This window comes from Psychroflexus longus, from assembly GCF_020164595.1.
GTDB lineage: Bacteria > Bacteroidota > Bacteroidia > Flavobacteriales > Flavobacteriaceae > Psychroflexus > Psychroflexus longus.
Genome location: NZ_JAIQZE010000015.1, coordinates 1 through 57,671, shown reverse-complemented (window position 1 = coordinate 57,671; position 57,671 = coordinate 1). Strand labels below are relative to the sequence as shown.

The 57,671-nt window shown below is 36.0% G+C and carries 54 protein-coding genes and 1 tRNA gene (1 of these 55 running past the window's edge); 31 read left to right on the top strand and 24 right to left on the bottom strand.

Annotated features, from left to right (window positions below; genetic code table 11):
- Together rimK and LB452_RS12375 are read right to left on the bottom strand one after the other, a co-directional pair.
- Window positions 1-157, bottom strand: the beginning of a protein-coding gene (rimK, locus tag LB452_RS12380; RefSeq protein WP_224455200.1) for a 30S ribosomal protein S6--L-glutamate ligase. Its footprint begins 716 nt before the window's first position; the window shows 157 of its 873 coding nt (coding positions 1-157); it begins with the start codon at window positions 155-157; its stop codon lies off the left edge, out of view.
- Window positions 147-578: an ATP-dependent zinc protease family protein gene (locus LB452_RS12375; RefSeq protein ID WP_224462051.1), complete on the bottom strand. Its 432-nt coding sequence runs from the start codon at window positions 576-578 to the stop codon at window positions 147-149. Before LB452_RS12375 ends, rimK begins: the two co-directional genes overlap by 11 nt.
- A gap of 83 nt (window positions 579-661) precedes the next feature.
- Between LB452_RS12375 and LB452_RS12370 the strand changes: the two genes are divergently transcribed.
- Window positions 662-1,093, top strand: coding sequence for a TerB family tellurite resistance protein (locus LB452_RS12370; protein ID WP_224462050.1), 432 nt, complete (start codon window positions 662-664; stop codon window positions 1,091-1,093).
- A gap of 11 nt (window positions 1,094-1,104) precedes the next feature.
- On the opposite strand, the gene fbp is transcribed toward LB452_RS12370, so the two are convergent.
- Entirely contained in the window at window positions 1,105-2,121 is a 1,017-nt protein-coding gene (fbp, locus tag LB452_RS12365; protein WP_224462049.1) for a class 1 fructose-bisphosphatase, read from the bottom strand.
- Window positions 2,122-2,228: 107 nt separating this feature from the next.
- Here fbp and LB452_RS12360 point away from each other — a divergent pair, with 107 nt between their 5' ends.
- Genes LB452_RS12360 through LB452_RS12350 form a run of 3 tightly spaced genes read left to right on the top strand, consistent with a single transcriptional unit; the run spans window position 2,229 to window position 4,959 of the window.
- Window positions 2,229-2,699: a GNAT family N-acetyltransferase gene (locus LB452_RS12360; RefSeq protein WP_224462048.1), complete on the top strand. Its 471-nt coding sequence runs from the start codon at window positions 2,229-2,231 to the stop codon at window positions 2,697-2,699.
- Between the two features lie 11 nt (window positions 2,700-2,710).
- Window positions 2,711-3,961 (top strand): aspartate kinase, encoded by a 1,251-nt coding sequence (locus tag LB452_RS12355; RefSeq protein WP_224462047.1) that lies wholly within the window; start codon window positions 2,711-2,713, stop codon window positions 3,959-3,961.
- Entirely contained in the window at window positions 3,961-4,959 is a 999-nt protein-coding gene (locus LB452_RS12350) for a metal-dependent hydrolase (protein WP_224462046.1), read from the top strand. Before LB452_RS12355 ends, LB452_RS12350 begins: the two co-directional genes overlap by 1 nt.
- Here LB452_RS12350 and LB452_RS12345 read toward each other — a convergent pair.
- A complete protein-coding gene (locus LB452_RS12345) occupies window positions 4,956-5,666 on the bottom strand; it encodes a hypothetical protein (protein ID WP_224462045.1) in 711 nt (236 codons plus the stop codon). The two genes, LB452_RS12350 and LB452_RS12345, sit on opposite strands and share 4 nt — an antisense overlap.
- A gap of 178 nt (window positions 5,667-5,844) precedes the next feature.
- Here LB452_RS12345 and LB452_RS12340 point away from each other — a divergent pair, with 178 nt between their 5' ends.
- On the top strand, window positions 5,845-6,054 hold the full coding sequence (locus tag LB452_RS12340) for a hypothetical protein (RefSeq protein WP_224462044.1): 210 nt from the start codon (window positions 5,845-5,847) through the stop codon (window positions 6,052-6,054).
- Here LB452_RS12340 and LB452_RS12335 read toward each other — a convergent pair.
- The 3 genes from LB452_RS12335 to LB452_RS12325 are packed head-to-tail and all read right to left on the bottom strand — an operon-like array spanning window position 6,039 to window position 9,558.
- On the bottom strand, window positions 6,039-7,391 hold the full coding sequence (locus LB452_RS12335; RefSeq protein ID WP_224462043.1) for a glycosyltransferase ArnT-like protein: 1,353 nt from the start codon (window positions 7,389-7,391) through the stop codon (window positions 6,039-6,041). The genes LB452_RS12340 and LB452_RS12335 overlap by 16 nt on opposite strands.
- 14 nt (window positions 7,392-7,405) lie before the next feature.
- The gene (locus LB452_RS12330; protein WP_224462042.1) at window positions 7,406-8,872 is read right to left on the bottom strand and encodes a cellulose synthase family protein; all 1,467 of its coding nucleotides are present in this window, start codon (window positions 8,870-8,872) and stop codon (window positions 7,406-7,408) included.
- Window positions 8,869-9,558, bottom strand: coding sequence for a glycosyltransferase family 2 protein (locus tag LB452_RS12325; RefSeq protein ID WP_224462041.1), 690 nt, complete (start codon window positions 9,556-9,558; stop codon window positions 8,869-8,871). The genes LB452_RS12330 and LB452_RS12325 overlap by 4 nt, the downstream gene beginning before the upstream one ends.
- Window positions 9,559-9,736: 178 nt before the next feature.
- On the opposite strand from LB452_RS12325, the gene LB452_RS12320 reads away from it, so the two are divergent.
- Complete coding sequence (locus LB452_RS12320) at window positions 9,737-10,264, top strand: RNA polymerase sigma factor (RefSeq protein ID WP_224462040.1); 528 nt, start codon at window positions 9,737-9,739, stop codon at window positions 10,262-10,264.
- Window positions 10,265-10,266: 2 nt separating this feature from the next.
- On the top strand, window positions 10,267-11,064 hold the full coding sequence (locus tag LB452_RS12315) for an anti-sigma factor (protein ID WP_224462039.1): 798 nt from the start codon (window positions 10,267-10,269) through the stop codon (window positions 11,062-11,064).
- Here LB452_RS12315 and LB452_RS12310 read toward each other — a convergent pair.
- On the bottom strand, window positions 11,061-11,537 hold the full coding sequence (locus LB452_RS12310) for a TspO/MBR family protein (protein WP_224462038.1): 477 nt from the start codon (window positions 11,535-11,537) through the stop codon (window positions 11,061-11,063). The genes LB452_RS12315 and LB452_RS12310 overlap by 4 nt on opposite strands.
- A 100-nt stretch (window positions 11,538-11,637) precedes the next feature.
- Between LB452_RS12310 and mvaD the strand changes: the two genes are divergently transcribed.
- The 3 genes from mvaD (at window position 11,638) to LB452_RS12295 (ending at window position 14,717) form a co-directional block, all read left to right on the top strand.
- Window positions 11,638-12,705 carry a diphosphomevalonate decarboxylase gene (gene mvaD / locus LB452_RS12305; protein ID WP_224462037.1) on the top strand — a complete coding sequence of 356 codons (1,068 nt, stop codon included), beginning with the start codon at window positions 11,638-11,640 and terminating at the stop codon, window positions 12,703-12,705.
- Between the two features lie 156 nt (window positions 12,706-12,861).
- Window positions 12,862-13,800 carry a mevalonate kinase family protein gene (locus LB452_RS12300; protein WP_224462036.1) on the top strand — a complete coding sequence of 313 codons (939 nt, stop codon included), beginning with the start codon at window positions 12,862-12,864 and terminating at the stop codon, window positions 13,798-13,800.
- Between the two features lie 14 nt (window positions 13,801-13,814).
- Window positions 13,815-14,717, top strand: coding sequence for a geranylgeranylglycerol-phosphate geranylgeranyltransferase (locus LB452_RS12295; RefSeq protein ID WP_224462035.1), 903 nt, complete (start codon window positions 13,815-13,817; stop codon window positions 14,715-14,717).
- 246 nt (window positions 14,718-14,963) lie between these two features.
- Here LB452_RS12295 and LB452_RS12290 read toward each other — a convergent pair whose 3' ends face one another.
- On the bottom strand, window positions 14,964-15,647 hold the full coding sequence (locus tag LB452_RS12290) for an SCO family protein (protein WP_224462034.1): 684 nt from the start codon (window positions 15,645-15,647) through the stop codon (window positions 14,964-14,966).
- Between the two features lie 149 nt (window positions 15,648-15,796).
- Here LB452_RS12290 and rseP point away from each other — a divergent pair, with 149 nt between their 5' ends.
- The 4 genes from rseP (at window position 15,797) to LB452_RS12270 (ending at window position 18,077) form a co-directional block, all read left to right on the top strand.
- Window positions 15,797-17,161 carry an RIP metalloprotease RseP gene (gene rseP / locus LB452_RS12285; RefSeq protein ID WP_224462033.1) on the top strand — a complete coding sequence of 455 codons (1,365 nt, stop codon included), beginning with the start codon at window positions 15,797-15,799 and terminating at the stop codon, window positions 17,159-17,161.
- A gap of 96 nt (window positions 17,162-17,257) precedes the next feature.
- Window positions 17,258-17,331 (top strand) — tRNA-Asn (locus tag LB452_RS12280).
- A gap of 49 nt (window positions 17,332-17,380) precedes the next feature.
- Window positions 17,381-17,686, top strand: a complete 306-nt coding sequence (locus LB452_RS12275) for a GIY-YIG nuclease family protein (protein WP_224462032.1) — start codon at window positions 17,381-17,383, stop codon at window positions 17,684-17,686.
- Between the two features lie 91 nt (window positions 17,687-17,777).
- Window positions 17,778-18,077 carry a GIY-YIG nuclease family protein gene (locus tag LB452_RS12270; RefSeq protein ID WP_224462031.1) on the top strand — a complete coding sequence of 100 codons (300 nt, stop codon included), beginning with the start codon at window positions 17,778-17,780 and terminating at the stop codon, window positions 18,075-18,077.
- Window positions 18,078-18,148: 71 nt separating this feature from the next.
- Here the strand turns inward: LB452_RS12270 and LB452_RS12265 are convergent, their stop codons facing one another.
- Complete coding sequence (locus LB452_RS12265; protein ID WP_224462030.1) at window positions 18,149-18,568, bottom strand: HU family DNA-binding protein; 420 nt, start codon at window positions 18,566-18,568, stop codon at window positions 18,149-18,151.
- 460 nt (window positions 18,569-19,028) lie between these two features.
- Between LB452_RS12265 and LB452_RS12260 the strand changes: the two genes are divergently transcribed.
- The 5 genes from LB452_RS12260 (at window position 19,029) to LB452_RS12240 (ending at window position 25,973) form a co-directional block, all read left to right on the top strand.
- Entirely contained in the window at window positions 19,029-19,871 is an 843-nt protein-coding gene (locus LB452_RS12260) for a hypothetical protein (RefSeq protein WP_224462029.1), read from the top strand.
- 42 nt (window positions 19,872-19,913) lie between these two features.
- Complete coding sequence (locus LB452_RS12255; protein ID WP_224462028.1) at window positions 19,914-23,744, top strand: T9SS type A sorting domain-containing protein; 3,831 nt, start codon at window positions 19,914-19,916, stop codon at window positions 23,742-23,744.
- 4 nt (window positions 23,745-23,748) lie between these two features.
- A complete protein-coding gene (locus tag LB452_RS12250) occupies window positions 23,749-23,964 on the top strand; it encodes a hypothetical protein (protein WP_224462027.1) in 216 nt (71 codons plus the stop codon).
- A gap of 139 nt (window positions 23,965-24,103) precedes the next feature.
- Window positions 24,104-24,541: a ferritin-like domain-containing protein gene (locus tag LB452_RS12245; RefSeq protein ID WP_224462026.1), complete on the top strand. Its 438-nt coding sequence runs from the start codon at window positions 24,104-24,106 to the stop codon at window positions 24,539-24,541.
- A gap of 157 nt (window positions 24,542-24,698) precedes the next feature.
- A complete protein-coding gene (locus LB452_RS12240; protein WP_224462025.1) occupies window positions 24,699-25,973 on the top strand; it encodes a metal-dependent hydrolase family protein in 1,275 nt (424 codons plus the stop codon).
- 101 nt (window positions 25,974-26,074) lie between these two features.
- Here the strand turns inward: LB452_RS12240 and LB452_RS12235 are convergent, their stop codons facing one another.
- The 7 genes from LB452_RS12235 to gldJ all read right to left on the bottom strand — a co-directional run bounded on the left by LB452_RS12235 (window position 26,075) and on the right by gldJ (window position 33,527).
- Complete coding sequence (locus LB452_RS12235) at window positions 26,075-26,251, bottom strand: hypothetical protein (protein ID WP_224462024.1); 177 nt, start codon at window positions 26,249-26,251, stop codon at window positions 26,075-26,077.
- A 92-nt stretch (window positions 26,252-26,343) separates the two neighbouring features.
- Window positions 26,344-26,511, bottom strand: coding sequence for a hypothetical protein (locus LB452_RS12230; RefSeq protein WP_224462023.1), 168 nt, complete (start codon window positions 26,509-26,511; stop codon window positions 26,344-26,346).
- 22 nt (window positions 26,512-26,533) lie between these two features.
- A complete protein-coding gene (locus LB452_RS12225) occupies window positions 26,534-27,997 on the bottom strand; it encodes a magnesium chelatase (RefSeq protein ID WP_224462022.1) in 1,464 nt (487 codons plus the stop codon).
- 1 nt (window position 27,998) lies between these two features.
- The gene (locus LB452_RS12220; RefSeq protein WP_224462021.1) at window positions 27,999-29,108 is read right to left on the bottom strand and encodes a vWA domain-containing protein; all 1,110 of its coding nucleotides are present in this window, start codon (window positions 29,106-29,108) and stop codon (window positions 27,999-28,001) included.
- 80 nt (window positions 29,109-29,188) lie between these two features.
- The gene (locus LB452_RS12215) at window positions 29,189-30,535 is read right to left on the bottom strand and encodes an MATE family efflux transporter (protein WP_224462020.1); all 1,347 of its coding nucleotides are present in this window, start codon (window positions 30,533-30,535) and stop codon (window positions 29,189-29,191) included.
- Window positions 30,525-31,808, bottom strand: coding sequence for a UDP-N-acetylmuramoyl-tripeptide--D-alanyl-D-alanine ligase (locus tag LB452_RS12210; protein WP_224462019.1), 1,284 nt, complete (start codon window positions 31,806-31,808; stop codon window positions 30,525-30,527). Before LB452_RS12210 ends, LB452_RS12215 begins: the two co-directional genes overlap by 11 nt.
- A 66-nt stretch (window positions 31,809-31,874) precedes the next feature.
- Window positions 31,875-33,527, bottom strand: a complete 1,653-nt coding sequence (gene gldJ / locus LB452_RS12205) for a gliding motility lipoprotein GldJ (protein WP_407692608.1) — start codon at window positions 33,525-33,527, stop codon at window positions 31,875-31,877.
- Between the two features lie 165 nt (window positions 33,528-33,692).
- On the opposite strand from gldJ, the gene porU reads away from it, so the two are divergent.
- The 10 genes from porU (at window position 33,693) to LB452_RS12155 (ending at window position 47,012) form a co-directional block, all read left to right on the top strand.
- Entirely contained in the window at window positions 33,693-37,520 is a 3,828-nt protein-coding gene (gene porU, locus LB452_RS12200) for a type IX secretion system sortase PorU (protein WP_224462017.1), read from the top strand.
- Window positions 37,521-37,551: 31 nt separating this feature from the next.
- Window positions 37,552-38,721, top strand: a complete 1,170-nt coding sequence (gene porV, locus LB452_RS12195) for a type IX secretion system outer membrane channel protein PorV (protein WP_224462016.1) — start codon at window positions 37,552-37,554, stop codon at window positions 38,719-38,721.
- A 75-nt stretch (window positions 38,722-38,796) separates the two neighbouring features.
- A complete protein-coding gene (gene cdd / locus LB452_RS12190; RefSeq protein ID WP_224462015.1) occupies window positions 38,797-39,279 on the top strand; it encodes a cytidine deaminase in 483 nt (160 codons plus the stop codon).
- 94 nt (window positions 39,280-39,373) lie between these two features.
- Window positions 39,374-40,372, top strand: coding sequence for a pyruvate dehydrogenase (acetyl-transferring) E1 component subunit alpha (gene pdhA, locus LB452_RS12185; RefSeq protein WP_224462014.1), 999 nt, complete (start codon window positions 39,374-39,376; stop codon window positions 40,370-40,372).
- Window positions 40,373-40,376: 4 nt separating this feature from the next.
- Window positions 40,377-42,143: a pyruvate dehydrogenase complex dihydrolipoamide acetyltransferase gene (locus LB452_RS12180; RefSeq protein WP_224462013.1), complete on the top strand. Its 1,767-nt coding sequence runs from the start codon at window positions 40,377-40,379 to the stop codon at window positions 42,141-42,143.
- A gap of 80 nt (window positions 42,144-42,223) precedes the next feature.
- Window positions 42,224-43,192, top strand: a complete 969-nt coding sequence (locus tag LB452_RS12175; protein ID WP_224462012.1) for a M28 family metallopeptidase — start codon at window positions 42,224-42,226, stop codon at window positions 43,190-43,192.
- Window positions 43,192-43,875 (top strand): SDR family NAD(P)-dependent oxidoreductase, encoded by a 684-nt coding sequence (locus LB452_RS12170; RefSeq protein ID WP_224462011.1) that lies wholly within the window; start codon window positions 43,192-43,194, stop codon window positions 43,873-43,875. The genes LB452_RS12175 and LB452_RS12170 overlap by 1 nt, the downstream gene beginning before the upstream one ends.
- A gap of 6 nt (window positions 43,876-43,881) precedes the next feature.
- A complete protein-coding gene (locus LB452_RS12165; RefSeq protein WP_224462010.1) occupies window positions 43,882-44,478 on the top strand; it encodes a SprT-like domain-containing protein in 597 nt (198 codons plus the stop codon).
- A 5-nt stretch (window positions 44,479-44,483) separates the two neighbouring features.
- Complete coding sequence (locus LB452_RS12160) at window positions 44,484-45,566, top strand: mannose-1-phosphate guanylyltransferase (RefSeq protein ID WP_224462009.1); 1,083 nt, start codon at window positions 44,484-44,486, stop codon at window positions 45,564-45,566.
- 3 nt (window positions 45,567-45,569) lie between these two features.
- Window positions 45,570-47,012 carry a DUF389 domain-containing protein gene (locus LB452_RS12155; RefSeq protein WP_224462008.1) on the top strand — a complete coding sequence of 481 codons (1,443 nt, stop codon included), beginning with the start codon at window positions 45,570-45,572 and terminating at the stop codon, window positions 47,010-47,012.
- On the opposite strand, the gene LB452_RS12150 is transcribed toward LB452_RS12155, so the two are convergent.
- Both LB452_RS12150 and LB452_RS12145 read right to left on the bottom strand, forming a co-directional pair.
- On the bottom strand, window positions 47,009-47,773 hold the full coding sequence (locus LB452_RS12150; protein ID WP_224462007.1) for an ABC transporter ATP-binding protein: 765 nt from the start codon (window positions 47,771-47,773) through the stop codon (window positions 47,009-47,011). The genes LB452_RS12155 and LB452_RS12150 overlap by 4 nt on opposite strands.
- A 1-nt stretch (window position 47,774) precedes the next feature.
- Complete coding sequence (locus LB452_RS12145; RefSeq protein ID WP_262903014.1) at window positions 47,775-48,518, bottom strand: MlaE family ABC transporter permease; 744 nt, start codon at window positions 48,516-48,518, stop codon at window positions 47,775-47,777.
- A 121-nt stretch (window positions 48,519-48,639) separates the two neighbouring features.
- Between LB452_RS12145 and pafA the strand changes: the two genes are divergently transcribed.
- Entirely contained in the window at window positions 48,640-50,271 is a 1,632-nt protein-coding gene (pafA, locus tag LB452_RS12140) for an alkaline phosphatase PafA (RefSeq protein WP_224462006.1), read from the top strand.
- Here pafA and LB452_RS12135 read toward each other — a convergent pair.
- The 5 genes from LB452_RS12135 to gcvP form a co-directional block, all read right to left on the bottom strand.
- The gene (locus LB452_RS12135; RefSeq protein ID WP_224462005.1) at window positions 50,263-51,111 is read right to left on the bottom strand and encodes a glycosyltransferase; all 849 of its coding nucleotides are present in this window, start codon (window positions 51,109-51,111) and stop codon (window positions 50,263-50,265) included. The genes pafA and LB452_RS12135 overlap by 9 nt on opposite strands.
- Window positions 51,112-51,114: 3 nt before the next feature.
- On the bottom strand, window positions 51,115-51,639 hold the full coding sequence (locus tag LB452_RS12130) for a methyltransferase domain-containing protein (RefSeq protein WP_224462004.1): 525 nt from the start codon (window positions 51,637-51,639) through the stop codon (window positions 51,115-51,117).
- A gap of 7 nt (window positions 51,640-51,646) precedes the next feature.
- A complete protein-coding gene (locus LB452_RS12125) occupies window positions 51,647-52,708 on the bottom strand; it encodes a 3-oxoacyl-ACP synthase III family protein (protein WP_224462003.1) in 1,062 nt (353 codons plus the stop codon).
- A gap of 128 nt (window positions 52,709-52,836) precedes the next feature.
- Complete coding sequence (locus LB452_RS12120; RefSeq protein ID WP_224462002.1) at window positions 52,837-53,544, bottom strand: hypothetical protein; 708 nt, start codon at window positions 53,542-53,544, stop codon at window positions 52,837-52,839.
- Between the two features lie 83 nt (window positions 53,545-53,627).
- Entirely contained in the window at window positions 53,628-56,471 is a 2,844-nt protein-coding gene (gene gcvP, locus LB452_RS12115; RefSeq protein WP_224462001.1) for an aminomethyl-transferring glycine dehydrogenase, read from the bottom strand.
- Between the two features lie 125 nt (window positions 56,472-56,596).
- Here gcvP and LB452_RS12110 point away from each other — a divergent pair, with 125 nt between their 5' ends.
- Entirely contained in the window at window positions 56,597-57,409 is an 813-nt protein-coding gene (locus LB452_RS12110; RefSeq protein ID WP_224462000.1) for a prenyltransferase, read from the top strand.
- Window positions 57,410-57,671: the final 262 nt, after the last annotated feature.

Below are 57,671 nucleotides of genomic sequence, written 5' to 3'. Positions count from 1 at the left end.
CACCTTTGTAGTAAATGTTGGGGTTACGCTTTTCAATTACCAAGTCACATTTAAGTGGATCAATAACTTGTACATCATGCTTTCTTTTTTTAGCAGCTTCAACTAGGCGTTTTGTAGAATAGAGATTTGGATTTCTCGATAAAATTTTAATGTTCATGGTGATGAGTGTTATGAGATAGATTTTGTAATTCTGGGTCTACAATAAATTTTTTATTTAAAAATTTACGGCCTAGAAGAACCGGGTGTTTCATTTCTTTTCTATTGCTCAAAGAAAGTGAAATTTTATAAACTTTACCAAAAATTTCAATGCTAGACTTTATTTCATATCTACTTTGGGCAATACCGTTGCTACTCTTTACTCTTATCTTATTATAAGTTTTGAAGACAAAGGCTTTATGATCGTATTCTGGATGTTCTTGGTCTAGAAAAATGCAATGTAAACCATCTCCTTTTTCTTCGATATTTTCGCAGTGGATAGAAGATGTATAAGCGCCTGTGTCAATTTTGATAGAAATGTCTTTCAGATTTAACTCAGGAAAGTTAGCCTTATCCAGCCTGCCAATAATTTTTTTCTTCATATTTATGCAAATTACAAAAATGAATGTATCCAGAATTTTCTCGCGAAATTAATATTATATTTATAATTATAAACAATTAGAAAATGTCCAAAGAAGATTTTTACGAAAACATAAGGAACTCAACGAAATTAAATCATTTCGCAAATCTTGTCAACCTTGCAGCCATCGATGGTGACATCAAGCCCATAGAAGAAAAACTCTTAAAACGTTTTTCAAAGAAATTTGATGTGTCCAAAGAAGATTACGAACGAATATTAGAAAACCCGGCTTCATTTCCTGTTCATGCCATCAATTCTAAAAACCAACGCCTGGAATTCTTATTCGATCTTCTTCGCATTATTTACGTTGATAATGTAATGGACGAAGCTGAAGAATTCCTGATTTCTAAGTACGCAGTAGGACTTGGCTATTCTGATGAACAAGCAGAGGCTATTTTAGAAAAGTCTAAGAAATTATTTTCAAATAATTTTTCATTTGACCTTTACCTTCATTACATAGAATCTGAAGATTACTAAAGCATTATAATCTATTGAGTTGGATGAGCTGCTTTCATAAAGGATTCAGCTTGTTCAACCATTTTTTTGCTCCCACAAAAGAAAGGTACTCGTTCATGTAGCTCTGTTGGCTTGATGTCCATAATTCTCTGGAACCCGTCAGAAGCCTTTCCATTGGCCTGTTCTGCAATAAATGCGATAGGATTACACTCATAAAGTAACCTCAATTTTCCTTTCTCTGCACTTGAGCTTTTTGGATACATATAAATTCCTCCTTTAATCATGTTTCTGTGAAAATCGGACACCAAAGAACCGATATACCTTGAAGTGTAAGGATCCTCATCACGCTGGTTTTGACAGTATTTAATATAGTCTTTTACTCCCTGCGGAAAGTGAATGTAATTTCCTTCATTGATCGAATATATTCTCCCATCATCAGGAAATTTCATATCCGGATGTGATAAATAATAGGTACCTATTGCAGGGTTGAGTGTAAACCCATTGACGCCATGACCAGTCGTGTAAACCAGCATAGTAGACGTTCCGTAAATGATATAGCCTGCGGCGACTTGTTGGTTGCCAGGTTGCAAAAAATCTTCCATTTCTACAGGTTGACCTACAGGCGTCACCCTTCGATAAATTGAAAAAATGGTTCCCACAGAAACATTGACGTCTATATTTGAACTCCCATCCAGAGGGTCCATTAATACGACATATTTGTTCTTGTGATCTTTGTTATTTCCCTGTATAGTGATATAATTATCATTTTCTTCTGAAGCGATTCCACAAACAATTTCTCGATTGATGAGGGTTTGTATAAAGGTTTCGTTCGCATAAACATCCAGCTTTTTTTGGTCTTCACCCTGAACGTTTTTACCACCGTAATCTCCGACTATATCTACAAGCCCAGCTTTGTTGACTTCATGGTTGACCACTTTGGCAGCTAGTCTTATGGAGTTGATCAGTCTGGAAAGTTCGCCAGAGGTATATTTAAAGGATTTTTGATTTTCAATAATAAACTCACCTAGAGTTTGATTGGTATTTCTCATAACGAAAACGTTGTAGTTTTGGCAAAAATAGAAAAAATCGTAAAGTGGTTGTCAAATACCGTCATTATTGTTACTACTTGATTATTTTTACTCCAAAATACTGAGTTATGGATTTTAAAATCAGATTTGCAACATCAGAGGACTTGGAAGATATGCTGGAACTCATCCAGGAACTGGCAGTTTACGAAAATGAACCCGACGCTGTACAGGTTACTCTAGAGGATTTGTACCGTTATGGATTTGGTGAGGAAGCTATTTATAAATGTTTCGTTGCAGAAGTAGATTCTAAAGTCATGGGTATGGCTTTATTCTATTCAAGATTTTCTACCTGGAAGGGAGAAACCGTTCATTTGGAAGATCTCATCGTTACAAAACCTATGCGTGGTAAATCGTTGGGTAAAGCTTTATTCGAATCTGTAATTATGTATGCCAAAACCCGAAAAATAAAGCGAGTGGAATGGGTGGTTCTCGACTGGAATACCAATGCTATTGACTTTTATGAAAAGTATGGAGCAACGGTTTTTAAGGAATGGAGAACTGTTCAATTAGGAGAAGATCAAATCAATAATTTAAATTAATAAGCGTAAAAATGCAAGTATATAAGTTTGGAGGCGCTTCTGTGAAAGATGCAAAGGGAGTAAGAAATGTGGCGAAAGTTCTGGAAACTACAAATCCAAAACAAAAAGTTGTTGTTATTTCAGCAATGGGTAAGACAACCAATAAGCTGGAGCATATTATTTCATTATATTTTGAGAAAAGCAAAGAATTGCCTGAAGCTATATCGTCTTTGAAACAGGATCACTACGATATATTGGAGGACCTCTTTGAATCGATTTCACATCCTGCTTATACTAAGACCAATTATTTTTTTGATGAGCTCTCAATCTTTTTCGATAGAAATAAATCACCTAACTATGATTTTGTTTACGATCAAGTGGTTGGATTTGGAGAATTGATAAGTACAAGTATTGTGAGTTATTACCTGAAATCTGTAGGCATTGAAAATGTCTGGCACGATTGCAGAAATCTAATTGATACCGATAGTACTTACAGAGATGCAGACGTCAACTGGGAAAATACTCAGCAAAAAATATTGAATCATATTAACGAAGATGAGTTAAGCATCACTCAGGGATTTATAGGTTCTGATTCCAATAATTTTACTACTACTTTAGGTCGTGAAGGATCCGATTATACTGCAGGAATTTTCGCTTACTGCCTCAATGCTGAGAATGTGACCATTTGGAAAGATGTCCCCGGTGTTCTAAATGGTGATCCAAATGTTTTTGATGACACCAGTCTTTTAGAGCAAATTTCTTACGAAGAGGCGATTGAACTAGCTTTCTACGGAGCTTCTGTCATTCACCCTAAAACTTTGCAACCTCTACAGCAGAAAGAAATTCCACTTTTTGTAAAGTCTTTTTACAATCCAAAAGACCAAGGTACTAAAGTCGGGAAGGGCAAATTGCTCAATCCGTTATTACCCTGTTATATCGTTAAAAAAGATTTAGTGTTCTTATCACTATCCACTTTGGATTTTTCATTCTTTGTGGAAGAAAATATAAGTGAAGTCTTTGCCTTGTTTCATAAACATCAAATTAAGGTGGACTTGATTCAGAACTCGGCGATTAGTTTTTCAGTTTGTGTGGATAACAAATTCAAAAACGTAGATAAATTGATTGAGATTCTCAAAGCCAAATTTAAAGTTGATCACCAAAAGGGAGTATCCCTTTTCACAATAAGGCATTATGATGATGTGGCGATACAACGCATCGAACAAGACAAAACCGTTTTATTAAAACAATTGCATAAAGAAACCATACAATTTGTGACGGCCTAGTGGATTCTCTTACGCAAATAGTTCTTGGAGCTGCGGTTGGAGAAGTTGTTCTTGGGCGAAAGGTTGGTAATAAAGCCATGGTTTATGGGGCTATAGCTGGCACCATACCGGACTTGGACGTTTTTGTAGGCAACTTTTACGATACAGTCACGGCGCTGGAAATACATAGAGGATTTTCTCACTCCTTGGTCTTTTCACTTTTGGCAGCACCAATTTTTGGATTTATCATTTCCAAAATCCATAGCCAGGCCACTTGGAAAGGTTGGTCCTTACTTATGTTCTGGGGCTTGTTTACGCATCCGCTTTTGGATTGCTTCACCACTTGGGGTACGCAATTATTCTGGCCTTTGGATCTCAGAATTGCCTTTAAGTCAGTTTTTGTGATAGATCCTTTGTATACACTTCCGTTTTTAGTGTGTCTTATTGCCGCCTCTCGATTGAATAGAACTTCAGTAAAGCGAATGAAGCTTAACAGATTGGGCTTAATTTTAAGTACAAGTTATTTGCTGGTCACTTTAGTCATGAAAGGCATTACGTTTTCAAAATTTGAGGACGCCCTTCAAAATCAAAACATTTCATATTCCAAAATAGAAACTAAACCAACTCCATTCAATACTTTACTTTGGTCAGCCAACGTAAAAACCGAAAACAACTTTCTTATAGGTGAATATTCTATTTTTGATACAAAATCTATTGAGTTTAGAGTTTATCCTAAACGTCATGAAAAAATTGATCATTTACGTGAGTATGAAAACTTAGAAAGGTTGATTAATGTAACTCAGGGTTGGTATACTATTTCTGAAAATGAAGGCGATTTATTTCTGAATGACCTCCGGTTTGGACTATTGAGTCTAAATCCAAGATCTAAACGATTTGCGTTTACCTATAAATTAGAAGAGGTAAATGGGAATCAGTTAAATATCACAGAAGAACCTAAAAACAGGGGAGATGCCAAAGAACTTTTCTCTGAGCTATGGACTAGATTAAAGGGTAATTAATCTTCAATAAGTTCAATTACATTAACATTTTCTTCGTTGAGGATTCTCCTTTTTAGAACATAGGGAATGTCGTTATAATTACTGTGAGCTGTGTCTTTATCCAAGGTGTCATTTTTATATACATAAATGTAAGCTTGCCTTGGATCTTCATCAAGCATAGATAAATGTGAGGTTTTTGATTCCTCTTTCACAAAAGGCAAATAGCCTGGTAGTTTTTCGTTTCTGATGCGTTGGTCCATAGTCATGTTTAAAGCTACAGATTCAACAAATTTTAAGTCGTTATCTCTGTAAAATCTGTCTTCGGGCTGCAAATCATTCCAATAGGATATAAGAGAATTGTATTGATCCAATACATTTTGATTGATCTCAATACCATCGTAATTGGTAATTATCTTTCGCTGAAGGTTGATTAGCTGAATAGGAGTAGACCTGATCTGGTATTTGATATTTTCTATACTATTTTCGGAAACAGAAGGATTTACAACTAAAGTAATACTAGGAATATCATTCTGCTTGAGATTAGATTCATTGAAAAGTTGACTTACTTTTTTTAGTGTAGAATTTAATGGGATTGTATCTGTATCAATAACCGCATAACTATCATTTAGTATCTCGATAATTGCAATAATTTCAATTTTATTGTTATCTTGAGCAATTGATTTGAAGTTGATATTCAAAAACAGAAAGGCGAGGATATAGTATTTCATAATTAACTTTTAAACAAAAATAACTAATTTCAATTTAAACCATTCTGATGTATATGCCGTAGATACATGAAATTATATCGTTTAGTTGCTTTAGTTTAAATTTTTTTCAGAAAAACAGAGTTGCTAAATTTCAATGACTTAAATTTGCTAATTAATTGAACTCTACCAGAGTGCATTTATGAGAATAAAAAAATCAATCTTATCTATACTTTTTTTCCTGTTAGGTGCGGTTGCAGCAATCGCTCAACCACCCAATCCAGGAGGTCCAGGAGGTAATGTCAGTGATATTCCCACTCCAATAGACGATCATATTTATATATTGATTTTGTTTGCAATCGCTTTCGGAATTTTTATTTTGAAATCTAAGAAAGCTCAAACTTCCAAGTAGTTGACTTTATCTCTTTTCCTGAACTCTAAAAACATCACACCAATAACAACTACATATTCTATTGTGATCAATAGATGATTTTCTTCCACTCCATGTATTTTATAGCCTGAGTAACTTAAAAATACCAGCCAACTCCAGATTAGCATATATTTATATGTTGTAAAAAGGCTTAAAAACAAGGGCAACATGAGATACCAGGGGTGTACAGTTGTTGACAGTAAATAGTAAGCAGTTGCTGCAAAAAGCATATAATTCATTAGTTTTTGGAGATCAATTCTTTTATGTATAAAGCAAAGAAAAAGTATCATGAGTAGAGTTACTATGGTTAATGAGGTTCCAATAATTTCAATTTGATTATAACCCGTCCACCAATAGCCAATCCCTCTCAATGCGTAATAGATACTTGCATTAAATTCAAAAGAAGTAAAATATAAGCTCAAGGTCTTAAAGCTTTTGGAAAGGATTTCAGGAGTCCAGAAAAAGCTATAAGTAATGATAAGGCAGATCACCAGTATGGCTATATATTTCAGATAATTTAAAATTTGTTCCCGATTAAAAACCTTCAACTTCTTATTGAAATAAGGGAAAAGAAGCGGAAGAAACATCAGTGGAAGCATTTTAGAAGCGATGGCTCCTGCAAGCCCCAGAGCCGATAAATATACTTTTGAAGTATATAGATAGTAAAAACTTAAAGCCAGAAAAAATAACATCACCACTTCAAAATGCAAATTGAATGTGGATTCTAAAATCACCAAAGGATTGAGAATAAAAAATAAAATTTGAGATTTGGGTAACTTCAAATGCGCTAATAGCTTAAGTCCAAACAAAACGATGCCAATTTCTGCAGCGATATTAAAAAGTCTTAGGACAATAATATTTAGGAGAAGATTGGACTGTCCTATAGCATAACTTAATGTGTAAACCATTTGTGCAATAGGCGGATAAGTAGAGTAATTTGATGCGTTTAGCTCTCCCATTCTATCATAAAGAAGTCTTTGAAAGTCTTCCTTCTCGATTGTATGGCTTTCCATAAGTTCTTTAGGCAGATGTAAATAAGGATTGATACCCTGGTTGTTGAGCATTCCATCCCAAATGAATCTATAGAAATCCTGAGATAATTCCGGGATTGAAAAGAGGAAAATGAACTTCAATAGAAAACTTAATAAAATCATATAGCTTAGTCTTATCCCACTTCTGTAGAGATAGAAGGAAAGACCAAAGGCTAACGTATACGAGAAAAAGAGTAACCAGAATTGAGATCTTTCCAATTCATAACCTATCCAGTAATAGACTAAGCAGAGCAAAATGAAGCTTAAAATCTTTATCCAAGTATGCATAGCTTCAGATCTCATCAAGCATTAGAGAAAATGGTTTTGAAGGATATGAATCCAAAACCAAACACAAGCATTAGGTGAAATATGACTAATCCAAAATCCTGAGTTAAATAAGCGCTATAAAGTCCGTAAATGAAATAGCCAAATAATAAAACTTCAATACCATTAAGGATGGAGAGTTTTTTATTGATGTAGGTTTTGCCCTTCCACGTGTCGGTATCCGAAGAAATATCAAATTTTGGGGTACGGATGAAAGCTGACTTTTTATTGAAATGTCCTTCCAGAATCGCTACTGTATTATGAACAGAAAGCCCCATCGCGATTGAAAAAAAGGTAATAAACAAACCTATAAATTTTAAGATTGATAATGAACTTCGGTTGTGAATCTCTTTGTAGCTCGTCCAGTAGCCGTAAATAAAAAACACAGTACTGATCCCCATAGCTGCCAAAATATAAAAAACGACATCCCAAGACCCTTGCTGGAATTTGATGTATAAGATGGGAATGCTTAGGATGGCGACAAGTAAAATCAATAAGAACATACTCGAATTGAGCAAATGAAAACAGCTATGCAGTTTGGATAAAAAACTCAAGTCTTTGCTTTGAAGCACTGATTTGAAGTTTTTTCTAAAATTTTCCGCAGCTCCTTTATTCCAGCGAAATTGCTGTGACCTTGCGGCACTCAAAACCACAGGAAGCTCTGCGGGGGTCACGACATCTTTAAGGTAGGTGAACTTCCAACCTTTGAGCTGAGCTCTGTAACTTAAATCCAGATCTTCCGTTAAAGTGTCACCCTGCCAATCTCCCGCATCTGCAATGCAAGTTTTTCTCCAAACCCCCGCTGTTCCGTTGAAGTTGATGAAATGACCACCAAAGGATCGTCCAACTTGTTCAATAAGAAAATGAAAATCCAAGGCGAACGCCTGGATTTTGGTGAGAATGCTATAGGTTCTATTAACATGACCCCAGCGCGTTTGCACGACGCCTACATTAGGCTTGTTAAAGTGAGGTATGGTTTTCTTTAACCAATCGCGTTGAGGTAAAAAGTCAGCGTCAAAAATAGCGATAAAATCGCCTTCAGCGATTTTCAGACCTTCTTTGAGTGCACCAGCTTTAAAGTTTTTACGGTTAGCTCTATGGATATATTTTGCATTGATCCCTTTTTCTACTAGCTCTTTAGTGAGTTGTTCGGTATAAGCTTTGGAAGAATCTGTAGAGTCATCAAGAACTTGAATTTCGAGTTTTGATGAAGGATAATCCAGTTTTGAAATGTTTTCAAGTAAGCGTTTTACTACATATTTTTCGTTGTAAAGGGGTAGTTGGACTGTCACTTTTGGCCATTGAGTTGGATAAGCAACAGGTTTCACCTTTTGTTTTTTCGCTTTCTTGTAGTTAACTACAAGCTGAAGTTGTAATAAGCTGTAGATAAGAATCACCAGAAGTGCAAAACTGTAAAGTCCAACGATGATGTAATCTAAAATCATTTGAAAGTGTATTTAAAAATCCAACCTAGTATTTTTACTCCTGCCATAACGGCTCCTTTCATGGTTCCGGAAACTTTGGATGTTCCAATCCTGTTTCTATAATTCATTTCAACCTCAGTGTAGCTAAAATTTTGCTTCAAAGCTTTTAGTTGCATTTCCACGGTCCAGCCATAAGTTTTATCTTCCATGTTCAAATCTAAAAGCTTTTGATAGTTAATGGCTCGAAAAGGTCCTAGATCTGTAAATTTCGAATTAAAAAATAAGCGCATCAAACTTGTAGCTAACCAATTACCAAAAATTTGAGGAAATGTCATGGAACCTTTTTCACGCTTTGACTTTACTCTGGCACCTATCACTAAGTCTATATCCTCTTCAATAATTGGTTTGAGGATTTTATCCATCTCATCGGGATAATCGCTGTAGTCTCCATCAAGAAAAACTACAATATCGGTGATATCTTCCAGATTTTCCAAATAGGAAAGTCCATTTAAGCAGGCATATCCATAGCCCATATGCGGTTCGTATAGAACAGTTGCCCCAGCTTCTTTCGCATTTTTTGACGTCAGGTCTGTTGACTTATTATCAACGACAATAACTTCAGAAATATGTGAAGGTATATCTTTTATGACCTTAGCTATAGAGCTTTCTTCATTGTAGGCTGGGATGATAACACGGACTTTATTCATAGGTCGCGAAAATACATTTTTAAAGGTTAGTCGTTTTATATTCGGCTTTATTTCATAAGCAATTAAACCTTAATTAACTTATTTTCGTAAATATCTGTAAGCTAGATTTTTATAAAATTGAGGATTAAACTAGGTTTGCATAATAAATTAAAAAAGGTAGATTTAGAAAAAATTTCGGATGCAACCAGATGAGCTTATTTTACAGTTAAAGCAAAAAAATGAAGTCGCTTTTTCCCAGATTTACGATATGTATTCTGAAAATATTTTCGGAATTATCAATACTATAGTAAAAGATGCTGAGATAGCAGAGGAAGTGCTACAGGATGTGTTTATCAAAGTCTGGGAGAAATCAGACTCGTATTCCAGTGAAAAGGGTCGCTTTTTTACATGGCTTTTGAATATTTCCAGGAATGCTGCAATAGATAAAATAAGGTCTAAAGCCTATAAGAATAAACGTAAAAATTCAGATTTTGATGATTTTTCGTTTTTTATAAAGGACGATATGGATTTAGATAGTATAAGCGATGCATATGGAATCAAAAAATTTGTAGATAAATTGAAGCCTATATGCGTGAAATTGATCGACTTGTTGTTCTTTAAAGGATATACTCAAAAGGAAGCTTCAGAAACTTTAGAAATTCCATTGGGAACTGTAAAATCTAGGAATAGAACTTGCTTGAATTCATTAAGAGATACATTACAATAATTATGACTACAAAAGAATATATAGAATCCGGATTACTTGAACTTTACGTTTACGGAACGCTTTCTGGAAAAGAACAAGCTCAAGTTGCCAGAGATGTTGCTCAAGATCCGGAATTGCAAGCCGAGGTAAAAGCTATTGAAAAAACCTTGATAGAACTTTCTAAGGCGACTTCTTCGGGTGTTAATCCTTCCATTAAGAAAGAGATTCTGAGAAGAATTACAGATAAATCTACAATTCTAAAACCTAAGGTGAAAATCATAACGTCCAATTATTCCTACTTTGGCTGGGCTGCTGCCATATTGCTTTTAGGTGGTATTTTATGGATGATGAAATTGAATCAAGACCTCGAAGAGCAAATTAATTTTGTTAATGAACAACTAGAAACCAAAGAGATTCAGGTAGCAAACTCCAATCAAAACGTTCAGAAACTCGAGGACTTGCTTATACAAATGACGCAGCCTGGAACCCGTAAATTGACGTTGCCTGGAAATGAGCTTAACGCTCCTAATTCTGCAGTTGCAGCATTTTATGATAAAAAATCAGGGGAATTAATTCTTGATATTAGTCGTTTGCCAGAAGCGCCGGAAGGCATGGTTTATCAAGCCTGGTCACTTAAATTTGAGCCATTGACTCCTAGTAGTATCGGGCTCCTGGCTGAAGCAAATGCTTCAGGTAACAAAATTTTTAAGTTGAATAACATTCCAGAATCTGAGGGCTTTGGAATCACTTTAGAGCCAGCAGGCGGAAGCGACCAACCCAATCTAAATCAATTTTTTGCCTTAGGAACAGTTTCATCTTAATTTAGCCTCCAAATTTCAAAATTGAGGGCTGCCGCAAAAACGATCCAAAGGATGTATGGGATAAGTAAATAAGCAGCGGTATTACTTACAATCTTAAACCACTTGAAGGTGATTAAAACCAGGACGATAAGTGCTATAATGATAAAAAGAGCTACAAGTGGTGACTGGTACCCAAAAAATGCAACAGACCAAGAGGCGTTCAAAACAAGCTGAAAGCCAAAATGGTATAACGCAGTTTTTACCCATAGGTGATGAAATCCTTTATTCCAAACGAGTCCGGCCGCTACACCCATCAATATATAAAGCGTCGTCCACACTGGGGCAAAAAGCCAACTTGGTGGATTAAAAAAAGGCTTTTCCAAAGTTGTAAACCAAGTGTTAACGCTGGTTTGTGTGGCAATTGAGCCTAAAAAACCAATGCCTAAACAGACTACAACTCCAATTAAGATCTTTACTACTGTATTTATTTTCATGGGTATTTTTCTAATAAGCAAAATATTATTTTTTTTTCAAGATCTACAATCTATTCCAGAACATCTCGCTTACTTATATTTGTCTCAAACATCAAAAAAAATGAATACTCAAGACTTTATTTATAAAACACCTCAACTATTGCCAGACTTAGGTTCCTATAGAGCTGAAGCACCGAGCAATATTGCACTCGTGAAATACTGGGGAAAATATGGTGAGCAACTTCCCAAAAATACATCTATAAGTTATACACTCGACAATTGTAAAACCAAAACTGAGGTTGTTTTAAAGAAACGAATTGAGGCAGATGACCAGTTTCATTTTGAGGTGTATTTGGATGGTGAATTAAAGCCGGCATTCAAATCTAAAATTGAAACTTTTCTAAAGCGCATAGAAACCTACACGCCTTTTTTGAAGTCTTTTGAATTTGAGATTCATACGAAAAATACCTTTCCACACAGTAGCGGGATAGCTTCATCTGCCAGCGGAATGGCTGCTCTTTCAAAATGTTTTATGGCGATGGAAAATTCAGTGAAACCCGAACTTACAGATGAATTTATTTCGAAAAAAACATCGTTTTTAGCAAGACTTGGATCGGGTAGCGCCTGCAGAAGCACAGGTGGTAAATTAGTCGTTTGGGGTAAGCACCAAGACATAGAAGGTAGCTCCAGCTTTTTTGGAATTGATTATCCGTATGAGGTACATGCTAATTTCAGAGCGTTTCAGGATTCAATTTTACTCATTGATGAAGGTCAAAAACAAGTCAGCAGTAGCATAGGCCATGACTTGATGCATGGACATCCTTTTGCAGAACAACGTTTTCAACAAGCAGATGATAATATTTCAAAGTTGAAATCTATTTTGTCCTCAGGTAATTTTGACGAGTTTTTTGCTTTGGTAGAATCTGAGGCGTTGTCACTTCATGCGATGATGATGACAAGCTCTCCTTATTTCATCCTGATGAAACCAAATACTTTAGAAGTCATCAATAAAATCTGGGAACTTAGAAAATCTGAAGGAGTCCAGGTCGGGTTTACGCTCGACGCTGGAGCTAACGTTCATTTGCTCTATCCTAATGCTTCATCTGCCAGGGTCAGAAAATTTATCAATGAAGATTTAATTCAATTTTGCCAGGGAGAGAAAGTAATTCATGATCAAATTCAGTTTTAACTTTGTTTGAAAGTTTTGAATTAAAGTTCAACAAAATAAATTAAATTTGTAAGTATTAATTTATAGAAGAGATATTTTTTCATAATTGTCATTATTTATCTCTTAATAATCATTAATATTTGCAGAACAGATTGATTTTATCCTAAAGAAACATCTATGAAAGGACCCTTATTTTATTCCAAGATCTTATTATTTGGAGAATATGGTATTATTAAAGATTCCAAAGGCTTGTCTATCCCTTACAACTTCTACAACGGAGCTTTAAAGGTTGACGAGAATCCAGATGAAAAGGCTCTTAAGTCCAATAAAGAATTAAAGCGTTTTTCTTCTTATCTGAAGGGATTGAATACAGAAAGAAGCACACCCGTTCGTTTTGATTTAGATTCATTGAATATGGATCTTGACAAAGGGATGTACTTCGATAGCAGTATCCCACAAGGTTACGGAGTTGGAAGTAGTGGAGCACTGGTAGCCGCTATCTATGATAAATATGCGTTTGATAAAATCACAGTTCTTGAAAACCTATCCAAGGATAAACTTCTGAAGCTTAAAACTATTTTTTCTAAAATGGAATCTTTTTTCCATGGGAAATCGTCAGGTTTGGATCCACTCAATAGCTATTTAAGCTTACCCATACTTATCAATTCCAAAGATAATATTGAACCTGCAGGAATTCCATCTCAAACTCAAAACGGGAATGGTGCTGTCTTTTTATTAGACAGTGGCATAGTGGGAGAAACGGCTCCAATGGTTCAGATTTTCATGGACAATATGAAGCAGGAGGGTTTCAGAAATATCATGAAAGATAAATTTGTAAGACACACAGACGCCTGCGTAGACAACTTTCTGGAAGGCGATTTCAAGTCGCTATTTGGAAATATAAAGCATCTTTCCAATGTTGTTTTAGACAATTTCAAACCTATGATACCTAAGCAATTTCATGAATTGTGGAAGAAAGGTATCGAAACAAACGATTACTACCTAAAACTTTGTGGCTCTGGTGGTGGCGGTTATATTTTGGGTTTCACTCAAGATTTTGAAAAAGCCAAAAAAGCCCTGAAAGATCACAAGCTAGAAGTGGTTTATACGTTCTAAAAACCCTTTGATTCATGTCTCGAGAGAACAAACGCCTTTGGCTCAAATTTTTGAGTTTGTTCTCCGTTATTCGCGGTTATAACATTCTTATCATTATTATTGCCCAGTACCTGGCTTCCATATTCATTATGGCACATCATCTTCCTATCAGGCAAGTTGTATTGGATGTCAATCTTTTTTTAATCGTAATATCAACAGCATTAGCCATCGCTTCGGGATACTTAATCAATAATTTTTACGATTCCGAAAAGGATTTGATCAATCGACCTCAAAAAACACTACTTGACAACTACGTTAGTCAGAAGACAAAACTGGGCGTTTACTTTACACTCAACTTTCTCAGTGTCATCATCGCCAGCTACGTAAGTTTCAAAGCTGTTTTGTTTTACTCTATTTATATTTTCATCTTATGGCTGTATTCCCATAAGCTCAAACGCTATCCATTTTTAGGAACACTCACTGCCGGAGTAGTAGCCATATTGCCGTTTTTCATCATTTTTGTGTACTACAGAAATTTTGAAGAAGTAATTATCGTTCATGCGGTTTTCCTATTTTTTATCATCCTCATAAGAGAACTCGTCAAAGACCTGGAAAATCTAAAGGGTGATTTCACTTTAGATTACTCGACAATTCCGGTGAAATATAATGTGACCTTCACAAAGCGACTTATTTCCATTTTGGTGATTTCCACCATCATTCCAGCGCTTATCCTCGTACTATACTTCGACTCAGGTTACATGGATTATTACTTCCTCTTGTGTGTGGTGCTGCTCATCATCTTTCTATTTCAGTTGTGGCGGTCGGAGCAGAAAATCCACTATCTGGTCTTACACAACCTTCTCAAATTTGTCATCGTCTTAGGTGTTTTCAGTATTATGCTTATCGATATCGAAGAGGTTTTAAAAAGAATCTTCTAGAGGATTTATTCTGAATTTGTATCCGTTGGACTTAAAGTTTTGTGATAACCAGCTTAATTTGTGAAGATAGTTTTAGGTTAATATTCTAGAGCGTAAAGACAAGACTTCAGGTGAATGGTTTTCATCAGTGAAAACGTAAGTATTGAAGACTTATCGACAACAGGCGCTTACTTCTAAGTTTACTACGCCAAGAAAGCTTATTGTCGAAAAATATAGAGTTCTGCAGAGGTAAATTCCGAAGAAAAATTACTTTTCCTCAGGCAGATATTCCAACCTTAGGATATCGATATCCTCGATGAGTTTCTCTATCTCTTCAGGGTTGGTGCCATCGTAGAATCCGCGGATGCGTTTTTCCTTATCCACCAGTACAAAATTTTCTGTGTGCACAAGGTCGTAAGGTCCTCCATCGCCTTCGGTTTTGGAAGCCAGATATTCTTTTCTCGCCAGATTGTAGATTTGTTTTTTGTCACCAGTCACTAGGTTCCACTTACTGTCGATAACTCCTTTTTCTTTTGCATATTTTTTTAGCTGGGGAACGTCATCAATTTCAGGCGTTACCGAGTGGGAAAGCAACCTGATGTCACCGTCATTTTTGAACTCCTTCTGGAGTGTTTGCATGCTCTTAGCCATGTCTATACAAATACTCTGGCAGGTGGTAAAAAAGAAGTCAGCGACATAGATTTTGTCTTCATAATCTTCCTGAGTGATAGTATCTCCATTTTGGTTCACCAGCTTAAAATCTTTGACTTTATGGTATTTGCGAATGTACTGGACCGTCGTATCCACAAGATCTGCAGTCACCATGCTTGGCTGAAAAACAGGAAGTTTGGGAGTAGGTTTTAACTGGTTGTATATGAAGGAAATGATGATCGCTGAAAGGATGAGCATCACCACAAAGAAAAACTTGTATTTAGCAAAAAACTTAAGCATAGTTGTGTAATGTTTTGCAAAAATAACTCGAATGCTCCTCCTGTGATGTGTCATTGGTTACAATTATTTGTTAACTATGCGGGGTAGGGGGCCAAAAATTTTTTATGCACCGATAAAAGATTACTTTTGCGATTGAAAATTTCTAATTAATGGATCCATTTTTTATCAAAGCAGTTCAACTCCTTTTGAGTTTATCTATACTTATTGTATTACACGAGTTAGGTCATTTTATCCCGGCAAAACTCTTTAAAACCCGAGTAGAGAAATTCTATTTGTTTTTTGATGTGAAGTTCTCACTCTTCAAAAAGAAAATTGGTGATACGGTTTATGGTATTGGCTGGTTACCACTTGGTGGTTATGTGAAAATATCTGGGATGATCGACGAGAGTATGGACAGAGAGCAAATGGCGAAGCCGCCTGAGCCTTGGGAATTTCGTAGTAAGCCAGCTTGGCAACGACTCATCATTATGTTGGGCGGTGTGACTGTCAACATCGTATTAGGATTCCTCATTTATATGATGGTTCTTTTCGTTTATGGTGAAAACTATTTGTCTCCAAAAGTTTTTGATAACGGTCTTGAAAGCGCCGAAATTATGAAAGATTACGGTTTTATGGATGGTGACAAAATTTTAAGCGTTAATGGAGAACCTCTGCAAAGTCAGATCGACATCAATAAGTATTTATTGCTCAGAGATGTGAGTACAGTAGAAGTTGAGCACCCAACTGGTAATTCAGAAACCTTATCGATTCCTGAGGATATGGGTCAGCAGTTGTTCCAATCCGGTAGTTTTCAGCCATTTTCTCCGATTAAAAAACCTATGATTGATAGCGTATTGGCAGATTCTCCTGCAGATAAGGCCGGGCTTAAAAAAGGAGATATGATTACCTCCGTTAATGGTGAAAAGATCAATTACTGGCATGAATTCAGAAAAAAAATACAAGATAATAAAGGTGTTCCTGTTGAGGTAACTTATACGAGTGCCCCTCAGGAAAATCCTGGACTGGATAGAGAATTGGCTACAGAAGGACTAGGTAAAGTAAACGTTACAGCAGATGAAGATGGTCTTATAGGAGTCATTACTTCAGCTATAAGCGCAGATGACATTTTAACTAAGTCTTACAGCTTCGGAGAAAGCATAGGTGCTGGATTTGATTTTGCTTACTGGACACTCCATGATTACGTCGCACAATTCAAATATGTATTTACTAAGAAAGGAGCTACACAAGTAGGAGGTTTCGGAGCCATAGGAAGTTTGTTTCCTGATGCTTGGGACTGGAAAGCCTTCTGGACCACTACAGCGTTTATCTCGATTATTCTTGCATTCATGAACATTTTACCTATTCCAGCTTTGGATGGTGGGCATGTCATGTTCCTGCTTTATGAGATGATCTCCGGGCGTAAGCCTAATGAAAAAGTGATGGAATATGCCCAAATGATTGGTTTCTTTATACTTATAGCTTTGGTCTTGTTTGCCAATGGAAACGACGTCTATCGCTGGCTGACAGGAGAGTAATTATTTCAACATTTTTTTAAAAAAACGTTTTGTGAAACTAAATATTGGTTTATATTTGCAACCGCAAAACACAACAGTTCATTACATCATATAAATTCCCCCTTAGCTCAGTTGGTTAGAGCATCTGACTGTTAATCAGAGGGTCCAAAGTTCGAGTCTTTGAGGGGGAGCAAATAAAGCCTGATACGAAAGTATCGGGCTTTTTTGTTATCGATGCCAATGTTTTATTTCTATATCATATACTCAGAAAAGTTTGATAAATACTACACAGGATCTTCAATTGACCCTTGGAAACGATTAGAGAAACACAACAGCTCTTCATTCCATACATTTACGTCAAAATACAGACCTTGGGTTTTAAAAGCTGTCTTTGAAGCAGGATCTTCACGAAACGAAGCAGAGTCTGTCGAAAAATTTATTAAAAAGCAAAAGAGTAGACAATTACTTCTAAAGCTTTTAGAGCCTGAATTCATTCCTACCGGTAAGTTAGCTCAGTTGGTTAGAGTCCCGCACGTGCGGGATTGATCAGAGGGTCCAAAGTTCGAGTCTTTGAGGGGGAGCAAATAAAGCCTGATACGAAAGTATCGGGCTTTTTTGTTTTACATAAACCTTTAGGATGAAGCACCTTGTTTATATTTTATTTTCTAAAAAATTAAATAGGTTCTACATTGGTTATACTTCAAATATTGAGCAGCGGATGGCGTTTCATGAACAAGCAGAATCACATAAATTCACCTCAAATGCTAAGGATTGGGAATTGTTTTTAAAGATAGAATGTGCATCTAAAATGCAAGCTTTAGCTGTTGAGAAGCATATCAAAAAGATGAAAAGCAAACTCTATATTCAGAATTTAAAAATCTATCCTGAGATGAGAATAAAATTACTATATAAATACAACCAAGGTTCGCCCCGATAACTATCGGAGTTGAGGAGGAGCAAACAAAGCCTGATATGTACAGCAGCTCAATCGATAAAGTAACTTTGACCCTAAGGTTCTATATACTTTAATTTAGCCTTGGGATCAATCTTGAAATTTGTCGTATGCTTAAGCTCTCGTTTTAAATTTTTGTTGGGCTGGTAATTGATTTTTACGCGTTTGATGTCACTCACTTTACAGTCGATTGGAGAAGAATGGGCTTTGGCTTCAAGGCCTATTTTCAATGACCCCAGCCAGCCTAAGTCAACTTTATTTCCATCTTTCAACTGAAAGAGGATTTCCTCATTAAGCGCATTTAAGCATCCTATTACATCAGAGGTATTTAGGGTGCATTTATTACTGATGCGCCTTGCCAGTTCATCCATACCTATCGATCTGTTGTAAACTGCCTTTAAATGGTAGTTTGCAGAAGGATCAGCTTTCACTCCATTCCCTCGTTTGGAGATGGTACAGGTTATAAAATCATTCATAAGCACTTAGTTATTAATTCACCTGAGAAACTCCTCATTTAGTGTTGAGGTAAATATAAAAAGCTCTTGAGGTTTAATGCAAATAATGTACATTAATTAAATAAATAAAGTACATTATTTTAATATTTAATGTACTTTATTTTACTAAATGGTGAAGATGACTTCTAGTGAGCTTCTAATGAAACCTTCTTAAATACACTAAACTATTTAAGCGTCAAACTGTCTGTTTTTAGTTTTGGAGAAGCTCTGCTTTAAATTATTTTTTAATTGCTGAATTCAGCCTTTGTAACTTCAGCTATAAACTTTGTCTTCTTGTTAAACTGAGATTCAATTTATTTTTAATCAATAGGCAATATTTATAAAAATTATTGACTTTCAGTGAATTATATATTTGTATTTTGTTATTTTTGCAATTAAATTGCTTATAGCGCAATTAAAAAGTTTACCTAAATAATAGTCTATGAAAAAACATTTACTCCAGATTATACAAATACACATGAAGGCCTTCACATTAATTTCACTTATCTTTTTGATGGGCTTTAATGGTTATGCCCAGCAAGCAGGTGATTATAGGTCGGTAGGTGGTACTTCACAAAATCCAAAGCCCTGGCTAGATGCAGGTACCTGGGAAAAATACGATGGAACCACTTGGAACACTGCAACAGATTATCCTTTGTCAGCTACATTTTCTGGTACTGTTTTTATACAGCCTAATACGTTTGTTGTATATAATGTAACAAGCCAAACCAATGGTTTTAATTTGGCTGGAGCCATAATAATCCACGGTAACTTCTTAGTCAATATCCCAGAAAATTCAAATACAACTTTTGCTGGTGATATTGATGTATTTGAGTTAAATGCTGGAGGCGTTTTTAGAACAACTTTTTCAAACAACCCACAACTTGAAGTCCGTATAAATGAACTTTTCAGAATAAACGGAGGGGAGTTGAGGTATCAGGATGGCAAAAATAATTCTGCACTTTATATTGAGTGCAAAGGTGATGTGGAAGTCAATGGAGGGCTAGTGATAAATGACACTAATAGCGGATTGAACGATTCTGGATTGTATATGAGTGGAAATGGAACTCAGGCAAACCCTCAACATCTTAAGATAACTTCAAATGTATCAACTCTTGCCAGAAAGCTCTTTTTTGCAACCAGTAGCACTTACATCGTAGAAGAATATGCTGGAAGTATAGAGCAAAATACAGTCTCAGGTGAAATAGCTGATCCCAGGTCTGGCTATGTTGGTTTGCAGAACAAAGGAAATGTGTTAACTATAAATAATTCAAGTACGAATTGAGTAAATTTAAGTACAAATAAGACCGTAACTGACAGGCTTAGATTGCTGGGTGGTACTTTAAATAAAGGAACAAATGCACTGAATATTGCTACAGGAGCAACTATAGAACGTACAGGCGGAACTTTAAATGCAGCTCCTACTTCCTTTGGTACTAGCGTCAACTTGCTTTACAGTGACCATACCAGTGCAGTGACTATGGCAAATGAAGTGCCGACTGTAGATATTATAGAGAATTTTACCATCTCAAATCCTATTGGTATTGTTGCAGACCGTGATTTTACAATTAATGGAATACTCAATTTAGAAGTAGCCAATCCAAATGCGACTAATGGTTTGCTGGAATTGGTGAGAGATTATACGGGCTATGCTCAAACTCCATACGGCAGTGCTAATTTCGAAAACAGCACACAGCCGTTCAATGATTTGGATTCCTATATTTTGACCATGGGTGCTTCAGCTTCTACAGTAGGTATTGGGGATGTGACTGGCAAAATAAGGCGTACAAGTCTTGTAGAAAACACAACTTACGATTTCGGACATAATAACACCAGGCTCTCCTTCAGTTCTGTAGGGGGCAGTGCTATTCCAACGGCTGTAACCATGCTTGTGTCCAGAGGTGATTATGGTGAGCATGTTGATAATAGTGGAACTGTAGAGATCAATGGGACTACAGCCAGTCGTAATACAGTAAAGCGGCTATATCAAATACGACGAGAAGGTGGTTCACCTCAGTCTAGATTTACTGTGCGCTTTGCCTACCAGGATGGGGAGTTAAATGAAAATCCAGAAGCAGATCTCATCACCTGGGATCACCATTTGCCGTATAATGGGGTTACCCCTCACGAGCATGGCAGAACGAGTTTCAACAGTACTGAAAATTATGTAGAATTGAGTAATCATTCTGTCTTCTATCTGGCTGAAAAAGATGATACTACTTTCACTAAGTACTGGATGCTTTCAGAAAAAGAAAGCGAAGGAGATTATGTATGGATAGGAGCAGTTGATAATACACCTTCTGGCACCAACTGGAATGTTTTGTCCAATTGGAACGGAAGTCGTGTGCCGGATGAAACAGCAGATGTAACTATACCTGAGCCTTCAGTTGCAGCCTATAATCCAACTATAAATTCCACTAGTGGATATTCTCAGCCATCATCCACAGAAGTTACCACTGGTGAAGTAAGAATGCGGACAATAGAAATTGCCAGTACAGGTGTGCTTAACATAACAGGAGCTCCAAATATTTATCTTTATGGTGGACCTAACGAAGGTGGTGGTGGAATCAATTTTAGTACGATTTCCGCAAACGGCACGATAAATCCAGGTGAAAGTACAGTGCATTTGCTGGATGATGCAACTGCATCCACAGCGACGATTTCTGGTACGGCTGCTTTTTATAATTTAGTCGTTTCAGATAACGCCAACCTTGATGTTTTATCTAATGCTGAAATAGAAATTCTTAATAGTTTCTCACTTAATACAGGAGCAAGTGTAGATGCGATTACCCAGCCAAATACGATTCGGTATGCTGGAACTGACCAGACTATAACGGAAATTGGTGGTTATCATACTTTAGATTTATCCTCAACTGGAACTACGGTCTTGCCAGCTACTCTAGACATCTACGGTGATTTACTGGTCAATCAATCTACAGGACTGGATTTGGAACCAGTTGTCCTCAATTTTTTAGGCAGTACTCAGAATATTGAGTCAGGGTTGCTATCAAGTCTGTCTTTAGGAACTGTAACCGTTGACAATACAGATGCGGTAACATCAACTATTGCAAGTCTGGAGGTGAGTGATTTGAATCTGACTAATGGTGGTTTTAAAGTGGCTTCCGGAGCAGATTTAATCTTAAGCAGCTTATTAAATAGAACCAACGGACGTCTGGGAGGAAGCGGCACAATTGAGCTGGCTGGAGGTCCTACTACAACTACAATAGGATCTGGACTTTTTCTGAATGATGTTCACCAGGGTAACTTAACACTCAATGTAGCAAATGCAGACTTTACTATTGTTGACGGATTTGAAGTAAAAGGAGACCTCAATCTAACTGAAGGTGATGTGCCACTTGGCACACAAACTTTAAAGGTTGGTGGTCACCTTACCAAAACAAACGGTATCATCGATGCAAGTGCTGCAGTTATAGAATTTACCGGAGCAGGAAGTCAGTCTGTAGCTTCCGGTGCTTTTATTGATAATACAGTTAGTCACGTTAAGAATTCAGGAACAGGTGGACCAAACCTAAATAGTGAACTCAATATTACAGACTTGGTAGAAGTGAGTTCTGGTACTATTCAATCTAATGGAAATTTAAAGCTGCTTTGTGATTTTGGAACACCTCCAAAAACTGCTCAGGTTGCTGAGGTTGTTAACGGAAGCATTAGTGGAGATGTCGTAGTAGAGCAGTGCTATCCGGCAAGAAGAGCTTTTAGATTGATTTCCTCTTCAGTTAATACTTCATCATCCATTCGGGCAAACTGGCAGGAAGGTGCTAGCAACTATTTAGCCGACCCGAGTCCTGGATACGGGACTCATATAACTGGTAGCAAGGTAAGTGAAACCGATAATTCCCATAATAATGGTTTTGACTACACGCCCTCAGGCAACCCTTCGATGTTTCAATTTGACAATATAAACAGGCAATGGAATTCTGTAGCCGAAACAGAACCTCAAACGTTAGTGGCAGGAGTTCCTTACCGTTTGATGATAAGAGGTGGTAGAGACATAGATGTAATTAGTAATGAATCAACTCCTACTGATACTCGTTTAAGAACAACTGGTGAGTTATTGATAGGAAGTAATTTAGAATCAAATTTATCTGGAGATATAGATAAACTAAGTATTATAGGTAATCCTTATCAGGCTCAAGTTGATATGTATTCTGTATTAACAAATTCTACAAACCTTTCAACTACAGAATATTATATCTGGGATCCCACTTTAGGCGGTTCAACGGGTAGAGGGGCTTATGTGACCATAGATCCAGCAACTGGAGATAATGCTCTTAGCCCCAATACAGTTAATCCAGGTGATAAATTTTCAGATGCAAATCAATACATACAGCCTATGCAGGCAGCTTTTGTCAGAACTGTAGCTGAAGGAGGGGCATCAATTAATTTTCAGGAAACTGATAAAAATGTAAATCCAGCTCAGACAACCACCAAATCATTCTCTGAAAAAGAATATATCAATGTGATGTTGTTTGATGCCGATTCTTTTGCTGAAGGGAATACACCGTCAGATGGGCTTCGTATCAATTTTAATGATTCTTATAGTGTAACTGCTAAAGATGACTCTCCAAAACTTGGCAACCTTGACGAAAATTTAGTGAGAGTAGAAGGGAATCAGTATTCAGCTATTGAAAGACGACCTTTTCCTGTGGGTGAGGAGAAGTTGCAATTATTCATCAATCAATATACAAAGGAATCTTATGTGTTGAAGTTTGATTTGACGAGCAACTTAAACACTAAATTGTTTATAGAAGACAAGTACTTGAATGAGATGATTGAGATCACAAAGGCTAACGATACCTATAACTTTATGATTGATCAATCCGTTCCAGAATCTTTAGCTTCAAATCGGTTTAGTTTAGTGCTTGATCCTATTAACTTATCTACTGTAGATGAAGAATTAATACGCTTAAATGTTTATCCTAACCCAACTAAAGGCAGCTTTCAGATAAGCGGTCAGGACCTGGCCCAGGGAGCAGGTGTAGAAATTTATAATATACTTGGTCAGCAAGTTTATAAAAGGGATTTTAAAGGTCAGTCTACAATAGAGATTAATGACTTTAATTCTAATACAGGAATTTATCTAATCAAAATAGAAACAAATAAAGGGAAAACAACTCTCAAATTGGTTAAAGAATAAATATATGAAATTCAATTTTTCACGCTTTATAGCTTTAGTGTCAGTCATAATACTTTTATTAACACCCAAACTTAATTATGCCCAATTCGGGGATATAGGCTTTGAAGACACCGGAGGTACTGATGTTGATGATAGTGGAGCAGCAGCACCAATAAACGGCCTCATAGCAGTAGGACTTGTCGTCGGAGGTTATTTAGGAATTAGAACTCTAAGAAAGTAATGAAAATCAAAATTCATTTACAATTTTTCAAATCTTTCAACTATAAAAACCTGTTAATCCGAGTGTTAAACACTAAATAATATTTAAACATCTTCTATTATATATTTATATTATAGGAAATAAAAAATATTATTTTAATATGAAGTATACAGATAAGATATCAAATTTACTTAATGATTTATTAGAGAAGAACTATGATGCGGAAGCTGGATATGTTGCTGCCAAAGACAATGTAGAAAGTAGTCATCTTAAAGAATTCTTTAAAGATAGAGCGACAGATAGATACGATTTTGGTCATGAAATAAAAGAAGAGATAAGATCTTTCGGCTCAAAACCTGATAAGGGTACAAGTGTAAAAGGCGACGCTCACCGGGTATGGATGAATTTAAAATCCACGTTTGCGAGTAACAGCGATCAAGCGATTTTAGAAGAAGCTATTAGAGGTGAGAAAAAAGCTTTGGAAGATTACAATGAAATCCTAAAAGAAGCAGATCTCCCAATCTCTACAAAGACAGTGCTAGAAAATCACAGAAAAAAAGTTCAATCGGCACTCGATCAAGTGAAAACTATGAAATAATTTTTAATAGCGTTTTATTTTATAAATTTTAAAAGACTACTTTTTAGTAGTCTTTTTTTATGTGTAAATGGTATAAAATAGACAAAGCTCACAAACTTGTTGAGCGTAATAATTTTAGACTGAATTATTTCCCTATTTTTATTGAAAACAAAATCATATGAAATCAATATTCACATTTAGTCTTCTATTTTTCAGTTTTTTGCTCTCAGCTCAGCAAACTTATATCTATTGCGGGAACATAGTTGATGTGGAAAAAGGAAAAGTGTTGTCAGAAAAAACAATAATTGTTGAAAATGACCTCATAAAAGAGATCAAAAACGGCTTTACTAATGTTCCAGAGGGTTCAAAATTAATCGATTTAAGCTCTTCAACGGTACTTCCTGGATTGTTTGATATGCACGTGCATCTTGAGTCTGAAACATCAAAAGACAATTACATAAAACCGTTCAAGTTGAACGAAGCAGATGTTGCCTATGAAGCCCAGGTTCACGCTAAAACTACTTTGATGGCCGGTTTTACTTCGGTAAGAGATCTTGGTGGAACTGGAGTGAATACAAGTTTAAGGGACGCAATAAATAAAGGATTTGTGGTAGGGCCAACCATCTATTCTGCTGGTAAGTCCATAGCGACTACCGGAGGTCATGCCGACCCTACCAATGGCTATAAAGCAACTTTAATGGGAAGCCCTGGTCCATCAAAAGGAGTTGTCAACGGAACTTCAGAGGCTAGGAAAGCTGTAAGACAGAGATATAAAAACGGTTCTGACGTCATTAAAATAACTGCAACTGGAGGTGTGTTAAGTGTCGCTAAGAGCGGATCTAACCCACAGTTTTTTGAAGATGAGATCAAAGCCATTGTAGAAACAGCAAATGACTATGGGATGCTGACTGCCGCCCATGCTCATGGAGATGAAGGGATGCAACGTGCTATTAAAGCCGGTATTAAAACTATAGAACACGGTACCTTGATGTCTGAGGAAACTATGGAATTAATGAAGCAATATGACGCCTATCTCGTCCCAACAATTACAGCAGGTAAGAGCGTTGCCGAAATGGCTAAAATTGAAGGTTACTATCCAGATCTTGTCGTGCCCAAAGCTATAGCGATTGGACCAAAACTTCAGGGTACCTTCGAGAAAGCCTACAAAAAGGGAGTTAAAATTGCTTTTGGAACGGATGCAGGAGTGTTTAAACACGGATTGAATGCTAAAGAATTCGGGTATATGGTTGAGGTAGGTATGCCAGCTATGGAAGCTATACAGTCTGCTACACTTGTATCCGCAAAGTTACTAAAGGTAGATAAGCACTATGGATCTATTGATAAAGGTAAAAAGGCCGACATCATTGCAGTTGATAAAAATCCATTGGACGATATTTCAACATTGGAAAATGTAATTTTTGTCATGAAACACGGGGATGTTGTAAAGCAATAATTGTGATCTTATTCTGAACAATTCTTCAGTATAAAGGTCGATAACAAAAAAGTCTGTGTACTTCTACACAGACTTTTTTAATTAAAGATTTTTATAAATCATCACTCCTTATTTTGTTTTCGATCTTTCAAAATTTTAGCATACATCACGACAATATAGATGATAACCGCTAGTATAGCCAGATAAATCCAGTTTTCCTGAAAGAACTCAGAGAATTCTGAAGGTTTATAAGATTCACTATTGCTACCTGAAGGCTTAGGTAATTCACTTTGATACATAAATATGATTTTTAACTATTACTCTTTTCAGAATCATTAAATATAACAAAATGGAAATGTATCTAAGCCTAAGCTAGCTATCAAAGATTACCTTAATCTTTTTCCTTGTTTTTTGAAGACTTAGAATATTTTATGATCAATACAATTGCAATTATTAATAAAGCAATATAGAACCAGTTTTCCTGTAGAAACTCAGTAAATTCAAATGGACTGTAAGATTCGCTATTGCTACTTTCCGGTTTAGTTACTGTTGTCTGCATGGGTTTAATTTTAATCTAAAATTCAAAGTCCCTTGATGAAATTTCCAAGAGAATCTCCAAAATTAAGTTGTGTATCGACTTGATTTCTATCTAGCTTTTTATGAACTGACAATCCCCATAAAATGAATTCCATCCAAAAGAATTTTTCGTCAGGCTCATAATTTGAGACGTACTTATCGAGCATTTTCGCTAAAGGTTTAATTTTCGAAAGTGCTGATTCATACTCAGCATTAGAGTCATCTTCAAAAAATTGAATGTCGTCGTTGTCCAGAAACCATTTTAGAATCTCGTCATACGACTGAACTTCATCTTGCTTCTCTAGCTTCTTTATTTCAGGGAAAAAATTAGGATATAATTCCAGAATAGCTGCTTCAATGAGTTGTTGTGCTACAAATTCAGCTCCTTCTTCTTCGCCTTCATAAACCAATTCTACTTTACCAGTTATAGCTGGAACTATACCATTGAAATCGCTTAATCTTAAGCATGTTTTTTCATCACCATTGACGAGCGCTCTGCGTTCTGCTGTACTCATTAAATTTTCAAAGGCTGTAATGCTAAGTCTTGCACTTACTCCACTTTTGGCATCTACATAATGACTTTTTCTAGCCTCAATTGAAATTTGCTCCAATAAAGTCCTGGCTAAATCTGGGACAATTATGTTATCTTCTTTAAATTGAGAAAGTTTAGCTTCTTGCTTAGTGATTTGCTTTGCAATCTCAATATCTTTAGGATAATGGGTTAAGATTTGTGAGCCAATCCTGTCTTTCAAAGGAGTTACAATGCTGCCACGATTGGTGTAATCTTCAGGGTTTGCTGTAAATACAAACTGAAGATCTAACGCCAGTCTTAAGTTAAATCCTCTAATCTGAACATCACCTTCCTGTAGAATATTAAACAGAGCAACTTGAATTCTGGCTTGTAAATCTGGTAACTCGTTGATAACAAAAATGCATCGGTTAGCCCTGGGAATCATTCCATAATGTATCACTCTTTGGTCGGCATAGCTAAGCTTTAAGTTTGCAGCCTTTATTGGATCAATATCACCGATCAAATCAGCTACAGTAACATCTGGAGTGGCTAATTTTTCAGCAAAACGCTCGCTTCTGTGTAGCCAGTTGATAGGAGTATCATTTCCTTTCTCTTCTATAAGTTCTTTAGCATATATAGAAATGGGGTGAAAGGGATCATCATTAATTTCAGATCCTTTTACAATTGGTATATATTCATCGAGTAGATTAAGGAGTTGTCTAGCGATTCTTGTTTTAGCCTGACCTCTCAGACCTAAAAGATTTATATTATGTTTTGATAAAATCGCTTGCTCCAGTTGTGGTATGACTGTATGTTCATAACCATAAATACCTTCAAACGAATTTTTATCATTCTTTAAATTGAAAATCAGGTTGTTTCTTAACTCATCTTTTATAGATCTAGATGTGTAGTTGTTATCTTTTAATTCCCCAAGTGTCTTGAGAGCAGTTAATTGCATGTTATAATTTTTTTCGTTTGTTGTTTTCGTAATCTTCAAATATCATTTCGCCAAGACCTTTTAGTCCGGAGAAGTAAGCTCTTCCTTGGTTAGATTTTGTGAACTCCCTTACAAATTTTTGTAGGTAAGGGTCAGACGCAATCATGAACGTGGTAATGGGAATGTTTAATTTCCTGGCTTGAGCAGCCATGTTGTAACACTTCTTGGTAATAGTTTCATCGAGACCCGCGCTGTTTTTGTAATAACTTCCATCAGAGAGTTTTAAACAACTTGGTTTTCCATCAGTAATCATGAAGATCTGCTTGTTGGCATTTCTTTTTCTACCTAAAATCTTCATGGCTAGCTGTAAACCAGCAACTGTGTTGGTATGATATGGACCAACCTGCAAATAAGGCAGATCACCAATTTTCACAGGCCAGGAATCGTTGCCAAATACGATGATGTCTAAAGTGTCTTTGGCATATTTTGTCGTGATCATTTCTGCAAGTGCCATAGCTACTTTTTTTGCAGGAGTAATTCTGTCTTCTCCATATAAAATCATACTATGACTGATGTCGATCATAAGAACAGTGCTCATCTGTGTTTGGTGATGAGTATCATTAACGACCAAATCGTTTTCTGACATCATGAACTCATCAATTCCATGGTTGATTTGTGCATTTTTAAAACTTTCGGTCATGGAAACTTGATCAAATCCATCACCAAACTGGAAATCTCTTAAATCCCCTGTTTTATCTTCACCAAGTCCAGTGTGCTTAGTTTTGTGTTTGCCTGATCCACTTCTTTTGAGTTTACCAAAAATCTGCTCCAAGGCATGTTTTCTAATCGCCTGTTCTGTTTTATTGGTAATCTTCACGCCAGAATTCCCATCTGGTTTGATTTCTTCACGGATATATCCTTTACTTTTTAGATCCTCAATAAAATCGTCGATCGTGTAATCTTCATTAGTGATTTCGTATGCTTTATCAAGTTCTCTTAACCAATCTATCGCTTCATCAAAATCTCCTGAAGTATGTGTTATTAATTCCATGAAAATATCCAGAAGCTTATCGAATAAACTTGTGGTCTCTTCATAAGTTTTAAAGACTATTCCTTTTCTATAATTTGCCATACTTTAAAAGTAGTAGAAATAAGAGGAGGTAAGGAATAAGTTTGTGTTAAACTGTTTTTAAAAGTAATAGCCTTAATTCTCTAAGTAGCAGCTAGATATTTCCTTCTGAATTTGACAACAAGTGCGATACTTCTGATGAGCATCCAGACAAAGAAGGCAATCCAGATTGCGTAAAGTTTTAAGCCTACGTAATCCAGTATGAGTAGAGTGGGCCAGAAGCCAAGAAAAGTAGCAATGAGCAATACATTTCTTAAGTATTTTGCTTCTCCAAGACCTTTGAAAATTCCATCAAACATAAATGCAATGGAGTTTATAGGTTGCATCAACAATACAAGCCAGAAAACGGAAGAAAATAGGAGCAAGACTTGTTCATCTTTATTAAAGATAAGACCTATTTCATCATAAAATAATGCACAGATCCCCATTAATATTAGTGCTATGATTACTGCATATTTACTGATGTCTTTGCTCAAGTTCCAAAGCTTTTTATAGGCTTTTGCTCCAAGAAGTTTGCCCCCAATAGCATTGCCCGCATTGGCATAACCATCAATAAAGAATGAAAAAAACAACCAAATATTCATCAGAATACTTTGTGCAGCTATATAATTTTTACCATAATCTGTAGCATAAGAGTTTGCCAGGTAAATGGCGAAATTGAGTGCGAGCGTTCTCAAAAATAAATTGGAGGCCATTGAGATAAGAGGCTTCAAATTTGGGTTAAGATTCAAGCTAAGTTTTAGATGAAAGGGAGTCTTTTTAATAAAAAAATACAGAGCCATAGCTAGCATTACCCCTTGTGCAATTACACTTGCAATCGCCGCACCTTCAAGATGCATGGCAGGTATAAATCCTTCAACTCCATAAACCAATAGAAAATCCAGACCTATATTCACAGCACCACCAACGAGGCTACATTTCATAGCCCATAATGTATTTTGCAGACCTCGGAAAACTCCGAAGATGGCAAAAGTGACAAGTGTAAAGGGGTAGCCTAAAGCTCTTATCCTGTAGTAACTTTTGGTATAGTCAAGAATCAAGCCTTCAGCATTATAGGCGCTGAAGATCAATTCAGCAAAAAATGCGGTGATGAAATAAATAAGTAAACTCAGTAGAAAGTTCAGTAATATGGTTTGTGGAACTAGGGTTTTAACAGCGTGAAGTCTGTTGGAACCTAAGTGTTGTGAAACTAAAGCAGAAATAGCAGTCTTGGTTTGAGCCAGTATCCAAATAATGGCCGATAAAAAGGAACCAACGATGCCTGCGGCAGCTAGAGCTTCAACGGCATTGTTCTCAACATTACCAATTATAGCAATATCGCTTAATGATATGAGGGGTTCCGCTATTCCAGCAATGATTGCAGGAATTGCAATAGTATTTATCTCTTTAAAAGATACTTTAGGTGCTTTTATATGAGATTTAGAGGGCATCCATGATACTTTCCAATTTCATTCCTCGTGAGCCTTTGACTAATATTGTTGAAGAAATTTTAGAGTTGTCTTCTTCAATGAACTTTTGAAGGTCATTTGTCTTTTCAAAACCAATCACATTCTCAAATTCTGAAGATACCTTATAGAACTGTTCTCCACAGACTAGAATATTTTCAAATCCCAGATGCTGGCAAGTGTCTAAAATATGAAGATGTTCTTTAATAGAATCTTCGCCAATTTCAAACATATCGCCCAATATCACAGTCTTGTGTTCTCCTTCTATTTGTTTGAAGCTTTCTAAAGCAGCTTTCATGCTCGTGGGATTTGCATTGTAAGCATCGAGTAAGATTTCTTTTCCATTTTTTTTGATGATCTGAGACCTCATTTCCTCGGGTTTGAAATCTTCTATGGCGTCTTTTATTTTGTCTTTATCAACACTAAAATATCGACCGATGCCAATTGCTGCAGAAATATTTTTGAAGTTGTAGCTGCCAATCAGTTTACTTTGTATACATAAGTTTGAGTATTCAACCTTTACATTCGGCTGAGCATCAATTAAGACTACCTGACAGTCTGAAAGCGGTTTTTCACCTATGCTATAATTTTTATGTTGTATTGCTTTTTCTACCTGAATTTCATCATCTCTATTAAAGAAAATGAGTCCATCGTTTTCAATCAGGTAATCATATAATTCAGATTTTCCCTTTATGACACCTTCTATGCCTCCAAATCCTTCCAAATGGGCTTTGCCAAAATTGGTTATGTAACCGTAATTAGGTTCTGCGATATTGCATAAGGATTCAATTTCTTTTTGGTGGTTTGCACCCATTTCAACGATTCCAAAATCCAATTCGGCCGTAAAGGATAACAAGGTGAGAGGAACTCCAATATGATTGTTAAGATTGCCTTCAGTGGCTTTTACTTTAAATTCTTTTGAAAGTACCTCTAGGACTAGCTTCTTGGTAGTGGTTTTCCCGTTACTTCCAGTAATCGCCAGTATGGGTATATCGATTTGTTTTCTATGAAAATTAGCCAGTTCTTGTAGAGTGAGCAAAACATCTTTAACGATGACTTTGGAACTCCCTTTTTGATTTTCATCATCAACAACTGCAAGTAATGCTCCTTTTTCTAATGCTTGATCGGCGTATTCATTTCCATCGAAGTTATCACCTCTTAAAGCAAAATAAATTGAATTTTTCTGAAGTTTTCTAGTGTCAGTACAAATCCCGCTGCTTTCTAGAAATTTTGAATACAGATCTGATATATTTTTCATAAGTGGATATAAAAAAAGCTCTAATACAAAATTAGAGCTTTTTTAAAAGAGTTAGTTGGTTATAATTTAATTTCTTGTTCTTCTGCCTTTATTGGATTTTGATCCAACTTTTGACATTGCATTTCTAAAACCAATATCATCTGTTGCCATATCTTGTGGGAAATATCTCCTTTGAGCTGGATCCATCCAATATGCTCTATCTCTCCAGGATCCACCTTTATAGACTCTCACATTGTCATCGATAAGCGTTGTTCTGTCAGATGAACCATCATAACGTCTGTTTATTTCACCATCTTTTAGTGTTACCTTATTGTCTGGAGAATTATACATCTTTTTGACTTCGTTATCTCCTGAACGTTTTTCGTAATATCTTGATGAAGACTTATCTCCATCTCTGAAGTTAACGTTATCACTTTTTGAGAATTGAGTTCTCAAATATGTTTCTTGATCACCAATACTGACTTGTGCAATTTCACCTGGCGTATTTCTTGCCACAATTCTTCCGTTGCTTAAGGTGTCATAAATAACTTCATCTGCAGTAAGTACTTTTACTTTACCATCTTCAGTAATTGCATTTTTAGTATAAACGTTACCTCTAAAGTAATTGAAGTCATTGTATTCATTGTCAACTCTAGGTCTGTAAACATCTGCTACCCATTCTGAAACGTTTCCTGCCATATCATATAAACCATAATCATTAGGTTCATATGATTTTACTTCAGCAGTAATATCTGCACCATCATCACTCCAGCCAGCTATACCACCATAATCACCCTGACCCTGCTTGAAATTAGCACGTTGATCGCCAATGGTTTTTCTGTCTCCAGATCTTGTATATTGTCCATCCCATGGGTATTTTTTTCTACCTCTGTAAGAATTATAATCTCTTAAAGAACTTTGTCCTAAAGCAGCATATTCCCATTCTGCTTCAGTTGGAAGTCTGTAAGCAGGAAGCAGCTCTCCATCTTTTCTTTGAACATAAACATTTGTACTGTCTGGATTATTTCTTAATTTCCTATCGGTTTCTCTTCCTCCTCTAGTAATTGAATCACTTCCTCCATAGACTTGATTTGGAGCATTAAGGTAAGTTTCTGTATTAAACACACTTTCAGCAGTTGAGTTTTTATAAGCATCTCTGGATGTATAACCTTTGTCTGCAAGCCTTTTCTCATTGACACGGTCTGTTCTCCATTGGCTAAATTCAGTAGCTTGAATCCAGTTTACCCCAACAACAGGATAATTATGAAAAGCAGGATGTCTTAAATAATTATTTACCATGTTTTCGTTAAATCCTAACGGATTTCTCCAGACCAAAGTATCTGGCAATGCGCCAGTATAAATATTTTTATAACGTTCTTCAGTTGGTGGAAATACTTGTTTTAACCAGTCCAAATACTCTAAGTACATTACATTGGTGACTTCTGTTTCGTCTATGTAGAAAGATTGAACGTGTTGTTGAGTTGGTGTATTATTCCAATCGTGCATCACATCATCTTGAACTCTACCCATTGTAAATGTGCCACCTTCTACAAAAAGCAATCCTGGACCAGCTTCCTGACCTTCGTAGTCAGTTTTGTAGCTTACCCCTCCATCTCTACCGCTTAAATCCCAACCGGTAGCTCTTGAATTACTTTTGTAATCCCTCGAGTTATTACAGCTTGTCATAGCAATAGCTAAGGATGCAAGCATACATGATTTAACGAAGTTTTTCATAATCATAATTTCGATTTTAATCCAAAATTTGTGTGCAATATAATGATTAACGCTGTATTAACAAGAATATTTTCAATTCCGAAAATTTATTTTTCTGACATGATTCAATTCTATTTTTAATATACTATCATTGTTTAGTCAACGTTATAGTTTGTATTCAATTGTATTTAAATGAGAATTCTACTCTTTCTGATATTTGTATTTACTTACGTAATAAGTCCAGCACAGGTTGGTAAAGTTAATATAAATTGGGGTAATGACAATAATATTGCTAAAAAAAACACAAGTGAAATCGATTTCAATCAATTAGATATATCTCATTTCAACTATTACCCAAATGAAGCTTTTTTAGTATATACTCACTTTATTGATGTTAGCTCCAACTCCTTGACCCTCAAAAATATAATCACAGAAGCTGTTTCTGAAGATATTCAAGATGATATTCAGAATATCCCAAATAAGGTAGAGTATTCTTTTTCCAGGGTTGCAGGAGATAAAGGTCAAAAAACTCTTATTCAACTCAACCCCTTTTTCTTTAAAAACAATAGCTTACAGAAAATTATTTCTTTTGATGTAGTCTCCGATCGAAATTCAGAAACTTCTTTTGAACAGAACTCTGATTTGAATAAAAATACAATTGCAATAACCAATTCAATTTTCGCTTCTGGTGAAATCAAAAAATTCTATGTTGAAGAAACCGGAGTTCATCGCCTGAATTTTTCATTTTTGAAAACTCTTGGTATAAATGCGTCATCCATTCCTACTGGTAACTTGAAAATATTTGGTCATGGTGGTGGTATGCTTCCTCTTGTAAATCAAGACAATCAATATTATGATCCGCCAGAGATATCTATTCAGGTTTTTGATGGGGGTGATGGCACTTTCGACCCTGGAGATTATGCATTGTTTTATGCGACGAGTACAGAGGCCTGGAGTGAAGAAAATGAAACCAACCTAAATCTCTATGCAGATAGGTCTTATTATTATTTGTCCGTCGAATCTGGAGGAGGCAAAAGAATAATGGCGTTAAATCAGCCTGCGGGTAACCCCTCAACTACAATAACTGAGTTTGATGATTATCAATTTTATGAGATCGATGAAACCAGCTTGTCTTTAGTGGGCAGACGTTGGTTTGGTGATAGGTTCGATATTGAGACCGAAAGAACCTATGAATTCAATTTTCCAAATTTAGTTCAAAATCAACCGGTTCAATTAGATGTCAGAGTTGGAGCAATTTCTCCCGTTAGGAGTTCTTTTGATATATCTGTAAATGATAACTTAGTCAACAATATTTTAATTCTTGAAACTTCTGCAAATTTACCTTCAAGAGGTAATAGTCGTCAATTCCAGGTTCCTTCAAATTCAGATGAGGTTGCAATTACATTGACATATAACAAAAATGGAAACCCAGGAGCGACTGGTTTTCTTGACTTTGTTTCTGTTGAAGCTAGGCGAGAATTGATTGCAAATGAGGAGCAATTTCAATTTAAAAATAACGAGGTAGCGACTTTACCTGGAATTGGTGAATATGTTATTCAAAATGCATTGGAAGTCACTCAAATTTGGGAAATCACAGATCCTATCAATCCAACTTTTGTATCAAACCAAGATCAAGCTTCTGTTTTTTCTTTCAAAAGCCCACTAGGTTCTGAAAGAAAATTTCAGGTAGTCACTTCTTCATTACTACAACCTCAAGTTGAGCCTGGCAATACTTCAGTGGCCAATAAAAATATCAAGGGAACTATATTAAGAAACACTCAAGGTCAATTTCAGGATTTAGATTATTTAATTATTACCCAATCTAGTTTTCTTTCGGCAGCAAATCGTCTGGCTCAATACAGGAGAGATAATGATGGACTCGTTGTAAAAACCCTCGCTGTTGAAGACATATACGAGGAGTTTAATTCTGGAAAACAAGATATCGGTGCTATAAGAAATCTGGTTAAATATATTTATGACAATGCTTCGTCTACAGATAAACGGATAAAGTTTTTGGGATTGATTGGTGATGCTTCTGTAGATTATAAAAACAGATTGCAAGGGAACACCAATATTGTTCCAACATTCCAAAGTTTAGGAAGTTTTTCTACAACAGTGTCCTCTTTTATGTCAGATGATTTTTACACTATGATGGAACCGGATGAAGGTAATATGGGGCCAGCTAATTCAATGGACTTAGCTGTTGGTAGAATTTTGGCAGACACTCCACAGCGGGCTAATGCTATGGTAGACAAAATCATATCCTCAGAGCAAAAAGAATCGTACGCACAATGGAGGAATAATTTTGTACTGATCTCCGATGATGCTAACACTGTTAGTGATTTTAGAAATCAGGAAAGACTTGATGAATTGGGGGATGAAATTTCAGAAAAAAAACCAACGGTCAATGTCAAAAAAATTCATTCAGATGCATTTCAGCAGATTACAGGTGCTGGAGGAGATCGTTATCCCGATGTCAACAACGCTATTTCGGATGCTATAGAATTAGGAGCCTCGGTGGTCAATTATTTTGGCCATGGAGGTGAAGACGGACTGGCGCAGGAACGAATTGTTACTCAAACCAATGTTCAAAATTGGAGAAATCCAGATAGATATACCTGTTTTGTGACGGTGACTTGTGAATTCACAAAGTTTGATAATCCATTGAGAATGACAGGAGGGGAACTTACCTTTTGGAATGAAAATGGAGGAGCGTCCTCATTGGTCACAACTACACGAGCTATAACAGTGACTGCTGGGGTTAACTTTAACCAGGCATTCGCTCCCTATCTTTTTGATTTTGTAAACAACGATGAGACAATTGCTCAATCTGTAGCAAGAGCTAAAAAAGAACTTTCTGGAAATGGTAAAAGGATTGTGTTTTTTATAGGTGACCCGGTTATGAGACTACCATTACCAAAATCAAGAATTGAATTAACAACCATAAACGAAACTTCTATCAATCAATTTTCTGATACTTTACAGGCGCTTGGTAAATATAAATTTGAAGGACAAATTGTTGATGCTAATAACCAGAGGCTTCAAGATTTCAACGGAGATTTATCCGTCACGATTTTTGATAAAAGAATAGAAAGGCAAACGCTTGGAAATGATGGCACAAGAATAAATGGGCAGTTGGCAATCCTAGATTTTACCACTTTGGGTGAAAATTTATTTAGAGGTCAAGCTAGTGTTGAAAATGGAAGATTTGATTTTGAATTTGTTTTACCTAAAGACACTCGTCTTCCTGTAGATTTTGGAAGGGTGAGCTTCTATTCGTCGAGCCTCTCAGGCTTTGAAGAATATAGTGGTTTCAACACCTCAATACTAGTTGGTGGTCTTAATGAAAATGCGCCAGAAGATAACGAAGGACCACTCATTAACTTATATATGAATGATGAGAACTTTGTGAATGGTGGTATTACAGATAACCAGCCTTACATATTAGCTTTACTTGAAGACGAAAACGGAATTAATACTGCGGGAGGTATAGGTCACGATATTGTAGCAATATTGGACGGTGATGAGGCTAATCCGATAATTTTAAACGAATACTACGAAGCCAACAAAGATGATTTTAGAAAAGGTGAAGTATTTTATAGACTCAGAGATCTAGAAGAAGGTGAACATACTTTAAGCATTAAAGCATGGGATGTTTACAACAATTCGCAAACACAGGAAATCAGTTTTATTGTTGCAGGGGATGACGAACTCAAAATAACAAGAGTTCTAAATTACCCGAATCCGTTTATTGATTATACTGAGTTTTGGTTTAATCATAACCGTCCTTTTGAACCCTTAGAAGTCATGGTACAGGTGTTTACAGTCTCTGGTAAGTTGGTATGGACCAAAAACCAAATCGCCAACACAAATGGGTTTTTATTTAGAGATATGAGTTGGGATGGTAGGGATGATTTTGGAGATAAAATTGGAAAAGGGGTTTATGTATACAAGCTTACTGTAAAATCCACGTTAACTAATCAAAAAGCCGAAAAATATGAAAAGCTCGTCATTTTATAAATTACATATATTTGCTAATTCAAATTTTAACATGAAACCATACATACTAATCCTTTTACTTAGTTTACTCTGTTCTAAAAATTCGTTCTCACAAGACAATCGTCGTGTTATTACCACAGGTATTCCTTTCTTATTGATAGCTGCAGATGCAAGATCTTCGGGTATGGGCGATCAGGGCGTAGCTACGAGAGTAGATGCCTTTTCTCAACAATGGAATCCGGCTAAGTATGCTTTTTCTGAAACCAAATCTGGAATAGGTTTATCATATACTCCTTATTTAAGAGAGCTTGTAAACGACATTAATATAGGAAACCTTGCTTATTTCAACAGAATTGATGAACGAAGTGCTTTTGCTGCCAGCATTCGATATTTTGCACTTGGTGAAGTAGAGCTTAGATCAACAGCTCAGCAGGTGCCAAGAATTGCCAGTCCAAATGAATTTGCTGTGGATTTAAGTTATTCCCTGCGTTTAAGTGAGGTATTTTCTATGGCTGTCACAGGACGATATATCAATTCTAACCTGAGAATTCCTACTGGTATTGCAGATGCTTCTGCAGCGAGTAGTTTTGGTGCAGATATTTCCATGTTTTACAGAAGTGAAGAGAAATTTTATAAAGACTTCAATGGACGCTGGAGAGGTGGATTATCCATTAGCAACATTGGCCCTAAAATAAAATATGATGACGTAGGGCAGGAAAACTTCCTGCCTACCAACTTTAGAGCTGGAGCTGGTTTTGATTTTATTTTAGATGCTTCCAACACTATAGGTGTGCATTTAGAAGTCAATAAATTATTAGTTCCAACGCCACCTGCATTTGATACAGATGGTAGTGGAAACTTAACTCCAGAAGGACAGCAAGCGTTTTTAGATTATACAAGAGAAAATGAATTTGGTGCAATTTTTTCCTCCTGGGGAGATGCTCCAGATGGTATTTCTGAAGAACTTAAAGAGATCACCTGGGCCCTTGGTGCAGAATATTGGTTCGAGGACAGTTTTGCGTTAAGGTTAGGTTACTTCAATGAATCTAAGGATAAAGGTTTCAGAAAATTTGTTACGATGGGAGCAGGATTTAAATACTCCACCATAAATATTGACGCTTCCTATTTGTTTTCAACTTCAACCGTTCAAAATCCTTTGGAAGGGACTTTAAGATTTGGTGTTACCTTTAATATTGGTGATAAAGCTTATATTGAATATTAACTCTATATTTGTGATAAATCTCAAAAAAAGTATCAATTCCATTGATGCTTTTTTTGTCTCCAAGAAAATTGGTTCATGATACAAAAGCAGATAAACACAACAATAGAAATTTACGATTCTGTAACAGAACTTCCAGATGACATTCAAAAATTAATGAAAAGCGCAGTGAATGCAAGGGATTCTGCTTATGCGCCTTATTCAAAATTTATGGTTGGGGCCGCGCTTATTTTAGATAATGGAGAAGTTGTGAAAGGAAGCAACCAAGAGAATGCATCATATCCTTCTGGTTTGTGTGCAGAACGTACTGCTATTTATGCCTCTGGAGCAAATTATCCAAACCAGAAAATTAAGGCTATAGCAATAACTGCAACATCAGAAAAACACGATGTGCTGGAACCGATAGCTCCTTGTGGCGCATGTCGACAAGCCATAGCGGAATATGAACAAAAACAAGATGAACCTATTGAGATTTACTTCACAGGTACAAAAGGTAAAGTTATACACGTCAGGGCCTTACTGGATATTTTACCACTAGCTTTCGATAATAAATTTCTTTAGAGTTAATACTCACTAAAGTATTTTCAATTCCTACATAAAGTATTACTTTTGTAATTCTATTTTTATAAAGAAGAGCAATAAAATTAAGCTGTACATGAAAAAAATAACGAAAAAAACCTATTTAAAATGGTATGAAGACATGCTGTTTTGGAGAAAGTTTGAGGATAAGTTGGCTCAAGTATATATTCAACAAAAAGTAAGAGGTTTCCTTCATTTATATAATGGGCAAGAGGCGATTTTAGCTGGAGCTTTGCATGTGATGGATTTGGAAAAAGACAAGATGATCACTGCCTATAGAAATCACGTACAGCCTATAGGAATGGGTGTAGACCCTAAACGAGTAATGGCCGAACTTTACGGAAAAAAGACAGGTACATCTCAAGGTCTGGGTGGTTCGATGCATATTTTTTCGAAAGAACACAGATTTTTTGGAGGTCACGGTATTGTTGGAGGACAGATTCCTTTGGGTGCAGGTTTAGCTTTCGCTGATAAATACTTCAATACCAACGCGGTGACTTTATGCTTTTTAGGTGATGGTGCTGCAAGACAAGGTTCTCTTCATGAAACCTTAAACATGGCAGTAAATTGGAATCTTCCAGTTGTATTCTGTGTTGAAAACAACGGCTATGCGATGGGAACTTCTGTAAAAAGAACCTCTAGTCACGAAGATATCTGGAGACTTGGTCTAGGTTATGAAATGCCTTGTGGTCCAGTTGACGCTATGAATCCTACTAAAGTTGCAGAGGCATTAGACGAAGCTATTACTAGAGCAAGAGCAGGTAAGGGTCCTACATTCTTAGATCTTAAAACCTACAGATATAGAGGCCACTCTATGAGTGACGCGCAAAAATACAGAACGAAAGATGAGGTCGAAGAATACCAAAAAATAGATCCAATTTCTCAGGTTAAGAAAATATTGCTAGATAAAAAATACGCTACTGAAGACGATATCAAGAAAATTGATAAGAGCGTTAAAGAAAAGGTTAGCGAATGCGAAAAGTTTGCTGATGAGTCTGATTTTCCAGATAAAAACGTCATGTATGACGTTGTGTATGAACAAGAAGATTATCCTTTCATTCCCCACAAATTATAAATAGATGGCTGAAGTAGTAAATATGCCGAGATTGAGCGATACCATGGAAGAAGGTGTCGTTGCAAAATGGTTAAAGCAAAAAGGAGACAAGGTAGAAGAAGGTGATATTTTAGCTGAAATTGAAACCGATAAAGCTACCATGGAATTTGAATCATTCCACGATGGTGTTTTATTACACATAGGTGTAGAAGAAGGTGAAGGTGCTCCTGTAGATACACTTTTAGCTATTATTGGCGAAGAAGGTGAGGATATTGACGATCTTATCAAAGGAGCTAAAGATAATAATCCTTCCAAAGAAGGTGAAGATGAGAAGTCTGAATCCAAAGATGACAAAAAGTCTAAGGAAGAAGATGGAAACGGCGAAGACAATTCTGATGGAGAAAAGCCAGATGAAGATACAGAAAGTGGTGATGGAATTCCTGATGATGTTGAGGTAGTCACTATGCCGCGTTTAAGCGACACTATGGAAGAAGGAACCGTAGCGACTTGGTTAAAATCTGTTGGTGATGATGTAGAGGAAGGTGAAATTCTAGCTGAAATAGAAACTGATAAAGCGACAATGGAATTTGAATCTTTCTATTCTGGGAAGTTACTTTATATAGGTATCGACGAAGGTGATTCTGCTCCAGTAGATGATGTATTAGCGATTATCGGTCCAGATGGAACAGATGTGGATAAAGTATTAGCATCCTTAAAGTCCGGTGGGAAGTCTTCATCAAAGGATTCAGAGAAAAAGCCAAAAGATAAATCTTCAAAGGACGATAAGTCTGAAGAAACTAAATCTGAAGGTTCTTCAAGTGAATCAAGTGTTCAAGACCTTTCCGGCGATGAAGATGCAGATAATACTGACGCAGACGGAAGAATACTAGCGTCTCCATTGGCTAAGAAAATAGCAGAAGATAAAGGTATAGATTTAAGAAAAGTAAGTGGATCTGGTGATAATGGTCGCATCGTCAAAAAAGACGTTGAAGATTACAAACCATCTGAAAAACCCGCTGAAGAAAAAGCTACTGAAACCAAAAAAGAGCAGCCTAAGAAGGAAGAGGCTGCTCCTCAGCCTGTAGCAGAAATTTATACACCAGCTGGTGAAAAATCATTTGAAGAGGTTAAGAACTCTCAAATGAGAAAAACAATTGCTAAGCGTTTATTAGAATCCAAAAATTCTGCTCCTCATTATTATCTCAATATTGAAGTAGATATGGAGAATGCTATGGCATCGAGATCTTATATCAATGAAATGCCAGACGTCAAGGTTTCTTTTAATGATCTAGTGATCAAAGCTTCTGCAATGGCGCTAAGAAAGCATCCACAAGTTAATTCATCCTGGGATGGTGATGCAACTAAAATTGCAAAACATATTCATGTAGGGGTTGCTGTTGCTGTTGAAGAAGGCCTTTTGGTTCCAGTTCTTGAGTTTGCAGATCAGCAAAGCTTAACACAAATCGGCAGTAATGTAAAGAATTTAGCTGGTAAAGCTAAAAACAAAAAACTACAGCCTAACGAAATGGAAGGAAGCACATTTACAGTATCTAATCTTGGAATGTTCGGAATTACTGAATTTACAAGTATCATCAATCAACCGAATTCAGCCATACTTTCTGTAGGAACTATAGTTGAAAAGCCTGTGGTCAAAAAAGGAGAGATAGTCGTAGGTCATACGATGACACTTACTTTAGCTTGTGACCATAGAACTGTAGACGGAGCAACTGGAGCTAAGTTTTTACAAACTTTGAAAACTTATTTAGAAAATCCAGTAACTATGCTTGCATAGACTTACTTACAATAAATTAATCAACTGCCTTTTTAGACTATTAAGATGTCTGTAAAGGCAGTTTTTTATATATTCACTTTATGAAAAAAATTATTTTAACCCTTTGTATAGGTTCACTTTTAGCCTTCTCCTGTAAGAATTCACCACAAGGAGAAAAAAAAGAAATCTCCAATACGCCAGAAAATACACAATTTGATTACTCTGCGACGTCTGCTTTAAAATATTTGTCTTCAGATGAATTAAGTGGACGAGATACAGGTTCAGAAGGAATTGAAAAAGCTGCAGTTTATATTGAAAATGCATTTAAAGATTTCAATATCAACCCTTACTTTGAAACTTATAGAGATTCTTTTGATCTTAAAGGTGTTGATGGTTACAATGTGGTAGGAGTTGTTAAATCAAAAGAACAATCGGACCTGAAACCACTTATTATTGGTGCTCACTTCGATCACATTGGACATATTGAAGCGATAGATCAAGATAGCATTGCAAATGGAGCCAATGATAATGCTTCTGGAACTGTTGCTGTTTTGGAGCTAGCCCAATTTTTAGCAGATAAGCAATTAAAGAGAGATGTCATATTTGCATTGTTTTCTGCAGAGGAAAAAGGTCTTGTTGGGTCAAAACATTTGGCGAACAAAATGAAAGATATGGATGTTGAACCTTACGTAGTGTTCAATATTGAGATGCTTGGTGTTCAAATGGAAGGTAAAGATTACCGTGCTTATGTTACAGGATACGAAATCTCAAACTTGGCAGAAGTTTTTAATGCGTTTTATGATGGTGAAGAGCAATTTTTAGGTTTTTTACCTGAAGCTGCTCAATATGGGCTTTTTAAAAGGAGTGATAATTACCCATTCTTTGAAGTCTTTGGTGTGCCTTCTCATACCATTTGTACATTCGATTTCACCAACTATGAATACTACCATCATGTAAACGATGAGTTTGGGGAACTAGATGTAGAAGCTTACCTTAAGTTAATAGATGACTTAAAGCCTGGTGTTTTACAACTTATTAATTCAACTGAAACTACAGTAAATCTTAACTAATGTCAAAAACTATTGTTATCACTGGAACAAGCCGAGGTATTGGATTTGAACTGGTAAAACTTTTTGCATCTGAAGGACATACCGTTTTCGCACTGTCAAGAAATGACAAGCCGGTAAAAAGTTTGAACTTAGAGAATGTTTTTGCTTTTTCCTGTGACTTAAATAATTCTTCTGATGTTGCTGATGTCACTGAAAATATTAAATCGAAAGTAAAATCTGTTGATATTCTAATTAACAACGCTGGTCAATTTTTGAAGCAAGACTTCAAGGACACAAACATGCAAGATGTAAAAAGTGTGTATGAAACCAACGTTTTTGCTGTCTTTGATTTGACACACAAGCTGATGACTTTGATGACAGAATCAACACATGTAGTTACCATCAGTAGCATGGGTGGTGTGCAGGGTAGCATGAAATTTCCAGGCTTAGCAGCTTACAGTTCAAGTAAAGCAGCAGTGATTACATTAACTGAATTACTTGCTGAAGAATATAAAGAAAGCGGACCTTCTTTTAATGTTTTGGCACTCGGAGCCGTACAGACTGAAATGCTTGAAGAAGCTTTTCCAGGTTTGCAAGCACCCAATTCAGCTTTGGGAATGGCTCAATATATCAAGGATTTCTCTGTCAATGGACAGAAATTTTATAATGGTAAGCTATTGCAGGTCTCTAGTTCAACTCCATAAATTTTAATGAAAGACACTCTTCATAAATATTTGCCCGAGCGTGCGGTTGTTCCTATCATGGGAATGATCAAAGCTTATCAAATTCAACTGAAGATTGTAAACCAAAGACAAAGCAAACATGGAGATTATAGATTGAAACCCGATGGTTTCCATCAAATAACGGTTAATTCCAATTTAAATAAATATAGATTTTTATTGACGATTGTTCATGAAGTGGCGCATTTATTGGCATTTAAGACCTATGGATTTTCTATTCTTCCTCACGGTACAGAATGGAAGCATACATTTCAGAAACTGATGTTGCCTTTTTTAAACCCCGAGATATTTCCCAATGATGTATTACCAGAGTTGGCCAGACATTTTAAAAATCCAACTGCCAGTAGTGATACGGATGCTAGACTATCAGTTGCATTGAAGCAATACGATAGACCTAATGAGAAAAATTTTATATTTGAAATCCCTTTTGGCAGTATCTTTCAAATCCCTAATGGAAGGAAATTCAAGAAAGGAAAAAGAATTCGCAAAAGGTACGAGTGCCAAGAAATCAATACTGGAAAAGTTTATGTTTTTCAACCCAATGCAGAGGTTGATCTTTTAAAATAAATGATATGAACAAGAAGGACAATTATGCTGTGATTATGGCAGGAGGAGTTGGCTCAAGGTTTTGGCCTGTCAGCAAAACTTCCTATCCTAAGCAGTTTCATGATATGCTGGGGGCAGGAAAATCTCTGCTTCAGCAAACCTTTTTAAGGCTCAGTAAGATAGTTCCTTCTACTCAAATTTTGATTTTAACAAATTCAGAATATGTTGATTTAGTCAACGAACAGTTACCAAAAATTAACAAAGATCAAGTCATTGCTGAACCTGCTATGCGAAACACAGCTCCCTGTATTTTGCTTTCGGCATTAAAAATTTATAAGGAAAATCCTAAGGCCAGAATGATCGTCGCACCAAGCGATCACTGGATTGAAGATGAAGAGGCTTTCACAAAAGACGTAAACCAAGCATTTGAAGCCTGTTCCAGCGAAGATTTATTAATGACACTTGGAGTCAAACCTACATTTCCAAATACAGGTTATGGTTACATAAGATTCAAAAATGAAGAGTCTGCCCATGTGAAAATGGTTGAAACGTTTACGGAAAAACCAGACTATCCTACTGCAAAATCGTTTCTAAAATCCGGAAACTACTTATGGAATGCTGGGATTTTTATCTGGAAATCCTCTTACATTATAGATCAATACCAGGCTTATTTACCAGAGATGTTTACAATCTTTGAAAAATCACTGTTTAAATTAAACACTAAGGCTGAAATTTCATTTCTAGAAGAACATTATCCAAGCTTTGAAAACATATCTATCGATTACGGAATTTTGGAAAAGGCTACAAATGTGGGTGTCATTGAGGCTTCTTTTGATTGGAGTGATCTTGGAACCTGGGGCTCTTTGCACAATCAGCTTCCCAAAGATGAACATGAAAATGTGAGTATCAATGCCCAATCTATTTTTATAGAGACTTCCAACACCATTTTGAGGACTTCCAAAGATAAAGTTGCTGTTATCAAAGGTTTGGATAATTATATAATTGTTGAAGATGAAGATTCACTTGTGATTCTACCAAAGCAAGATGAGCAGGAAATCAAAACAATACGTAACTTAGTAATGGACAAATTTGGTAAACATTACGGCTAAAAGATGACTGAAAATACTACCAATCCTTCTGGCAATGATTCAAATTCTGAATCCTCAAAACAGGTAAAAACTAGCCTAAAGCATTCCTTTTTTAATATAAAAGAATTTCTTTACGAGCTTTTGGATATCACACATGATACCGATAGAGAAGCTACTACAGAAGCTATCATAAAGGATATCCCTTTCAAAGGACATAATGCTTGGATTTTAATTTTTTCAATAATCGTGGCTTCCGTTGGGCTTAATGTAAGTAGTACGGCAGTTGTTATTGGCGCTATGCTTATCTCACCTCTTATGGGACCGATAGTAGGACTTGGCTTTTCTGTAGCCATCAATGATGTGGATGCGCTGAGAAGGTCATTAATCAATCTTGGTGTGATGGTTGGACTTAGTCTAGTGACTGCATTTCTATATTTTCAATTGTCCCCACTCACACAGCTTACTCCAGAACTCGAAGCAAGAACGTATCCGACTATACTTGATGTTTTAGTCGCTATTTTTGGTGGTTTAGCGCTTATCATTGCTAAAGCCAAAAAAGGAACAATTATCACCGTAATTTCGGGTGTTGCTATCGCTACAGCTTTAATGCCTCCATTGTGCACTGCTGGCTACGGATTAGCTGTTTGGGATATGAGCATTTTTGGTGGAGCGATGTATTTGTTCACCATCAATACCATATTTATAGCCTTATCTACTTTTGTGGTTTCTAAGTTTTTGAGATTTCCACTAGTGAAATATGCAAATTCTTTGAGACGAAGAAGGATTGCTCAAATCGCTTCTTCCATTGCTATAATTGTCATGATCCCAAGTGTATATTTATTTTATAATCTACTGAAGGAGTCTTACTTTATTAATGATGCTAATAAATTTATACAGGAAGAATTGATGAATTATAAGCAATCTTTTCTTCAAAAGAATTCAACTGTCATCACCTACAACTCCGGACTTTCACCAACTATTGATGTTTCTTTTTTAGGTAAAGAAATTCCTAAAGAAGTGATCACACTTTGGAAGGACAAGATGAACAACTATGAATATTTAGAGGATACCGAGCTTAGGGTTCTTCAGAATGAAAATTCCGAAAATTTCAATCAATTGCAGTTTATGTCTGAGCTGAAAAAACGGGATTCTCTTGAGCTTGCCGAGTCTAAAGCTGAGATTGAAAATCTTCAATACGAGTTGAGATCTATGCAGAAAAGCAATAGAATCGTGAGATTTGATCGTTTGGCTCAGGAGATTCAGTTGAATTATGAAAAAGTAGCTGAAGTGAGTTTTGCTGATGTCATAAAATCCAACTTTGAAAATCTGGATACGATACCAACATTTAGTATAAAGTGGAAGCCTGAGATCAATTCAGAAGAAAAGCAAAAGAAACTTAAACAACTCGAAGATTGGTTATCCTACAAGCTTAATCTTGACAATATAAGTGTCCAGTCGATAAATTAAAGACCTCTTCTCTGAGCAATTCTAACTTTCTGGAATAAATTTGATGCGTATACAAAATCTGTAAGTTTTTCATTATCTGTCTTGTATATATTGTCTTTATTGCCTTCCCATGCTTTAATACCATTCTCAAGATAAATTATTTTTTCACCAATTTCGAACACAGAGTTCATATCGTGAGTATTGATAACGGTTGTGATGTCATATTCATGAGTGATTTCCTGGATAAGGTTATCAATAACAGAAGCTGTTCTGGGATCCAGACCAGAATTTGGTTCATCGCAAAATAAAAAATTAGGTCTATTGACAATAGCTCTGGCAATCGATACTCTTTTCTGCATACCTCCACTTATTTCAGAAGGTAGTTTATCATGAATATCTCCAAGATTTACTCTGTCCAAAACTTCATCCACACGTTTTTCTCTATCCTTCCTGCTCATTTTTGTCAGCATTTTCAGAGGGAAAACCACGTTTTCTCCAACTGTCATAGAGTCAAACAAAGCTCCACCCTGAAAGACCATACCCATTTGAGTACTAATTTCTCTTTTCTCTTCCTTGGTTAAACTTTTATAAGCTTTACCGTTGTATTCTATGGCTCCAGAATTTGGCTTAATTAGCCCTAGTAAGCATTTTAAAAATACAGTCTTTCCAGAACCCGACTGACCGATTATTAAATTGGTTTTTCCTTTTTCGAATTCAGCATTCACCCCTTTTAACACGTCTAGGTCTCCGAAGGATTTGCATAAATCTTTAACTTTAATCATATTAACTGAGTAATAATTGGGTGATGAAATAATTCATAAAAATGATAATAACGCTAGTCCATACAAAAGAGGTTGTAGCTGCGTGACCTACTTCCAGAGAACCACCCCTCATGTAGTATCCATGAAATGATGGAACGGTTGCCAGAATGAAAGCAAATATGAAACTTTTAAGGAATGCATAGAACACCTGGAAAGGAATAAAATCCTCCTGTAAACCAGTTAAAAACTCCTCAGCGCTTAGAAAACCTCCATAAACTCCTGCGAAATAAGCACCAATTATTCCGACGAACATTGAAATACCGATGACGAAAGGGAACATACACATGGCAACAATCTTTGGGAATACGAGATAGTTCAAAGAGTTGATTCCCATCACTTCCAAAGCATCAATTTGTTCTGAAACTCGCATAGTTCCAATGCTTGAAGTGATATAAGAACCTACTTTACCTGCCATGATTATCGCAACAAAAGTAGGGGCAAATTCCAATATGATAGATTGTCTGGCTGCAAAACCAATCAGAGATTTTGGGACAAATGGATTTGAAAAGTTTAAAGCAGTTTGTATGGCAATTACTGCCCCAATAAAAAATGAAATAAAGACTACAATACCCAGTGAACTAACGATAAGGTCATCAAGTTCTTGCAGAATAAGTCTTCTCAATTCGGAAGTTTTGGTCATCCTTTTGAAAGTTTCATAAATCATGATGAAGTATTGACCAATACTTTTTATGTAATTTATTAGCATTTGCTTTAAGCCTTTTTGAAATTTTGATAAAAATAGAATAAAAACTTGAAGATATGATTTAACCCAAGCATAAACTTGAAACTAACATAACACCTTATCTTTGTAAAAAATTATAAATTATATGAAATTCAAAATCATTATTCTGTTCTTATTATTAGCGCAAGTTCAAGTGCTTGCACAAGAAGACAAAAATTCTACAAAACTTGTGGTTGGAGTAGTTGTTGACCAGATGAGGTACGATTATTTAACAAAATTTGAAAAACATTATTCCAAAGACGGTTTCAAACGTCTGCAGAGAGAAGGTTTCGAAATGAAAAACTTTCATTTTGATTATGTTCCTACCTATACCGGACCCGGCCATGCTTCTATTTTTACAGGGACAAGTCCAATGAATCATGGGATTGTTGCCAATAATTGGTATAATAAAGTTGATAAAACAAGGGTGTATTGCGCCTCAGATCCAAATGCTTCAGGAATTGGTATAGATCCTGATGATAGAGATGGTAAGATGTCACCCAATAGAATGTTGACAACAAGTTTTGCAGATCAAAACCGTCTTCATACTCAGTTTAAAGGCAAAACGATAGGGGTTTCTATAAAAGATAGAGGTGCAATCCTGCCTGCCGGACATACCGCTAATGCTGCGTATTGGTTTGTTGGAGGAGATTTAGGACATTTTATCAGCTCAGATTTCTATATGGATAAGCTGCCAAATTGGGTTGATAAATTCAATTCTTCTGATGTTGCTAAGAGTTACCTCAAAGAGTGGGATACATATAATGACATATCTACTTATATAGAAAGTGGATCAGATCTGAATAATTATGAAAATGGTTTCAAGGCTAAAGATGAGGCTACTTTTCCTTACGATCTTAAAAAATTAGCCAAGGATAATGATGATTATAGCATTATAAGACCAACCCCATTCGGGAACGACTTGTTATTAGACTTTGCAAAAGAAGTTATCATTAATGAAGAATTAGGCAAGGACGAGTTTACAGATGTTCTTACTTTGAGTTTCTCTAGTACTGATTATGTGGGTCATAATTTTGGTGTTAATTCTAAAGAAATCCAAGATACTTATGTACGGTTGGATCAAAGTGTAGCAGAACTGTTGAAATTCCTTGACGAAAAAGTAGGAAAAGGAAATTATACATTGTTCTTAACCGCAGATCATGGAGCGGTTCATGTTCCACAGTTTTTAAAAGATGAAAAAATCCCTGCGGGTTATTTTGAGTTTGGAGAAATGCGTGATGCTCTCGAGAGTTACTTAAGCTCAAATTTTGGATTAGATAATGTTATTGAAAGTATTTACAACAACCAAATATTTTTAGATTACTCTAAGTTTAAAACCTATGCTGAATTTGTGACTGCTCAAAATGAGGTGAAGCACTTTTTGATTCAATACAAAAATATAGACAAAGTCTACACTAGAGAAACTTTGGAAAATAGTGATTTTAGCGGAAATTCTGCAGAGTTAATCGCGAATGGATTTCATCAGAAAAGAAGTGGAGATGTAGTTTTCGCTTTAGATCCTTCCTTTATTTCTTATTCTAAAAAAGGTTCAACTCATGGAAGTGGGAACAGTTATGATACACAAGCACCATTGTTGATGTATGGAAATGGAATCAAATCCGGTAAAACTTACAATAGATACTATATTCCAGATATTGCACCAACCATTTCTGCTCTACTTGGAATAGAATTACCCAACGGAGCTACAGGAACTGTAATTACTGAAGTTTTAGATTAAGCGCTCCTTAATCTTTCTCCATCTATAGTTTCTAATAAATTCACCTTCTTCGTCACTGACTAGGAAGGTGTTTTTTTTGGGATTACTTTCAAGATACGATCTCATAGATTTCAGAAAAAAAGTAAAATCCGATTTATTTTTAGCCATTTTTAAGCAAGTCAAAAAAGCTAAAGACCAACTATATCTCATTCTGAATAAAGAAATACCGAATAATTTGGGCAAATCTTTTTTATAATGTTGGCCGGTCGGTTTAAGGTGTTTGACCAACAGGCCTGGATTGGTCCTGACCTCCCATCCGTAAAACCTAGCCTTCATTTCATCGATAGTGTCCCAACCCATAGCCGGAACTAACCCAACTATCCTTTCAAAACATGCTTTGCGGTAGGACTTTAGCGCTCCACGTAAATGGTCGGAGTTGGTAAGTTGCTCAATTTTCCAATCTCCATTTTTTTCTACTGTGCAAAATCCTCCATACATGCCTAGCTTTAGGTTTTCTTGGAAGGCTTTGGCTAATACTTCAAGGTAATCCCTTGGAAAAATTAAATCTGCATCAAATTTGCAGATGACATCATAATCAATACTCAAATGTTTTAGGCCAAAATTAAAGGCGTCTACAATTTTACTTCCAGGGCTATGCTTCAGGCTATCGTCTCTTTTAACATAGCTGACATTGGTGTGATTTTCAGAAAGGAGATCAAGTATTTCTGAAGTCTTATCGGTTGAGCCATCATCAACGACAAGGATTTGTTTTGCTGAGTGTGTCTGATTCAAAAGAGAATCAAGGCACTCTTCTATAAACTTCTCCTCATTGTAAGCAGGTATGATGATCGCGATATCCAAAGTTTAGGGTTTTCTTTTACAGAAGACAAGATAATACCTTGGCGTAAAATATCTCAATATGGGTCTAATCCCAATTTTTTTTATGGGATGGGTAAAACTTTTAGAATCTATAATTTCCCAGCCTCCCTTATCAAGCAACCAATTAAATTGCCATTGCTCAAACTCATGGTAATGTCTATCCCAAGGGTCTGTTTTGCTTTGGTAAGCTTTCGCAAACCAGAGTTTCAGTGGAACACTGGCAAATAAATACTCGCTTTGCAGACTTTTTAATACCTCCAAGGGCGATAATAAATGCTCAAAAATTTCAAATGCCGTTGTGATTTCAGCTGAAGAGTCTTTGAGCTGACTTTGATCAACATCCAGATCCTGACCTTTAGTGTTTTTAATATCATATCCTTCCGAAGTCATCATTTCAGAAAAAGGATTGGCCACACCCAAATCTAAAATCCTAGATGGAGGTGGAGCATGTTTTTTCAAAAACTCTAAAGTTATATTGAATCGCTTTTCAGGATAAGTGTTTTCGTACATCAATAGACTAGATTTCGTAGACTATCGCGTTGATGTTCATTCCTGCACCAACACTCGTGAACATAACTGTATCTCCGGGCTTTAAACTATCATGTTCAAATTCTCCTTTCAAAAACATGTCATAAAGCGTAGGTATGGTAGCGACACTACTATTGCCTAGCTTATCGATGCTCATTGGCATGATATCTTTAGGAGTCTCTCTATCAAAGAGTTTATAAAACCTTTGGACGATGGCTTCGTCCATTTTTTCGTTAGCTTGATGGATGAAGATTTTTTTCAAATCGTCTATAGATTTTCCACTTTCCTCCAGGCAGGACTTCATAGCTTCCGGAACCTTTGACAAGGCAAAGTTATAAATCTTGCGACCATACATTTTAATATATGCTCTATCGTCTTCTCTTTCTGGAGAAAAGGATTTATCAAAATAGATATAGTTAGCTTCAGTTTTGGCGTAGGTCGCCGTCTTGTGAGCCAAAATACCACCATTTCCTTCTTTTTGTTCGAAAATGGTAGCGCCGGCACCATCTGCGTAGATCATACTGTCTCTGTCATTGGGATCTACAACTCTAGAAAGTGTTTCGGCTCCAATAATTAAACAGCGTTTGGCCATGCCAGCTTTCATGAATGCGTAGGAATGAATACAGCCTTCTATCCATCCTGGACAGCCAAACAAAAGGTCGTAAGCGACGCAGTTTGGATTATTGATTTGTAACTTTTCTTTTACTCTCGAAGCTAAACTAGGAACAGTATCCGCTTGTTGTTTATTATGAGCTACATCTCCAAAGTTATGCGCTACAATAATGTAGTCTAAAGTTTCGGGGTCGATATCTGCATCCTTGATGGCTGTTTCTGCCGCAAACGTAGCAATATCAGAAGTTTTCAATTTTTCGTCTACATATCTTCTCTCTTCAATTCCTGTAATGGCCTTAAATTTTTTGATGATCACTTCAGGCTCAGCATCAAAAGCAGTCTCATCCTGGTTGAAGAATTTATTTTTTAAAAAATCCTCATTTTTCTTAATCAATTCTGGAATATAACTCCCTACACCAACGATTTTTATAGCATTCATGTTCAATATAAATTTTTTGCAAGGTACATTTAATGTAATTAAATTGTAAAGTAAGAGTCAAAATTAATTGTTTTTAAACGCTTTCAAAATTTATTCTGAATTTGATTTAGGCAACTTGAGGTTTGTTGTCATATTTTTTTAGTGAGGAAGTCATCTTTATAATTCTCTAAAATACTATGACGTTCTTTATAGAGTCTAAGATACAATAGATAAAATCCTATCACTGAAATTGTTGCGAAAACAGATAATATAGCCATTGACCAGAATTCATCTTCAGCCAGTCTACCAACGTGAGGAGCAATTAAAAGTGGCATATATGAAATAGGAAAGATGATAGAATTACCTGAGGCCAAAAGCTGATGCACATAATAAAAGTCATTATTTTCTTTCAAAGCTTTCATTTCGAGATGGAACTTCCTAAAAAAGACAATCAAAGCTACAATGACCAGTACTAAAAAACCTCCAGCCAAGATAAAAGGCGAATCGATAAGTGACATTAACATAGTCTGTATGACAGCAAAACTTAGAATCAATAAGAGCCAAAATTTTGGTGTCGACGCTTCATCTTTTAATATGTTTAGGATTACTTTTTTGTAGAAGTACTTATCTATTCTTTTCATGTAATCTTCAGATGCATCAGAAAAACCAATAACGCCGTATACTTTATAGGCTTCTTTAACTGCATTTTCAAATGTAAGTTCTTCATCTTCTCGCATTCGTTTAACGATATCATCTTCAAGGTCTCTTGCTATAAGAAGTCTTACATCATGGTAATCGACATAATGCGATTTGATGAAATCTAAAAGTTGTCCTTTCTCAGTTTCAGATAAAGTCATAATCTTACAAGAGTTGGGTTGATATAAAAATAGCCTCAAATTAAATAACTTGAGGCTATAATTTATAAAAATAATTGAGCTATTTAGATATAAGCTTCAATTGGAGCACAAGTGCAGGTTAAGTTTCTGTCACCATAGGCTTCATCGACTCTTCTTGTCGAAGGCCAGAATTTATTCTCGGCTACAAAGGGAAGTGGGAAGGCAGCAGTTTGTCTGCTGTAGTCAAATTCCCAGTTCTCAGCTGTTAGCATTGCAATAGTATGAGGAGCATTTTTAAGAACATTGTTAGGATTATCCTTATCACATGTTTCCACTTCTTGTTTTATTGAAATCATCGCTTCACAAAATCTGTCAAGTTCAGCTTTACTTTCGCTTTCTGTAGGTTCGATCATCATCGTTCCAGCAACAGGGAAAGATACAGTAGGTGAGTGGAACCCGTAATCAATAAGCCTTTTAGCAATATCTTTTACTTCAATACCAAAGTCTTTAAAATCTCTACAATCAATAATCATTTCGTGAGCAGCTCTTCCTTTTTCTCCAGAATATAAGGTTTTGTAATGACCTTTTAATTTTGCCTGAACATAATTTGCATTAAGAATAGCATACTCGGTGGATTCTCTTAGTCCTTCTTCCCCCAGCATTCTTATGTATGCGTAAGAAATTAAGCAAACAAATGCAGATCCGAAAGGTGCAGCAGAAATTGAAGAAATAGCTTCTGTTCCACCAGTTTCAATCAAAGGATTATTTGGCAAGAATGGAGCTAGTTGCTTGGCCACACATATAGGTCCGACACCCGGTCCACCACCTCCATGAGGAATAGCGAAAGTTTTATGTAAGTTCAAATGACAAACATCTGCACCTATTCTGCCAGGGCTGGTCAATCCAACTTGGGCATTCATATTGGCACCATCCATGTAAACTTGTCCACCGTGTTCGTGAATCAAAGCCGTAATTTTTCTGATGTCAGACTCAAACACTCCGTGAGTAGAAGGATAAGTGACCATCAATGCAGCTAAATTATCGCTATGTTTTTCAGCCTTTGCCGTTAAATCGTCAATGTCAATATTTCCTTTGTCCGTGGCTTTAATCACAACGACTTTCATTCCAGCCATCACTGCACTTGCAGGGTTAGTACCATGCGCAGAGGAGGGAACTAAGCAAATATTTCTATGGGACTCATTTCTGGATTTGTGATATGCACGAATGACCATTAAGCCGGCATATTCTCCTTGTGCACCAGAATTTGGTTGTAAGGAAGTAGCAGCAAATCCGGTGATTTCAGTTAAATAATCTTCTAATTTTGAAAGTATTTCGTGGTATCCTGCAGCTTGATTTTTTGGCACGAAGGGGTGGATATTTCCCCATTGTGGATTGGAAAGCGGTAGCATTTCCGAAGCAGCATTTAGCTTCATAGTGCAGGATCCTAAAGAAATCATAGAATGATTTAATGCCAAGTCTTTTCTTTCCAGTCTTTTAATGTAACGCATCAATTCAGTTTCTGAGTGATAGCTGTTGAAGACATCATGAGTTAAAAACTCACTTTCTCTTTTCAACTCGCTTACATCAATAATGCTATCTGATAAATCTTTGATTGCTTCTTTATCTTTTTCTGAAGCCTCTTCAAAAATATCCAGGATCTCATTTAAATCTTGAATAGACGTTGTTTCATTGATAGAAATACATACACTTTCAGCATCAGGATAATAGAAATTCACTTCTTTTCTTTCAGCAATGTCTTTTATCTTTTTGGCATCAGCTTTAATGAAAATGGTATCAAAGTACAATTCATTGACTTGATAAAACCCTAGTTTTTCTAATCCTTCACTTAAGCTTACAGTGTTCTTATGGATTTTATTGGCGATAAACTTTAGACCTTTTGGTCCGTGATAGACAGCGTACATTCCAGCCATTACCGCAAGTAAAACTTGAGCGGTACAGATATTGGAAGTCGCTTTGTCTCTCTTTATATGCTGTTCTCTAGTTTGAAGAGCCATTCTAAGTGAAGTATTGTCATCCATATCTTTGGTGACACCAATGATTCTTCCAGGAATGTTTCTTTTATATTCTTCTTTAGTAGCAAAATAGGCAGCATGTGGTCCACCGTAACCTAGTGGTATTCCAAAACGCTGTGTAGTCCCTACCACAACATCTACACCCCAGTCTCCTGGTGCTTCTAAGAGTGTTAAACTCAGTAAATCTGCAGCAACTGCTACCTTTATATGATTGGCTTGTGCTTTTCTTGTGAACTCATGGTAATCGTGAATCTCTCCATGTTTTCCAGAATATTGTATCAATGCTCCAAAATAGCTTTCATCAAAATCAAATTTATCTGGATTGCCCACTACTAATTCGATTTCCAAAGGTTCAGATCTTGTTTTGAGCAATGCTAAGGTTTGTGGTAGCACATTATCTCCAACAAAAAACTTGACAATGTTATTTTTCTTTTGCTCTCGCGAACGCACTGCAAATAATAAAGTCATTGCTTCTGCAGCAGACGTGGATTCATCGAGTAATGAAGCATTAGCCAATTCCATACCTGTTAAATCAGAAACCATGGTTTGGAAATTCAATAAAGCCTCAAGTCTACCTTGAGCGATCTCAGCCTGATAAGGAGTATAAGCAGTATACCAGCCTGGATTTTCAAATACATTTCTTTGAATAACTGCTGGAAGGATTGCTTGGTGGTAACCTAAGCCAATGTAGGATTTGTATACCTTATTTTGACTGGCTAAAGCTTGTACGTGATTTGAGAATTCAAATTCAGTTAGTGGCTCTGGCAAATTCAATTTCCTTTCCAACTTAATATCATTCGGTATGGTCTCATAGATAAGTTCACCTAGGGACTCTGCGCCTACTTCGTTAAGCATCTCTTTTATCCTCTCACCTCTAGGACCTATGTGTCTTGATGAAAATGATTCTGTATTCATTGAAAGATTTTTAAAATTTGCACACAAAAATACATTATTTATAATGAAACAATAGTTTAAGACGCATTCACTATAGTTAACTTTTCAATAAAAATATATTCCATAAAATCTCTATTTTTGTCGATGTGATTTTTTTATCAAAACTCTTAAGGCTTTATATCAACTCAAGCATTCACGTTGCCTTTGCAGTTCTTGCCTTCACCTGTATCACTTATTTGGATTTTGATTTAGATATTCAATATCATGTACTTGCTTTTGTTTTCTTTTCAACGATTGTAGCTTATACATTCGTGAAGTACATTCCATTACTTGTAAGTCCAAATTATAAAATAAGTAATAGCCTAAAACTTATATATACTTTAGCTGCTTTCTCTGTTATTCCTGTCATCTTCTTCTTATTGTATTTTGATATCAATGCTTTTTTATTCATTATTGGATTAACTACGCTTACATTATTATATGTACTTCCATTTTCACCTAGTGCAAAAAACTTGAGAGACGTAAGTGGTTTAAAAATATTTATAATCGCAATAGTTTGGTCAGGTACAACAGCTATTCTGCCATTGATTTCTTCTGAAATTATTTTGAATTCATTTTCTACTGAAGAGTTACTATATATATGTAGTAGATTCTTGATTGTTGTAGCGCTTATCATTCCTTTTGAAATAAGGGATTTAAGATTAGATCAAATATATCTCAAAACCTTACCACAGGTTTTAGGAGTATTTAGGTCTAAAATCCTTGCATTAAGTTTCCTTTTGCTTTCAATGTTTTTATTTAGTTGTTTGATGTTGGATTCATACATATATATATTAATGCATTTCATCATCATAGTACTTGTGTTGAAGGCAAATCGCCAAAACTCGTTTTACTACACTTCTCTATGGGTAGAAGGAGTGCCAATATTGTGGTTTCTTACAAAATATTTTTTCGGTTAAGCAGTGGTATTTCAGCCGGTTATGTTTGTTAAACAAAAACCTTTAAAAAAAACCTTCGCAAAAGTTTGGTTGGTTATTGAAAAGAGTTGTAGTTTTGCGCCCCGCTAATTGAGGTACTGAGAGGATAACACAATTATAGAGTTGAGATAATGTTTATTTATTTTTGCTTGTGAGGATGTCAGATAAGTTGTAGTTTTGCCCTCCTGAAATTAATTAGTTTTCGTTCATTAAAAAAGTTTTTATTTTTTTTAAAATTATCACT

Excerpts from the sequence above, each read along its gene's own strand:
- LB452_RS12370 (WP_224462050.1), top strand. The coding sequence starts at position 662 with ATGTCCAAAGAAGATTTTTACGAAAACATAAGGAACTCAACGAAATTA.
- rseP (WP_224462033.1), top strand. The coding sequence starts at position 15,797 with ATGGATCCATTTTTTATCAAAGCAGTTCAACTCCTTTTGAGTTTATCT.
- LB452_RS12325 (WP_224462041.1), bottom strand. The coding sequence starts at position 9,558 with ATGAATAAAGTCCGTGTTATCATCCCAGCCTACAATGAAGAAAGCTCT.
- LB452_RS12150 (WP_224462007.1), bottom strand. The coding sequence starts at position 47,773 with ATGATTAAAGTTAAAGATTTATGCAAATCCTTCGGAGACCTAGACGTG.
- LB452_RS12230 (WP_224462023.1), bottom strand. The coding sequence starts at position 26,511 with ATGCAGACAACAGTAACTAAACCGGAAAGTAGCAATAGCGAATCTTAC.
- LB452_RS12345 (WP_224462045.1), bottom strand. The coding sequence starts at position 5,666 with ATGAAATACTATATCCTCGCCTTTCTGTTTTTGAATATCAACTTCAAA.
- porU (WP_224462017.1), top strand. The coding sequence starts at position 33,693 with ATGAGAATTCTACTCTTTCTGATATTTGTATTTACTTACGTAATAAGT.
- LB452_RS12330 (WP_224462042.1), bottom strand. The coding sequence starts at position 8,872 with ATGATTTTAGATTACATCATCGTTGGACTTTACAGTTTTGCACTTCTG.
- porV (WP_224462016.1), top strand. The coding sequence starts at position 37,552 with ATGAAACCATACATACTAATCCTTTTACTTAGTTTACTCTGTTCTAAA.
- LB452_RS12275 (WP_224462032.1), top strand. The coding sequence starts at position 17,381 with ATGTTTTATTTCTATATCATATACTCAGAAAAGTTTGATAAATACTAC.
- LB452_RS12215 (WP_224462020.1), bottom strand. The coding sequence starts at position 30,535 with ATGCCCTCTAAATCTCATATAAAAGCACCTAAAGTATCTTTTAAAGAG.
- LB452_RS12225 (WP_224462022.1), bottom strand. The coding sequence starts at position 27,997 with ATGCAATTAACTGCTCTCAAGACACTTGGGGAATTAAAAGATAACAAC.
- LB452_RS12180 (WP_224462013.1), top strand. The coding sequence starts at position 40,377 with ATGGCTGAAGTAGTAAATATGCCGAGATTGAGCGATACCATGGAAGAA.
- mvaD (WP_224462037.1), top strand. The coding sequence starts at position 11,638 with ATGAATACTCAAGACTTTATTTATAAAACACCTCAACTATTGCCAGAC.
- LB452_RS12360 (WP_224462048.1), top strand. The coding sequence starts at position 2,229 with ATGGATTTTAAAATCAGATTTGCAACATCAGAGGACTTGGAAGATATG.
- LB452_RS12295 (WP_224462035.1), top strand. The coding sequence starts at position 13,815 with ATGTCTCGAGAGAACAAACGCCTTTGGCTCAAATTTTTGAGTTTGTTC.
- LB452_RS12235 (WP_224462024.1), bottom strand. The coding sequence starts at position 26,251 with ATGTATCAAAGTGAATTACCTAAGCCTTCAGGTAGCAATAGTGAATCT.
- LB452_RS12340 (WP_224462044.1), top strand. The coding sequence starts at position 5,845 with ATGAGAATAAAAAAATCAATCTTATCTATACTTTTTTTCCTGTTAGGT.
- gcvP (WP_224462001.1), bottom strand. The coding sequence starts at position 56,471 with ATGAATACAGAATCATTTTCATCAAGACACATAGGTCCTAGAGGTGAG.
- LB452_RS12290 (WP_224462034.1), bottom strand. The coding sequence starts at position 15,647 with ATGCTTAAGTTTTTTGCTAAATACAAGTTTTTCTTTGTGGTGATGCTC.
- LB452_RS12130 (WP_224462004.1), bottom strand. The coding sequence starts at position 51,639 with ATGTACGAAAACACTTATCCTGAAAAGCGATTCAATATAACTTTAGAG.
- pafA (WP_224462006.1), top strand. The coding sequence starts at position 48,640 with ATGAAATTCAAAATCATTATTCTGTTCTTATTATTAGCGCAAGTTCAA.
- LB452_RS12210 (WP_224462019.1), bottom strand. The coding sequence starts at position 31,808 with ATGAAAAATATATCAGATCTGTATTCAAAATTTCTAGAAAGCAGCGGG.
- cdd (WP_224462015.1), top strand. The coding sequence starts at position 38,797 with ATGATACAAAAGCAGATAAACACAACAATAGAAATTTACGATTCTGTA.
- LB452_RS12320 (WP_224462040.1), top strand. The coding sequence starts at position 9,737 with ATGCAACCAGATGAGCTTATTTTACAGTTAAAGCAAAAAAATGAAGTC.
- LB452_RS12120 (WP_224462002.1), bottom strand. The coding sequence starts at position 53,544 with ATGACTTTATCTGAAACTGAGAAAGGACAACTTTTAGATTTCATCAAA.
- LB452_RS12260 (WP_224462029.1), top strand. The coding sequence starts at position 19,029 with ATGAAAAAACATTTACTCCAGATTATACAAATACACATGAAGGCCTTC.
- LB452_RS12355 (WP_224462047.1), top strand. The coding sequence starts at position 2,711 with ATGCAAGTATATAAGTTTGGAGGCGCTTCTGTGAAAGATGCAAAGGGA.
- LB452_RS12240 (WP_224462025.1), top strand. The coding sequence starts at position 24,699 with ATGAAATCAATATTCACATTTAGTCTTCTATTTTTCAGTTTTTTGCTC.
- LB452_RS12270 (WP_224462031.1), top strand. The coding sequence starts at position 17,778 with ATGAAGCACCTTGTTTATATTTTATTTTCTAAAAAATTAAATAGGTTC.
- gldJ (WP_407692608.1), bottom strand. The coding sequence starts at position 33,527 with ATGATTATGAAAAACTTCGTTAAATCATGTATGCTTGCATCCTTAGCT.
- LB452_RS12310 (WP_224462038.1), bottom strand. The coding sequence starts at position 11,537 with ATGAAAATAAATACAGTAGTAAAGATCTTAATTGGAGTTGTAGTCTGT.
- LB452_RS12220 (WP_224462021.1), bottom strand. The coding sequence starts at position 29,108 with ATGGCAAATTATAGAAAAGGAATAGTCTTTAAAACTTATGAAGAGACC.
- fbp (WP_224462049.1), bottom strand. The coding sequence starts at position 2,121 with ATGAGAAATACCAATCAAACTCTAGGTGAGTTTATTATTGAAAATCAA.
- LB452_RS12335 (WP_224462043.1), bottom strand. The coding sequence starts at position 7,391 with ATGCATACTTGGATAAAGATTTTAAGCTTCATTTTGCTCTGCTTAGTC.
- LB452_RS12125 (WP_224462003.1), bottom strand. The coding sequence starts at position 52,708 with ATGAATGCTATAAAAATCGTTGGTGTAGGGAGTTATATTCCAGAATTG.
- LB452_RS12250 (WP_224462027.1), top strand. The coding sequence starts at position 23,749 with ATGAAATTCAATTTTTCACGCTTTATAGCTTTAGTGTCAGTCATAATA.
- LB452_RS12315 (WP_224462039.1), top strand. The coding sequence starts at position 10,267 with ATGACTACAAAAGAATATATAGAATCCGGATTACTTGAACTTTACGTT.
- LB452_RS12265 (WP_224462030.1), bottom strand. The coding sequence starts at position 18,568 with ATGAATGATTTTATAACCTGTACCATCTCCAAACGAGGGAATGGAGTG.
- pdhA (WP_224462014.1), top strand. The coding sequence starts at position 39,374 with ATGAAAAAAATAACGAAAAAAACCTATTTAAAATGGTATGAAGACATG.
- LB452_RS12170 (WP_224462011.1), top strand. The coding sequence starts at position 43,192 with ATGTCAAAAACTATTGTTATCACTGGAACAAGCCGAGGTATTGGATTT.
- LB452_RS12155 (WP_224462008.1), top strand. The coding sequence starts at position 45,570 with ATGACTGAAAATACTACCAATCCTTCTGGCAATGATTCAAATTCTGAA.
- LB452_RS12300 (WP_224462036.1), top strand. The coding sequence starts at position 12,862 with ATGAAAGGACCCTTATTTTATTCCAAGATCTTATTATTTGGAGAATAT.
- LB452_RS12175 (WP_224462012.1), top strand. The coding sequence starts at position 42,224 with ATGAAAAAAATTATTTTAACCCTTTGTATAGGTTCACTTTTAGCCTTC.
- LB452_RS12165 (WP_224462010.1), top strand. The coding sequence starts at position 43,882 with ATGAAAGACACTCTTCATAAATATTTGCCCGAGCGTGCGGTTGTTCCT.
- LB452_RS12160 (WP_224462009.1), top strand. The coding sequence starts at position 44,484 with ATGAACAAGAAGGACAATTATGCTGTGATTATGGCAGGAGGAGTTGGC.
- LB452_RS12245 (WP_224462026.1), top strand. The coding sequence starts at position 24,104 with ATGAAGTATACAGATAAGATATCAAATTTACTTAATGATTTATTAGAG.
- LB452_RS12145 (WP_262903014.1), bottom strand. The coding sequence starts at position 48,518 with ATGCTAATAAATTACATAAAAAGTATTGGTCAATACTTCATCATGATT.
- LB452_RS12375 (WP_224462051.1), bottom strand. The coding sequence starts at position 578 with ATGAAGAAAAAAATTATTGGCAGGCTGGATAAGGCTAACTTTCCTGAG.